Origin of the sequence: Pseudomonas sp. BCA17 (genome assembly GCF_004519405.1) — a bacterium.
Classification (GTDB): domain Bacteria; phylum Pseudomonadota; class Gammaproteobacteria; order Pseudomonadales; family Pseudomonadaceae; genus Aquipseudomonas.
In genome coordinates this window covers 1-49,431 of the sequence record NZ_SGWI01000013.1, presented here as the reverse complement: position 1 = coordinate 49,431, position 49,431 = coordinate 1, and the positions used below count along the sequence as shown (strand labels likewise).

40 protein-coding genes are annotated in these 49,431 nt (G+C 60.7%); 22 read left to right on the top strand and 18 right to left on the bottom strand.

The features are described from left to right. Positions 1-104 precede the first annotated feature (104 nt). From EXW71_RS28490 to codA, 4 genes are all read left to right on the top strand, one after another. A complete protein-coding gene (locus tag EXW71_RS28490) occupies positions 105-728 on the top strand; it encodes an NUDIX hydrolase (RefSeq protein ID WP_123715265.1) in 624 nt (207 codons plus the stop codon). A gap of 190 nt (positions 729-918) precedes the next feature. Further along, the gene (gene codB, locus EXW71_RS28485) at positions 919-2,187 is read left to right on the top strand and encodes a cytosine permease (protein WP_134660667.1); all 1,269 of its coding nucleotides are present in this window, start codon (positions 919-921) and stop codon (positions 2,185-2,187) included. After that, a complete protein-coding gene (locus EXW71_RS28480) occupies positions 2,184-3,401 on the top strand; it encodes a PucR family transcriptional regulator (RefSeq protein ID WP_134660666.1) in 1,218 nt (405 codons plus the stop codon). Before codB ends, EXW71_RS28480 begins: the two co-directional genes overlap by 4 nt. 27 nt (positions 3,402-3,428) lie before the next feature. Beyond that, positions 3,429-4,676 (top strand): cytosine deaminase, encoded by a 1,248-nt coding sequence (gene codA / locus EXW71_RS28475; protein ID WP_123715262.1) that lies wholly within the window; start codon positions 3,429-3,431, stop codon positions 4,674-4,676. Here codA and EXW71_RS28470 read toward each other — a convergent pair. The 5 genes from EXW71_RS28470 to EXW71_RS28450 all read right to left on the bottom strand — a co-directional run bounded on the left by EXW71_RS28470 (position 4,673) and on the right by EXW71_RS28450 (position 11,620). Continuing rightward, positions 4,673-6,817 (bottom strand): lipase family protein, encoded by a 2,145-nt coding sequence (locus tag EXW71_RS28470; protein WP_134660665.1) that lies wholly within the window; start codon positions 6,815-6,817, stop codon positions 4,673-4,675. The two genes, codA and EXW71_RS28470, sit on opposite strands and share 4 nt — an antisense overlap. Beyond that, positions 6,817-7,611 (bottom strand): hypothetical protein, encoded by a 795-nt coding sequence (locus EXW71_RS28465; protein WP_123715260.1) that lies wholly within the window; start codon positions 7,609-7,611, stop codon positions 6,817-6,819. The genes EXW71_RS28470 and EXW71_RS28465 overlap by 1 nt, the downstream gene beginning before the upstream one ends. Then, positions 7,604-8,440, bottom strand: coding sequence for a DUF4123 domain-containing protein (locus EXW71_RS28460; RefSeq protein ID WP_134660664.1), 837 nt, complete (start codon positions 8,438-8,440; stop codon positions 7,604-7,606). Before EXW71_RS28460 ends, EXW71_RS28465 begins: the two co-directional genes overlap by 8 nt. Then, positions 8,440-10,326, bottom strand: coding sequence for a type VI secretion system tip protein TssI/VgrG (gene tssI, locus EXW71_RS28455; RefSeq protein ID WP_134660663.1), 1,887 nt, complete (start codon positions 10,324-10,326; stop codon positions 8,440-8,442). The genes EXW71_RS28460 and tssI overlap by 1 nt, the downstream gene beginning before the upstream one ends. A gap of 307 nt (positions 10,327-10,633) precedes the next feature. Next, positions 10,634-11,620: a diaminopimelate epimerase gene (locus tag EXW71_RS28450; RefSeq protein WP_134660662.1), complete on the bottom strand. Its 987-nt coding sequence runs from the start codon at positions 11,618-11,620 to the stop codon at positions 10,634-10,636. Between the two features lie 351 nt (positions 11,621-11,971). Here EXW71_RS28450 and EXW71_RS28445 point away from each other — a divergent pair, with 351 nt between their 5' ends. After that, positions 11,972-13,123 (top strand): MFS transporter, encoded by a 1,152-nt coding sequence (locus tag EXW71_RS28445; protein WP_134660661.1) that lies wholly within the window; start codon positions 11,972-11,974, stop codon positions 13,121-13,123. Between the two features lie 53 nt (positions 13,124-13,176). On the opposite strand, the gene EXW71_RS28440 is transcribed toward EXW71_RS28445, so the two are convergent. The 5 genes from EXW71_RS28440 to EXW71_RS28415 all read right to left on the bottom strand — a co-directional run bounded on the left by EXW71_RS28440 (position 13,177) and on the right by EXW71_RS28415 (position 19,714). Further along, the gene (locus EXW71_RS28440) at positions 13,177-14,073 is read right to left on the bottom strand and encodes a hypothetical protein (protein ID WP_134660660.1); all 897 of its coding nucleotides are present in this window, start codon (positions 14,071-14,073) and stop codon (positions 13,177-13,179) included. A 613-nt stretch (positions 14,074-14,686) separates the two neighbouring features. Continuing rightward, complete coding sequence (locus tag EXW71_RS29200; RefSeq protein WP_256657151.1) at positions 14,687-15,517, bottom strand: hypothetical protein; 831 nt, start codon at positions 15,515-15,517, stop codon at positions 14,687-14,689. Between the two features lie 216 nt (positions 15,518-15,733). Then, positions 15,734-18,139 (bottom strand): TonB-dependent receptor, encoded by a 2,406-nt coding sequence (locus tag EXW71_RS28425; RefSeq protein ID WP_134660659.1) that lies wholly within the window; start codon positions 18,137-18,139, stop codon positions 15,734-15,736. A gap of 97 nt (positions 18,140-18,236) precedes the next feature. Then, on the bottom strand, positions 18,237-19,187 hold the full coding sequence (locus EXW71_RS28420) for a FecR family protein (RefSeq protein ID WP_134660658.1): 951 nt from the start codon (positions 19,185-19,187) through the stop codon (positions 18,237-18,239). Positions 19,188-19,213: 26 nt separating this feature from the next. Beyond that, positions 19,214-19,714 carry a sigma-70 family RNA polymerase sigma factor gene (locus EXW71_RS28415; protein WP_134660657.1) on the bottom strand — a complete coding sequence of 167 codons (501 nt, stop codon included), beginning with the start codon at positions 19,712-19,714 and terminating at the stop codon, positions 19,214-19,216. Positions 19,715-19,859: 145 nt separating this feature from the next. Here EXW71_RS28415 and EXW71_RS28410 point away from each other — a divergent pair, with 145 nt between their 5' ends. From EXW71_RS28410 to EXW71_RS28400, 3 genes are all read left to right on the top strand, one after another. Continuing rightward, positions 19,860-20,660: a glucose 1-dehydrogenase gene (locus tag EXW71_RS28410; RefSeq protein WP_134660656.1), complete on the top strand. Its 801-nt coding sequence runs from the start codon at positions 19,860-19,862 to the stop codon at positions 20,658-20,660. Continuing rightward, positions 20,653-22,479 (top strand): glycoside hydrolase family 15 protein, encoded by a 1,827-nt coding sequence (locus tag EXW71_RS28405; RefSeq protein WP_134660655.1) that lies wholly within the window; start codon positions 20,653-20,655, stop codon positions 22,477-22,479. The genes EXW71_RS28410 and EXW71_RS28405 overlap by 8 nt, the downstream gene beginning before the upstream one ends. A 61-nt stretch (positions 22,480-22,540) precedes the next feature. Beyond that, the gene (locus EXW71_RS28400; RefSeq protein ID WP_134660654.1) at positions 22,541-23,467 is read left to right on the top strand and encodes an alpha/beta fold hydrolase; all 927 of its coding nucleotides are present in this window, start codon (positions 22,541-22,543) and stop codon (positions 23,465-23,467) included. Here EXW71_RS28400 and EXW71_RS28395 read toward each other — a convergent pair. Then, positions 23,437-24,405 carry a GlxA family transcriptional regulator gene (locus tag EXW71_RS28395; RefSeq protein WP_134660653.1) on the bottom strand — a complete coding sequence of 323 codons (969 nt, stop codon included), beginning with the start codon at positions 24,403-24,405 and terminating at the stop codon, positions 23,437-23,439. The genes EXW71_RS28400 and EXW71_RS28395 overlap by 31 nt on opposite strands. A 91-nt stretch (positions 24,406-24,496) precedes the next feature. On the opposite strand from EXW71_RS28395, the gene inhA reads away from it, so the two are divergent. Next, positions 24,497-25,177, top strand: coding sequence for an isonitrile hydratase (inhA, locus tag EXW71_RS28390; RefSeq protein ID WP_123715248.1), 681 nt, complete (start codon positions 24,497-24,499; stop codon positions 25,175-25,177). A gap of 9 nt (positions 25,178-25,186) precedes the next feature. Here inhA and EXW71_RS28385 read toward each other — a convergent pair whose 3' ends face one another. Continuing rightward, a complete protein-coding gene (locus EXW71_RS28385; RefSeq protein WP_134660652.1) occupies positions 25,187-25,816 on the bottom strand; it encodes a LysE family translocator in 630 nt (209 codons plus the stop codon). 493 nt (positions 25,817-26,309) lie between these two features. On the opposite strand from EXW71_RS28385, the gene EXW71_RS28380 reads away from it, so the two are divergent. The 12 genes from EXW71_RS28380 to EXW71_RS28325 are packed head-to-tail and all read left to right on the top strand — an operon-like array spanning position 26,310 to position 41,669. Then, complete coding sequence (locus EXW71_RS28380) at positions 26,310-27,749, top strand: undecaprenyl-phosphate glucose phosphotransferase (protein WP_123715246.1); 1,440 nt, start codon at positions 26,310-26,312, stop codon at positions 27,747-27,749. Continuing rightward, on the top strand, positions 27,749-29,209 hold the full coding sequence (locus EXW71_RS28375; protein ID WP_123715245.1) for a mannose-1-phosphate guanylyltransferase/mannose-6-phosphate isomerase: 1,461 nt from the start codon (positions 27,749-27,751) through the stop codon (positions 29,207-29,209). Before EXW71_RS28380 ends, EXW71_RS28375 begins: the two co-directional genes overlap by 1 nt. A gap of 1 nt (position 29,210) precedes the next feature. After that, a complete protein-coding gene (locus EXW71_RS28370) occupies positions 29,211-30,122 on the top strand; it encodes a glycosyltransferase family 2 protein (RefSeq protein WP_123715244.1) in 912 nt (303 codons plus the stop codon). Between the two features lie 28 nt (positions 30,123-30,150). Then, on the top strand, positions 30,151-30,927 hold the full coding sequence (locus EXW71_RS28365) for a polysaccharide biosynthesis/export family protein (RefSeq protein ID WP_123715243.1): 777 nt from the start codon (positions 30,151-30,153) through the stop codon (positions 30,925-30,927). A 14-nt stretch (positions 30,928-30,941) separates the two neighbouring features. Continuing rightward, positions 30,942-32,933 (top strand): exopolysaccharide transport family protein, encoded by a 1,992-nt coding sequence (locus EXW71_RS28360; RefSeq protein WP_134660651.1) that lies wholly within the window; start codon positions 30,942-30,944, stop codon positions 32,931-32,933. Further along, positions 32,933-34,123 carry a glycosyltransferase gene (locus tag EXW71_RS28355; protein WP_134660650.1) on the top strand — a complete coding sequence of 397 codons (1,191 nt, stop codon included), beginning with the start codon at positions 32,933-32,935 and terminating at the stop codon, positions 34,121-34,123. Before EXW71_RS28360 ends, EXW71_RS28355 begins: the two co-directional genes overlap by 1 nt. Next, positions 34,113-35,441 (top strand): cellulase family glycosylhydrolase, encoded by a 1,329-nt coding sequence (locus EXW71_RS28350; RefSeq protein WP_123715240.1) that lies wholly within the window; start codon positions 34,113-34,115, stop codon positions 35,439-35,441. Before EXW71_RS28355 ends, EXW71_RS28350 begins: the two co-directional genes overlap by 11 nt. A gap of 8 nt (positions 35,442-35,449) precedes the next feature. Then, complete coding sequence (locus tag EXW71_RS28345; protein ID WP_134660649.1) at positions 35,450-36,667, top strand: glycosyltransferase family 4 protein; 1,218 nt, start codon at positions 35,450-35,452, stop codon at positions 36,665-36,667. Next, positions 36,658-37,761, top strand: coding sequence for a glycosyltransferase family 1 protein (locus EXW71_RS28340; RefSeq protein WP_134660648.1), 1,104 nt, complete (start codon positions 36,658-36,660; stop codon positions 37,759-37,761). The genes EXW71_RS28345 and EXW71_RS28340 overlap by 10 nt, the downstream gene beginning before the upstream one ends. Positions 37,762-37,763: 2 nt before the next feature. Further along, positions 37,764-39,191 carry an O-antigen ligase gene (locus tag EXW71_RS28335; RefSeq protein ID WP_134660746.1) on the top strand — a complete coding sequence of 476 codons (1,428 nt, stop codon included), beginning with the start codon at positions 37,764-37,766 and terminating at the stop codon, positions 39,189-39,191. A 2-nt stretch (positions 39,192-39,193) separates the two neighbouring features. Next, positions 39,194-40,603, top strand: a complete 1,410-nt coding sequence (locus EXW71_RS28330) for a lipid II flippase MurJ (RefSeq protein ID WP_134660647.1) — start codon at positions 39,194-39,196, stop codon at positions 40,601-40,603. Positions 40,604-40,646: 43 nt separating this feature from the next. Continuing rightward, positions 40,647-41,669 (top strand): acyltransferase family protein, encoded by a 1,023-nt coding sequence (locus EXW71_RS28325; protein WP_134660646.1) that lies wholly within the window; start codon positions 40,647-40,649, stop codon positions 41,667-41,669. Between the two features lie 142 nt (positions 41,670-41,811). Here EXW71_RS28325 and EXW71_RS28320 read toward each other — a convergent pair whose 3' ends face one another. The 5 genes from EXW71_RS28320 to EXW71_RS28300 form a co-directional block, all read right to left on the bottom strand. Next, positions 41,812-42,387 (bottom strand): DUF4174 domain-containing protein, encoded by a 576-nt coding sequence (locus EXW71_RS28320; protein WP_134660645.1) that lies wholly within the window; start codon positions 42,385-42,387, stop codon positions 41,812-41,814. Positions 42,388-42,552: 165 nt separating this feature from the next. Continuing rightward, positions 42,553-43,185 carry a glutathione S-transferase N-terminal domain-containing protein gene (locus tag EXW71_RS28315; RefSeq protein ID WP_134660644.1) on the bottom strand — a complete coding sequence of 211 codons (633 nt, stop codon included), beginning with the start codon at positions 43,183-43,185 and terminating at the stop codon, positions 42,553-42,555. 16 nt (positions 43,186-43,201) lie between these two features. Beyond that, entirely contained in the window at positions 43,202-43,780 is a 579-nt protein-coding gene (locus tag EXW71_RS28310; RefSeq protein WP_134660643.1) for a GNAT family N-acetyltransferase, read from the bottom strand. A gap of 71 nt (positions 43,781-43,851) precedes the next feature. Beyond that, positions 43,852-46,209, bottom strand: a complete 2,358-nt coding sequence (locus EXW71_RS28305; protein ID WP_134660642.1) for a DNA polymerase II — start codon at positions 46,207-46,209, stop codon at positions 43,852-43,854. Positions 46,210-46,333: 124 nt separating this feature from the next. Beyond that, the gene (locus tag EXW71_RS28300) at positions 46,334-46,786 is read right to left on the bottom strand and encodes an SRPBCC family protein (RefSeq protein WP_134660641.1); all 453 of its coding nucleotides are present in this window, start codon (positions 46,784-46,786) and stop codon (positions 46,334-46,336) included. Positions 46,787-46,885: 99 nt separating this feature from the next. Between EXW71_RS28300 and EXW71_RS28295 the strand changes: the two genes are divergently transcribed. Continuing rightward, entirely contained in the window at positions 46,886-47,275 is a 390-nt protein-coding gene (locus EXW71_RS28295) for a GFA family protein (protein WP_123715231.1), read from the top strand. Between the two features lies 1 nt (position 47,276). On the opposite strand, the gene mrdA is transcribed toward EXW71_RS28295, so the two are convergent. Continuing rightward, a complete protein-coding gene (gene mrdA / locus EXW71_RS28290) occupies positions 47,277-49,169 on the bottom strand; it encodes a penicillin-binding protein 2 (RefSeq protein ID WP_123715230.1) in 1,893 nt (630 codons plus the stop codon). Between the last annotated feature and the right edge of the window lie 262 nt (positions 49,170-49,431).

The following is a 49,431-nucleotide window of genomic DNA, read 5'->3' as shown; positions in this document are numbered from 1 at the left end:
CTTCTCTTTCTTAACTGACTGGCATTAACCCTTGCGGTGGTTTTTTTATGCCCCGCGTAGCACTCTCAACCGGCAAAACCCTGTGCAGAACGGAGGAGACACCCATGGAGAACACCTGGCTGGCCCAAGCCAAACGCTTGCAGGCGTTGGCGTCCACCGGGCTGCATTTTTGTACCGACGACTTCGAACGCGAGCGTCTGGAAGAGATCGCCGAGATTGCCCACAGCATGCTCGCGCAATTGGGCAATGTGCCGCTGGAACGCATCACGGGTCTGGTGCCGGACTTTGCAAAACGTTATTCCACGCCAATGATCGATGTGCGGGGTGCGGTGATCGAGGGCGAGCGGATTCTACTGGTGAAAGAGCTGACCGATGGCTGCTGGGCATTGCCCGGTGGTTATGCCGATATCGGCTTGTCGGCGGCAGAGAACATCATCAAGGAAATTCGCGAAGAGGCCGGCCTGACCGTTACGGCACGGGCACTGTACAGCGTCACCCACAAGGCCAAGGGTCTGTATCGACCGGACGTGCGGGACTTCTACAAGCTGTATTTCCTTTGCGAACGGGTGGATCAACTCGCGCCCGCGGCGGGGTTCGAAACTACGGACGTGGGATTTTTCAGCCTGGATGACCTGCCGCCCCTGTCCCGTGGGCGCACTATTGAAAGTGACCTTGAGGCGGCTTTTGCGTTTCACCGTGGCGAGACCACACTGACGCTGTTCGACTGATCCAATTTGTATCACCGCTGCACTGCTTTCGTGCCCGAGTGGGCACCGAGAACATTCCCCACGGCGTTTTACGGCTGTTTGGCGACAAATAGTGTGCACGGTGCACAACGCCAACCGTGCGCCCGTCACTGCTGCTGATTTGGCACGCCCGGTGCAACAGGCCTGCGTCACTCATCAGGGAGCAACGCACATGACGCAGCAGGAACCGGGCAACGATTATCCTCTCAGTGAAGTCCCCTTGCATGCGCGCAAGGGCCTGGCGTCCACCGCCATGGTGCTGCTGGGCTTTACCTTTTTTACCGCGACCATGTTCGCCGGCGGCAAGCTGGGCGTGGCGTTCAGTTTTACCGACATGCTCGGCGTCGTGGCATTGGGTAACCTGTTATTGGGCATTTACGCCGCGGGGCTGGGCTATATCGCCTTCAAGAGCGGCCTGAATTCGGTGCTGATGGGGCGCTTCTGCTTCGGCGAGGTGGGGAGCAAACTCAGCGACCTGATTCTCGGTTTTACCCAGATCGGCTGGTACGCCTGGGGTACGGCAACGGCCGCCGTGGTGCTGGGCAAATATTTCGAATTGAGCCAAGGCAGCGTGTTGGCATTGATGGCGCTGTTCGGCTTGGTATTTTGCGCCACCGCGTACGTGGGCTATCGCGGGTTGGAGATCCTGTCCTACATCGCGGTGCCGGCCATGGGCATTCTGCTGTTTCTATCAATGTGGGTCGCCACCGTGAAAGTGGGTGGTTTGAATGGCCTGCTGGCGGTGGTACCGAGTGCAGAGCTGGACCTGTCCACGGCCATCACCCTGGTGTTTGGCACCTTTGTCAGCGGCGCAACCCAGGCCACCAACTGGACCCGGTTCTCGCGTTCGGCCAAGGTTGCGGTGCTGGCCAGCCTGATCGGGTTCTTTGTCGGTAATGGCTTGATGGTATTGATCGGCGCGTACGGCGCCATCGTGTACCAACAGCCCGACGTGGTGGAAGTGTTGCTGCTGCAAGGTTTCGCCACGGCCGCGATGGCGATGTTGCTGCTCAATATCTGGAGCACCCAGGACAACACCATCTACAACTTTGCCGTAGCCGGTTGCAACTTGCTGCGCACCCGGCGTCGCAAGACGGTCACCCTCGCGGGCGCGGTGATCGGCACCCTGCTGGCGTTGCTTGGCATGTACGACATGTTGGTGCCCTATCTGATTCTGCTGGGCACGGTGATACCTCCGATTGGCGGGGTGATCATGGCTGACTTCTTTTACCGTTATCGCGGGCAATACCCGCGTCTGGCCGAGGTGCGCCTGCCTGCTTTCAACTGGCCTGGCTTGATGGCCTATGCGCTCGGTACCGTGCTGGCATTCAACTCACCCTGGGTCGCGCCACTGGTGGGCATTGTCGCGGCGTCGCTGACCTACGTCGCGCTCACGGCCCTACTACGCGCGCGGGCCCCGTTGACCGATGCCCCGGCATGAGCCTGACCATCGCCGATGTGCTGGTTCTGCCTGGCCTGGAATCCATGCGCCTGCGCGCCGGGGAAGCCGGCCGCGACAACCGCGTGCGCTGGCCGTATGTCGCGGAGAACAGCGGAATTGCCGAGTGGGTGCTGGGCGGCGAATTGGTGTTCGTCACCGGCATCAATCACCCACGGGATGACGCCAACCTGCTGCAATTGCTCGAGGAGGCCTGCCAGCGCCAGGTGGCGGGCGTGGTGATTCTGACCGGGCCGGCGTACATCCAGGCGATCCCCCAACGTGTGCTGGAGGCCGCTGAAGCTGCCGGTATGCCGCTGATCGAGCAGCCCTACTCATTGAAAATGGTGCTGGTGACCCAGGCGATCGGCTCGGCACTGATACAGTCCGAGCAGTTGGGGCGCTCGCAGCATGACGTGTTGGAGCGACTGCTGGCCGGTGACTACCAATCCCTGGATTTATTGCTGCATCGGGCCGGGCAGTTGGGCATGCCCCTGGCGGGGCAGTGGCAGGTTGTCCAACTGCAACTGGAAGGCAGTGAGTTGCTGTTTGCCCAAGGGGAGGCAGCGCAGGTAGAGACGCAATTGGCGCGTCAACACGAACATATCGACCGGCAGTTGCGACAGTTTTTGCTGCATTACCCGACCTCGCCGCCCGCATTGGGCCGCGCCGGGCAATGGACGCTGCTGCTACCAGCAATCGACGCCGTCACGGCAATGGTCAATCGTCAGCAGTTGGTCATGTGGCTGAACTCACTGAACGTGAGGCTGGCACCCTTGAAGCTGTTTATCGGCCTGAGTGCGGCGCCACACCCGCTGACACGCCTGGCCCAGGCACAAGATGAAGCACGCCAGGCATTGGCCGCTGCGCGGCGGTTCAGCGAACGCGCCGGCCTCTGCGTGTACGACGAGCTTGGCGTGCTCAAGCTGCTCAGCGGCGTACGAGACCGTGCCCTGCTCGACCAATTCCTCAATGAGCGCCTCGGCCCTCTGCTGCGTCACGACCTGCACCATGGTCCAAACCTGATGCCGACCCTGGAGGCCTGGTTTCACGAGAATGGTAACCTTGTAGCCGCCGCCCAACGCCTGGCCGTGCACCGCAATACCCTGACGCATCGTGTTCAGCGTATCGAAGCCCTGTCCGGGCTGACGCTGGATAACGCTTATGATCGCCTGGACATCGGTATTGCACTGATGATCTGGCGACTGTCTGCCTGATTGTTTTTAGCCAAGAGGAACTTGCCCATGCATATCATCAATGCCCGCCTGCGCAACCGTGAAGGCCTGCACGATCTGCACCTGGAACACGGCCGGATCGCCAGCATCACCCCACAAGCGGCGGCGCCGATTTTATCGCCTGGCGACCTGGATGCCGCCGGTAACCTGGTGACACCGCCCTTCGTCGAACCGCACATACATCTGGACGCGACTCTCACTGCGGGTGAACCGCGCTGGAACATGAGCGGCACCCTGTTTGAAGGCATCGAGTGCTGGGGAGAACGCAAGGCCACCATCACTCAGGAAGACACCAGGACCCGCGCCAAAAAAACCATCCAGACCCTCGCGGCCCATGGCATTCAGCATGTGCGTACCCACGTCGACGTCACCGACCCCGACCTCACGGCCTTGAAAGCCATGTTGGAGGTGCGCGAAGAAACCTCCCACCTGATCGATCTGCAGATCGTTGCCTTTCCCCAAGAAGGCATCGAATCATTCCGCAATGGCCGTGCCTTGATGGAAGAAGCCATTCGCCTGGGCGCCGACGTCATCGGTGGCATCCCACACTTTGAATACACTCGCGACCAAGGCGTAAGCTCGGTGAAGTTCCTCATGGACCTGGCCGAACGCACCGGCTGCCTGGTGGATGTGCATTGCGATGAAACCGACGACCCGCACTCGCGGTTCCTCGAAGTGCTCGCCGAAGAAGCCCGCAGCCGTGACATGGGCGCTCGCGTCACCGCCAGCCACACCACGGCCATGGGCTCCTACGACAACGCTTACTGCGCCAAACTGTTTCGCCTGCTGGGACACTCCGGTATCAGCTTTGTGTCCTGCCCGACCGAAAGCATCCACCTGCAGGGCCGCTTCGACAGCTTCCCGAAACGGCGCGGCGTCACTCGCGTCAACGAACTGCTCGAAGCCGGTATGAACGTCTGTTTTGGCCAGGATTCCATCGTCGATCCCTGGTACCCCTTGGGTAACGGCAACATCCTGCGTGTACTCGAAGCGGGTTTGCACATTTGCCACATGCTCGGTTACCGCAACCTGCAATCCGCTCTCGACCTGGTCACCGACAACAGCGCCAAGGCCATGGCCCTCGGCGATCGCTACGGACTGGAGCCTGGTCGACCGGCCAACCTGCTGATCCTCTCGGCAGACAGTGACTATGAGGTGATCCGCAGCCAGGGCCTGCCGTTGTACTCGATCCGCCACGGTAAAGTGCTGATGAAACGACAACCGGCGCAGGTGGAGTTTATGCACGCGGCAAACTAGACGATTGAGTCGATGTCCAGTGTGTGAGCTCTCCCCTGCTCATTGAGGATCGGTGGCGGGATACTGGCGACTTGAGGCAAGTCCTGATTTTCCCGATGGGTGAACCAGCGCTTGAGGCTGGATTGCAGGTTGGCGTTGCAAGCTTGTTTGCCGTAGACGTCACGGGCCTCAAGGCGGCGCCAACGAAGGGTTGCCAAGCGCTCGCGACTGGTGTGCAACCGGTCAATCTCGGCATTCAAGGCATCGTTATGTTCATAGTCGCGATCATTGGCCGGGCGCCGTCGGGCAAGGTCTCGCCGCTTGGCCCGCAACTGCTCGCGCATATCTTCAAAGGCCCGATCCAGCAGTTCGAACTCCCTCGGCGTGACCAGGGGCCCCTGGTTATCCAGTGTTTGCTGCCAGCGCCGTAAGGTGGCCCATGCCGCCGGGATGTAGCTGGCAGTCATGAAGTGCTGATGAGCCTGGAACAGCTGCTTGAGCAGGTTGTCGCGATTGGGCATATCGCCCTGCAGTTGCAATGCGCGATTACAGCCCGCCTCCTGAATGGACGCACAGCCTGGTCTCCATAACACCGAAGAATGCGTGCCGTCCGCAAGCTTGATCGGCATGAAGTGCTGCTGCTCGCCGTGATGCCGGTAAGGGTTGCCTGCGACGCGTACCAGCCCTGCGGCGAAGAGCAGGCCGCCGTGTGCAGGCGCGCCGAACAACGTTATGGCACCTGGAATCCAGAGTTTGGCGGTGGTATTCATCCACGTAGCCGGGACACTCGGCACGGGGTCGTTGTGGTTGACGATACGGTGGTGGACCAGAGCAGAAGCGCCGTCGACAAACTCGCTGTCGGCCGCTCGAGGGGCGCCGTAGGTGTAGAGGAGGATGTTGTAGCTAGGATCAGATACACGACGCAGTCCTTCTGCCAACAACAGCGCAATGGCGCCGCCCAGGCTGTGTCCGCAAATGACTATTCGCTGGTCTTCATAAAACTGGCTGAGGTAGCGCAGCACGAAGTTTCGCATAGCCCGGTAAGCCTGATAAAACCCCAGATGCACCTTACCGACCCCTTCGGCAAAGGCCACCTGATGGGCATTCGCGTCGCGCAGAGCATCGGCGGCGCTGACAGTACCCCGCACAGAGATCAGAATGATTTCATCGTGGTGGCAGATAAAAGCCTGAGTGTCAGTGCCAAATTCTTCGTCGTCGAAAAAGTGCAGGATCGAGGGATGCTCCTGGTCCTCCTCGCGAGCCGGATCGTTTTGCGGATACAGCTCGGGATCGAAGGGCAGGATCTCGAAACGCCGGGAGTAAGGAACATCTTCATATACGGGAAAAAAGCGTTGCGTTTGCTCGAGATCAACTCGCCAGGCTTCGTGATACCCCGATAACGTTTCGGCAAACAGATTGCCCACGGTAGGGTTGAACGGGAACGTCACTTTATCAATAGGTTTCTTAGAGGGTTGCTGACCAAAATCGCAGTAGCTCAAGGCGGACATCAGCGCCAATTGGTATAAGTTCAAGGCACAGAACTGATCCGCAGTGGAAAGCATTGGCCGTAGCGCACGTAAGGGCCGTACTTCCAACACGCTGAACTGATTGGGAAACAAGACAACTCCCGAGGACAGAGGCGGGCCGAATCCAAGGTCGTTCACCATTTTCAATGCATGACGGTGAGGGCTGAAGATCGCAGGAGCGATCGACGGCAAATGCGCGACATGATTAACCAAATCGCTTACCTCAACGTGATAAAACCGGTCCGCCTGCTGCATGGCGGGATTTCCCTGAATACGCTGCCCCTTGGCATCAGAAAACCGTGTTTGTTCGGCGCGGACTTGAATCTCGGTAATCGGCAGCTTGTACGTCAGGCGCGCGCTCAAGCGGTAATAGGGCTCTTGTGCCCCGCCATACAGGTCATCGAACCTGAGAACCACAGGACCGCGGTGACCCCCCCGTATATCAGCGAACCCCTCTTCATCTAATTTACCGTTGTACTCACATCCCATACTGTCGTGAACCGTATAGGCAAGCCCGCCGTACGCTTTCCCACTCCCCGTTTCATCCACCAGGCAAAAACTCACCCGGTGCCCTTTCATTGCACAAGCAGGCATCTTGTCGCTGAAAAAAGCATGCTTCCATGCATCTTGTTTCATCAATTCGCTCCTTGTTGATTGCATGTCGGGTAGACATCACAGATACGGCCATCCGGCATTTTTACAGGCTTGAACTCCGAGTCGCTGCCGGTGCAATACGCTGCGATATCCTCAAAACTTTTACCTCGGCAGCGCTTCCACCCTCCCGGTACAGCTATCCATCTGTGGTCAAAAGCAGGTAACTCTTCATCAAGAACCGTCAATACCATTCTTAACGTTTTCCCCCGCAACTGATCTCGTTGGGCAACGCCGCCGGCCTTCATCTTTTGCGGCTGACCGGCAGCGTCCAACGAATTGCATTGCAGAATCTTGATGATCGCGTGCATAGGTCCTATCGTGCGGAAATACCACCGGCATTGCCCTCTCAACTCCTGAACACCTTCCTCAGGCATCCCGGGTAGATCACCGCCCAAACGGTCTCGGATACCAATTCCCGCAAAATCCCCACCCACATCCCAATCCTGCTTTCCCCATTTCGCATAAACATCAAATTGCACACTCCTTAATACCGAAGGACACCCCTCAATGGTTTCGCTGAGTGGCAATTCATAGCTCACCCGACTGGCCACGGGCTTGAACTTGGTAAAAAAGACCTTTCGCTCTGGCCTTTTGCCTCGACGGATCGGCAGGGAGCAGGCTGCGCCGGTGGCGGGACGATAATTTGCAGCCGTCTTCAGTTCAAAATCCGCCGGCAGGTCCAGCTCCAGCGTAAAGCTGTCTGTGCTCTTCCCGGCGCACCCCGATAACGCCAGCATCCCCAGCACAATCACCACATGGTTCATCCAGCTAGACATGTTCCGCCCCCTCCCTGCGCCACTGCTCCACCACCCGTTCGTAATGTTCCACCGGGGTCTCGCCTTTCATCGGCTGCCACTGAATCACGCTGCTTCGCGTGGCCTCCTCCAACCGGCGCACCACCAGAAACTCGAGCTGTTGCGGTCCACACCACTGCCAGGCGTGGGCCTGCTCCAGCACCTGGGTCAGCCAGATCCTCGGGTCTTGAAACTCCACCAGCGCCGCCAGGGCTTCACTGTGCTCTGCCAGCAGGTAGCGCAGGATGTTGGCATGCAGGATGGCCGCAGCCTGGGGGTTGGGGACCTGCGACCAGGGTGCGGGATCAGACACCGGATAGTTTCCCGGTGCCGGGTTGTCGCGGCAGCACCACCCGTCGTCGTGCCAATAGCACACACTGACCAGCGGCCCCAGGAACACTGGCCATTGTTCGGCAGGCAGGTACGTCAAGACGCGAGCCAGCGTACGGTTATCTTGAAAACGGTAAAGGGCCTGGCGGCCTGGTTCGCCGACCAGCATTCGCTCGCGCCAATGCCGGGTCACGTCGGTCAGATCGTCATTGAGCAAACTGCCCAGCCATCCCCAGTTCGTTTCGGGCTTTTGCAGCAATTGGGTCAAGCCCGGCTCTGCTAAGTCCTCCAGCAGCAGGATCACCGGACCTGTCTTCGCCAGTTCCGCTACCGCCGTTTGACTGTAGAGGGAGCAGTAGCGCGAGAGGTCGCGAGCCGCTGACAACCCCTGGCATTCTTCGCCGCCCCCATCGAGAATCAAGCACAGCTGGCGTCCCGCCTGTTGCTGTTGGACCATCCATGGATAAGGCATGCCTTGCATCACGCAGCCCTCCCGGTGAGATCGCACTGGCCTTCACGACAGCGTTCGCATACGGGGCAGTAGTCCGCATCCAGTTGCCGGGCCAAGTCCATAACGCTGCCTTGAACGGCGGAAACCTCGGGGCGATCACCGGAAGGTAAAGCGCTCGTTACCGACGCCCCTGCGACAGTGATGGGACGGCTGCTGAAAATACCGCCCGCTTGAATGACCAGGTGTTCACCCCCAGCCTTGAAACTCAACTGTGTGCCCCCGTCGATCACCAGGCTGGCACCCGCTGTCAGGTGAACCTGTTGTCCGGCTCCGATCACCAGGGTTTGGCCAACCTGAATGTGACTGTCGCCTTGTACCTCCAGGCGGCTGTCATGCCCTACCTGTTGCTCCAGGTCACGCTGGGCGCGCAGATAGATAAGTTCTCCACCCTGGCGGTCTTCGAGGTGCAATTCGTTGCTGCCTGTGCTCCCCGGGGTGCTGCGGCTGCGTAACACGCTGCGCGTCTTGTGCTGCGGCAAGGGGTAGGCCGGCAAGTGCGACGCATTGGGCAGGCAACCATTGATCAATGGCTGGTCCGGGTCGCCCTCCAGGAAGCTCACCAACACCTCCATACCGACTCGCGGAATCATCATTGCGCCAAACCCGTCACCGGCCCAACCGGACGCCACACGCACCCAACAACTGCTTTTGTCATCCGTCGGGTCACGACGGTCCCAATGGAAACGCACCTTCACCCGACCATAGGCATCGCAATGCACATCCTCGCCGGCAGGCCCCGTGACAGTGGCGGTCTGACTGCCGTTGATAGTGGGTTTGGGGTGTTTCAGCGGCGGCCTGTGCACTGCACGCCAGGGTGTCGCGGTGAAACGGTTGTGATAGCCCTGAAAGGTATCCGCTTCACTCGTCGCCTCCTCCAGCACCTGCGGTTGATAACCTTCGTGGCGCACCGAGGTGATCAACCACAAGTCGTTGCACACCGGATCGGGATGCTCTTGCAGTTCGAGAAAGTGGCCGCTGCACAGCAGAGGTTGGTCGCTGCGGCCCGAGGCCCGACAGCGATCCGCCAGGTGGCGCTCAAGGCCCCGAGTAGCCAGCTGCCTGCCGCGTCCATGGCCGGAAAACCCCGCGGGGTAGTGATAGTCCTCAAGAGAAGACGCTGTTGCAGAGCCCGCTTCCCCTTGCAACTGCAGGGACGGATGCTCGAAGTCGTATTCACGGCGCACCGTTCTTCGACTGCGGGTGTCCAGGCGCACATCGAAACGCTGGATGCCTGGCACTTCAGCCAGCGGATCGTTGGCCGAGTGATATCGCTGCACGGCCAAGCGTCGGAACACGGTCTGGTCGTCACCAAACACCAGCAGATGATTGTTCGCGCTGTGACGGAAGTGATAGTGGATCCCCTCCTCTTCGCACAACCGCTGAATGAAGTGCAGGTCAGTCTCCGCGTATTGCACGCAAAAAACGCGAGGCGGATACACCACAGGCCCCAGTTCGAATACATACGCATCGGCCAGGATGCCGTGCTGCTCAAGCACGGCGGCGATGATCTGCGGCACGCTGCACTGCTGGAAAATCCGCTGGTCGCGACGGTGAGCGAGGCTCGCCAGGCGGGGGGCCAGCGTCAGGTGATATCGGGTGAGCCGGACGCCGGTGTCGCCACGCCCGATCGCATAGACTTGACCGTGGAAGCCTTGATCCACCTCACCTATATGCAGGTACGCCGGTTGATGCAGCAATGCTTCCAGATCCAGGCAGGGGTTTTCGCTGACCAACTGCACATGAATGAAATATGGCTGGTCAATAAATTCGCGGCCCTTGAAAGCAAGCACCTGAAAGTCGGAAGTTACTTCTGGAATAATCAATTTGAAACGTGACGAAACAAACGCGCCAACCATCCGTTGTTACCCGCCGTTAATAAACCCATTCGCTGATTAAAAGCTCTCCCCCGTGAACACTGATTGCCAGCCGAGAAAAAGCGCCTGAACGCCTTGAAGCTTAGCGATTTCAGGGGAAATTCGGCCCTTCAGAAATAAAAAAGAAGTTTCGTACGAGAGTGATGGAAATGACTTTTACAAAATAATTTATATAGCCGGTCAGCACATTATCCAAAACCGGAAAACTCTTACACTTGAACTTTCCAATGCAACTAAACGCTTAGGAAACAGCTGACAACTTCCCAAGTTACCAGCTAGGGTTCCCTGCTTACGGCTGCCGGTGGGCAGCCCCGAACAGACTGACGCTCAACAATGTTTCCGCCTCTGCGTGCAAGCGGACAGGCACCGTGCCACCCGGCATCACCACGGCCACCTCACCGGCATCAATCCAACCCGCGCGCCACGCCGCACAAGCCACGGCACTGGCGCTGGTGCCCGAAGACGCCGTCGGCCCCTCGCCCCGCTCGAACACCCGCGCGATCACCCGATTGCCCGGGGCTCGCGCAGCCCATTGCAAGTTGACACCGGCCGCGCAGGGTTGGCCGCTGCCCCCAGGAGGCGCGAAGGCAATTGCCCGCAGGCGTTCAAATAATACGGGGACGTCCATCGCCGGGTTTTCCGGCAAGGCCGAGGCCTGCTCCACCAACGTCACGCAATGGGGGTTGCCCACTCGCACGAACTGGCTGCAGGCCCATTGCGGGTCGATGGTAGCCAGGGCGGCTACGTGGCTGAACTCACGATGCCCCACCGAGACGGCTTCAACCTCTTTGGCGCCGACTGCTGAAGGCCCGAACGCCGGCTGCCCCAAGGCCAGCCAGAAGCCCTCGACCCGTTCGTAGATCGCCGGTTCGACATGAGTGACCACCGGGGAGGCTGCATCCGACTTATCGTGATGCACCCGCAGATCACACGCCTGAGCCATCAGGCCCTGATCGGTCAGCGCCTGGGCAAAGATGGTCAACCCGTTGCCACTGCGTTCGGCCAGTGTGCCGTCAGTGTTGACGATCAGCAGATCAAACGGTGGAGCCGCTTGAAACGGTCCGACCAGCAAACCATCGCAGCGATGCGCTTTGGCAGCCGCCGGGCGCGGCATCGTCCCCCAGCCACATTCAGATGCAATGGCCAACGCGGTCCAGGCCAGCCGCGTGCTCACCGCCTGATCGGCGCTGAGTGGCAGGTCGATACCATGGCTGCGCAACTCAGCCGGGCTGACCACCCCATAGATATTGCCGCGCGCGTCGTAGAACTGGGTCATGAGGCGAGCTGCCTGGAAATTTTCATCGGTTCGTCCATACGATTACCTACTGATTGGGCAGCAGCGTATTACAGAACACTCCGGGTGTGGAAAGTGGTCTGGAAGGTGGTAACCCGCTGCAAGAAGCCTGGGGTTCATCAGTCCTCACAGGGATTACGCACCTTCCAGGCCACCTCCTACGCCCGGGATAGTCCTTGTGTGGTCGTCGTCGCCCAGGGCGTTCCATGTTTGTAAAAATAGAATTCGCCCCCCGTAGGTAATCCTGAGGGAACCCGGCTCGCTCGACAGGGCCTGATGTGCAAGGATGTCGCGCCGGACATCGTTCGTTGAACGCAAAACCAAGGATTTTTCATGACTGCCATCCCCACCCCTGCGCCCGTGGTTCCCGGGCGGCTGGAGCAAATGTCGACCCGTATCGCTTTTTTCATTGCCGGTTTCGGCATCGCCGCCTGGGCGCCACTGGTGCCGTACGCCAAGGAGCGTGCGCAACTCAATGAAGGTACGCTTGGCCTGTTGCTGTTGTGCCTGGGGGTAGGCTCGATTCTCGCCATGCCAGTGGCGGGCGTACTGGCGTCACGCTTTGGCTGTCGTCGCGTACTCGGCACTGGCACGCTCATGATCTGCCTGGCCTTGCCGATGCTGGCCACCGTCAGTTCGATTCCGTTGCTGATGGCCGGGCTGTTCCTGTTTGGCGCAGGCTTGGGCACAGTGGACTCAACCGTCAACCTTCAAGCGGTCATCGTTGAACGCGCCAGCGGTAAAACCATGATGTCGGGCTTCCATGGTTTGTTCAGCCTGGGCGGTATTGTCGGTGCCGCCGGTGTCTCCGGGCTGCTGGGGCTGGGTTTTTCGCCGCTGCAGGCAACCCTGGTAGTGATCGTCATCATGGTACTGGCCTTGCTCAAGGCCGGGCCGCATTTGTTGCCCTATGGCAGTGAAAGCTCCGGGCCGGCGTTTGCCGTTCCCCACGGGGTGGTGCTGTTTATCGGCTGTTTGTGTTTTGTCGTTTTTCTCGCCGAAGGCGCCGTGCTCGACTGGAGCGCGGTGTTTCTCAGTGCGGAGCGCGGCCTGGACGAAGCCTACGCGGGTCTTGGCTACGCGGCATTTGCCCTGACGATGACTGCCGGGCGCTTGACCGGTGACGCGATCGTGCGTCGCCTGGGGGCGACCCGGGTGATCCTGATCGGCGGCTCGCTGGCGGCCGCCGGCGTGTTCCTCGCCACGCTGTCCCCGGCATGGGAAGTGGCCCTGTTGGGCTATGCGCTCGTTGGCGCCGGCTGCTCGAATATCGTTCCGGTGCTGTATACCGCCGTCGGCAAGCAAAACGTCATGCCGGAGCACATTGCCGTGCCTGCAATTACCACGCTGGGTTACGCGGGTATATTGGCGGGGCCTGCCGTGATCGGTTTTATCGCCCACGGCAGCAGCCTGGCGACTGCCTTTCTGCTGATCGGCGGGTTACTGGCAGCAGTGGCGGCCAGCGGCAAGATACTGCGGGTTTAATGCGAAAGCAGGCGGGGGCGGCTTGGGCCGTTGAATGCGCTCATGCACGCCCTTCAGTTGCCCTTCTCCTTCCGGTCATTTTCCAGCCATCGATCAATGCTGTAGTTCTTCAGCCATCCCTCACTGTTGTGACTGCCAAAAAGGCTGGTTCCATTGGCTTTTCTACTCTCCAGTGACGCCAGCAAGCCAGGCCGCTCAACCAGATTCCTGGCCAGATACACCTGCTGTTCGCTGTATTTTTTCCTGGGGAATCCAGTGGCCGCGTCCCGTACAACCTCACCTGTTTTGTCGGTTTCGTCAGGGTCCTTGCTCATCTCGATCAGCTTGTCGGTCTTCACATATCGGTGTTTTTCAAAAAAGAAACTGTAGTCTTCCGATGTATCGCGTAGCTCGTCGAACATTCCCCTGAATGCCTTGACCACCTCTGCGTCGGTTTTCGAATGATAGGGATCTACGCTCTGCGTGTTCGGGTGGGTATTGCCGACCATTGAATCAGCAGCCCTGGAAAGGCTGTCGAGGGTGATAAAACCACCATTGGCGATAATCGCCTCATTCAGTCTGGGACGGTTGAGTATCTCTCGGGCCAGCAGGATCGTGCGTTCAGCAACATCGCTCTGGTTCGGTTCTTCGCTGGCGATCTGCTGCAATGAACGCTGGGTCAGTTTTCCATCCTTCTTGAACGGGCCCAACATGGAAAATTCGTTTTTCAGGGCAGTTGCCAACAGATGATCGGCCGAGCTGACATAGGGGTTTACGGCAGTGGTCATTCGCCCAAAGGTATTTTGGCCGACACCATGCGGACCCGCATCGCTCCTGGTGTTTCTGAAAAAATGATTGGAAGACAGGCCTGGCGCAGAAGATGTTCCGAGCGACTGGGCATCCACGCCCGTCGTAGGCGCGCCCCATGCAAAAGGCAGCCTGCGGCCTGGATTATTGATCCCGTCAGTCATGCTTCATACCCACCCTATTTAGATTCCGTAACCTGAGCCCGATTGCCCGACCGCCTCAAACACCTTGAGCGCCGGCGCTGCATACGCATGGTTTGTGTGGTTACGCGAAAATAATGGTTCCGCAAAACAACCGCTCATGGCCCGGAATATCCCCAGTAAAACTTGAGCATTTGTAACCACTCAATCCGTCCGCGTGTCGGCCCCCGAGGGCGTCTTCACATCGAAAACAGCTAGCGCTCCCGGCAGAACAATTTGCTCCAGAGCGTTGCGAAGGCTGACGGTGCAGAACGGGGCGCCGGCTCATCCCCAGACGCTCGGGCGCCTCTGTTGAAGTCCTCGGCGGTAGGCGCCTTGAAGCTGTTCTTGGGCGAGGAATTGAGATTGAGCGCCCGTGCTTTCACGCTCTGTTGAGCGGCGGCCTCATCGGCTGTTGCCGGCAGTGTCGAAGCGCTGTAACGCGAATGGCGAGGTTCAAGTGATGTCGAGTTCATGTGCCACGGCCTGACTCAATAGATGAGGACATCCACGGGTAACCAACCACCGGTGGATGTTCTCTGCATGGTGATCTTAGTGAAAGATTTCTGCGTATTTGAACGATGCGTTCCGCACGGATCTAGCCCAGCACCGTCAGCAACGTTTGCAACTCGCGACGGGAGATCATGTCATCACGCTTCGACTGGAAAAGGCTATCCATCGCCGCCTTGAGTTCCGGACGCGCCATGAGTTCTTTTGCCAAATGGATGAGTGCGTCCTGGGATGCATTGCCCGTCGGCTGTTGCATCGCCAACTGGTCCAGCTTGCCGAGCTTGATCGAACGGGGAAAATAGCCGGTCGCCAACTTACCGAATTGATCGAGCAGCTCCTGGGCAAGTTGCTTATCGCTGTGAAGCTTCAGGGGATTGTCGGAGCGGATAAAGCTCTTGATGTCGGCTTTGGTTAAATGACCGTCCTCGATGCCGGTCTTGCCATTTCGATCGAGGGCCGCCAACAGGCCAGGATGCTGCAGCAAGTTTCGCGCCAGGCGAATATTCGCGTCTTTGACCGAATCACCGGTCAACGCTTGATTGGCCATTGCGCGCACACCGTCGGCCGTTACGCGCTGCAAAGGTGGCACCTTGAACGCGTGGTAATTATCCAGCAGTTGTTGGGCCAGGGCCGAGGGCTGAGCCGGATTGGGACGCGGCACAGGGCCTGGGTTCGGTCGTGCGCCCACCGGCAGCGGGCGCTGAGGTGGGCATGATGAATGACAATGGCCCGGGAAAGGTTTTTGCGCAGGTGGATCAAATACAGGCCCGCAATGCCCACCCGTTGGCGCGTAGTTCATGCCTTCCGGGTGTCGGGGACTGGATGACGTGCCGGGCCGCTGGGTGCCGGGGCCGGCACGTTCGTGGTCAACCTGACCGGGTGAGCGAACGACTGTCTGATTGAATGCGGGGATCGACATAAGGTTCTCCAGTGCTGTGTATTGAGCGTCTTGCCTCACCGCAATCGTCAATCGCAAGCAGGCCATCTTGTGTGGCAGCAGTGCGGATATCGGTTCCTCACCGCGCTGAAGAATTCCACTCGGGGGTAGGAAGAACCTCTCGGTAGAAAAGGCGCACAACGAAAATCGCCGACGCCCCTGTGCAGGGGAGGCGGCGATTTTTCGCTCAATTCAGGTCTAGAACCCGACGCTGGCCTGCACGAAGAAGGTACGAGGCTCGCCCAGGTACAACCCGGCATTATTGTCGCTGGAGCGCGTGTAGTGTTGCTGGTCGAAGATGTTTTTCACGCCGACACCCAACTTCAGGTTGGACAATTGCTCACCGAAGTCATACCCGCTGCGCACGTTGACCGAGACATAACCCGGGATATCACCGTACTGGCCATCGGCTGTGCCCTGGGTGATGTAGGTGGTGCCAGTACCGGGTGCGCGTTGGCCGGACTGGGCGTAGATATCCAGGTTGTGAGTCCAGTGGTTGATGTCGTAACGCAGGCCCAGGGTTGCCACTTCACGGGAGTACAGCGGCAGATCACGGCCTTTGAAGGGCACGTCACCTTCGGAGGTAGCCTTGGTGAAAGTGAAGCCGGCGTTGGCGGTCAGGCCGTCCAGGCGCGCATCCAGGTTGGACAGGTCGTAGTGGGCCGACGCCTCGATACCGGTGTGCTTGGTGGCGCCGAGGTTGGTCCAGCCCACGTCGTTGCTGACGTATTGCAACTCATCCGAAAAGTCGATGTAGAACAGCGTCACTTCGCCACCCCACACGCTGTCGTTGTAGCGCGTGCCGACCTCGTAGGTCTTGGCTTTTTCCGGGTTCAGGCCGTTGGCGGTCTGGTTGCCGGTCCCCCCCTGGCCCAGTTGAAAGTACTGCAGGCTGCCGAATGAGGTTTCGTAGTTGGCGAACAGTTTCCAGGCATCGGAGACGTGGTACATCACACTCAGGGCCGGCAACGGCTCGTTGTTGTGGATCTCGCGGCGTTTTTCCTCGGTACGCTTGCCGTTAAGGGCGACTACCGGACGGTCGTGCCATTCGGTGCGGATGTCTTCGAAGCGAATGCCCGGGGTGATGGTCCACTTGCCGATATCGATTTTGTTATCGATATAAAACGCATTGGCCTCGGTGCCGCCGGTGCGGTCCTGATAGACATGTCCGTCATTTTGGCCGCCTGGCGTCGGCACATTGTTGACCAGGTTGAGACTGGTCGCCTGCTCGTGCATGCCTTCCTTGAGGTAACGGTAACCCAGACTGACTTCCTGGGTGCTCGGGCCTACGTCGAAGACATGGGACACCCGTGGTTCGATGCCGAAGGTGTAGTAGGTACGCGGATAGGAGCCAAGGGTTTTCAGGTCGCGGTTGGCGATGTTGCTGCCACGGAAACTGTCCGAGTAGTAGGTCAACACTTCCGCCTGGGTACGGTCATCGATCTGACGGATGTATTTGAAGGACACATCCTTGCGCCGTCCGCTGAAATTGTCCCAGTCACGTACCGATTGATACGGGTTGGCATCGAACTGCTTCTGGGTCAAGCCACCGGGCATATCGGCGCTGGCGTCGTAGTAATGGAAACTCAGCGAGAAGTCGTCTTGATCGGTCGGCGCCCAGTGGGTCTTGAAGATCACATCATCGATATCGTTGGAGTTATTACTGTTGCGATAGCCGTCGCCCTTGACGCCTGAGTACAGCAATGCCGCGCCGATGCCGTTGTCTGCCGTGCCGCCGACGAAAGCATTTTCGATGTGTTTCCAGCCGCCATGGGCCGAGGTTTCCAGGGTGGTACCGACGTCACCGGAGAACTTCTCGGGAATGGCGCGGGTTACGAAGTTGATCACGCCGCCAACGTTTTGCGGCCCATACCGCACGGAGCCGGCGCCGCGCACAACGTCGATGCTGTCCAGGTTGCCCGAGGAAATCGGCGCCATCGATAACTGCGGCTGCCCGTATGGGGCAAACGCTGCCGGAACGCCGTCGATCAGTACGGTGGAGCGTGGCGACAGGCGCGAAGTCAGACCGCGCACACCAACGTTGAGGGAAATATCACTGCCGCCGGTACCATTGGCTTCCTGCACCTGTACGCCAGGGATGCGACGCAGCACGTCACCAACGTTCATGGCGCCCTGCTCCACCATGGCTTCGCGACGCACGACCGTGCGTGCGCCCGGGTGGTTCTGCACCACTTCAGCATTGGCATCACCCAGCCAGTCGCCGACTACCTTGATATCGGTAACACCCAGTTCAACCGGGGAACCGGCTTCACCGGTGCCGCTGCTCACTGGGTGCAAGGTCACGGAACCGGCGTCGATCTGGTAATCCAGGCCGCTGCCCTGCAGCAATTGGCGCAGGGCTTGTTCCGGCGAAAGGTTGCCGTCAATGGCAGGTGCTTGTTTACCCGCGACCATGTCGGGGCTGAAGAACACTTGCAGGGAAGTCTGCCGGCCCAATTGGCTCAGCGCCGCGCCCAGAGGCTGGGCGCGGATGTGGATACCGTCGGCGGCGTAGGCTGCAGGCAGCGCGGCGCTGACCGCAAGCGCCAAGGCGAGAGGTGCCCAGCAGGAAATTTTATTTTTGTTCACGGCAAGTTTTTTCACGTCGAACCTAGTCCTGTGATCGCAAGAGTGCGCATCCGTTAATGCAAACCAGTTGCAGTTGCAGGAGAAGACGAAGAACTCGAAAAAAACCTGAATGTCAGCGCGAAATAATTTCCTGGCTGCCATCCGGCAAAACGCGCACGGTCACCGGCAAGATGTGCGGAAGGGCTTTAAGCAACGCGTCGGTGTCGCTGGACTTGAACACGCTGCTCAAGCGCAGGTTGCCAACTGCTGCTGTGCCAACCCGCAAGGGCCGCTCGCGGTAACGCGATACCTCCCGCGCTACATCACTCAGTGGGGCGTTGTTGAACACCAGCTTCCCACTGCGCCAGGCCGTCAGTTCATCGGGGTTCACCGCATAGGCAGTGGAGACTTGCCCCAAGGCATCGACATGGGTGCCGCGGCCCGCCGTCAGCGTCACGATCTGATCCGAAGCGCGCCCTTGTACCTTGACCGTACCGGCCTCGACTGCGACGCGGGTCTGGTCGTCATCACGGCGTACATCGAAACGTGTGCCGGTGACAGTCACCTGCCCTGCCCCGGCCGCCACCACAAACGGGCGGCTGGTGTCATGTTCAACGCTGAACATCGCTTCGCCCTGCTTGAGTTCCACAGCGCGCCGGCCTTTTTCATAATGCACCGCAACCACGCTGCGGCTGTTCAGGTCCATCATCGAACCGTCGGGCAAGGCCACCTGCCGGTGCTCGCCCACGTGTGTGCTGAACTCGGCGCTGTAAGGCTTTGGATGATCAAGTCCGCTGAACAGGCCCAATCCCAAGGCGACCGCCACCACACTCGCGGCCGCCGCGTAACGCAAGACGGCGCGATGCTTGGGCCGCTTCACCGGGGTCTCGCATAGCGCCTGCAAGCGCGCCTTGGGCAACAGGTCCGTAGCGTTCCACACCCCTTGCAGCACATCGAATTCGTATTGGTGCTCGGGCCGCTGCGCACGCCACGCATCGAAACATTGGCGCTCTTCGTCGCTCAGCTCGGCGTCTTGCAGGCGTACGAACCATTGCGCGGCTTCGTCGCGAGCACGGCTATCCATCGTGGAAGATCCTGTTTCAAAACGGGTCATGGGGCCATCGCATCCAGGCGGTCACGCAGATGCCGCAGGGTGCGGATCATATACTTTTCCACCATGTTTTTAGACAACCCCAGGCGGTCCGCGATTTCCTGCTGGGTCAGGCCCTCGATTTTCTGCCAGATGAAAATCCTGCGGCAGTTGAGCGGCAACTCGGCCAAGGCCCGCTCGACGGAGTCCGCCAACTGGATCGCGTGCACGTAATGCTCCGGGTCTCCATTGTGGGACGAGCGCTGATCAACGGCATCCAGAGCCAAAGCCTCGCGACGGTCCTCGCGGCGATAGGTGTCCACTGCGATGTTGCGCGCCGTTTGATGCAGATAGGCACGCGGCTGCTCAACCTCTGTGGAACTCGACTCAAGCACCCGAACAAAGGTGTCGTGAGCCAGGTCTTCGGCCTGCTGACGATTTCTCAGGCGACGTGTCCAGGTGCCGATCAACTCTTCGTAGTGCTCGAAAAAGCCTGTTCTGCGGGGCGGCTGGGGAATCATCGCGTGAGCACTGGGAAGGCGGGGCGTGAATAATAATGCTTCCTATTAAGCAGGGCAATTGCCTGCCATCGTTCAGGTTAAAGCTGAACTTGTAGGCCGCAGCCCCTGTCCTCAGAAAGGACTCTCTTAGAACGGTGGGTGGGCAATGCAGATTTCCTTGCAGCAACAGGTGGCCCTGGTCACCGGCGCCAGCTCCGGGATCGGTGCCGGGGCGGCCAAAGCCCTGGCCGAAGCCGGTGCGGCCGTAGTGCTCAATTACAACTCCCAGGCCGCGCCCGCTGAAGCGTTGGCGGCGCAGATCAACGCCGACGGCGGCCGAGCGATTGCTATCGGCGGCGACGTATCCAAGGAGGCCGATGTCGAACGCCTGTTCGCCCAAACGCTCGACGCCTTCGGCCACCTCGACATCCTTGTCGCCAACTCCGGCCTGCAAAAAGACGCCAACCTGGTGGACATGACCCTTGAGGACTGGAATACCGTGATCGGCGTCAACCTCACCGGCCAGTTCCTGTGTGCCCGTGCGGCCGTGCGTATTTTCAATCGACAGGGCGTGCGTGACGGCGTGTCGCGGGCCGCCGGCAAAATCATCCACATGAGTTCGGTGCATCAGGTGATCCCTTGGGCCGGCCACGTGAATTACGCGGCGTCCAAGGGCGGCGTGGAGATGCTGATGCGCACCCTCGCCCAGGAAGTCAGTGAGCAACGCATCCGCATCAACGGCATTGCACCGGGAGCGATTCGTACGGCGATCAATCGTGCGGCCACCGAAGGCGCGGCTGAAAAAGAACTGCTCAAGCTGATTCCCTACGGGAGGGTCGGCGACGTGGAGGACGTGGCCAACGCAGTGGTCTGGCTGGCCAGTGATGCTTCGGACTATGTGGTCGGCAGCACCCTGTTCATTGATGGCGGCATGAGCCTTTATCCGGAGTTTCGCGGCAATGGTTGATTTCAAGAACGAACCTCAAAGTGCCATCGACGCCCACGGCATCATTGGCGATATGCGCAGCGCCGCACTGGTCAACGACAAGGGCAGCATCGATTTTTTCTGCTGGCCGGAGTTCGACAGCCCGTCAATCTTTTGCTCGCTGCTGGGTACGCCCGAGGCGGGTGCTTTCCAGCTCACCCCGGACTTGCCCGACGCCCGCCGCGAACAAATCTACCTGCCCGACACCAACGTATTGCAGACCCGCTGGCTCAGCGACGAAGCCGTGGTGGAGATCACCGATATGCTGGCCGTCAGTGAAGACGTCGACGACTTGCCGCTGCTGATTCGCCGAGTGCGAGTGGTCAGCGGCAAGGCCACGATCCACCTGCGCTGCGCCGTGCGCCATGACTATGCCAGGACGCCAACACACGCCAGCGCCGACGATGGCAGCGTGCTGTTTGCCGCCGACGGCCAGCCTGGCCTGCGTCTGGTCGGCAGCCATCCGTTGACACTCGAGGACCATTCGGCGGTCGCGCGTTTTACCTTGAACCAGGAACAAGGCGCCGAATTCGTACTGGGCGCTGCAGACGATCCGCGCGTCACCAATGCCTGTACCGACCTTTACCTGGAGCGCACCTTGAAGTTCTGGCGCGGCTGGATTGCCCAGTCCAATTACCGGGGGCGCTGGCGCGAAATGGTCAACCGCTCGGCCTTGGCGTTGAAGCTTCTGACCTCACGCAAGCACGGCGCAATCATTGCCGCCGCCACCTTCGGCCTGCCGGAAACACCGGGCGGCGAACGTAACTGGGATTACCGCTACACCTGGATCCGGGATGCCTCGTTCACTGTCTACGCCTTCATGCGCCTGGGCTTTGTCGAGGAAGCCAACGCCTACATGCGCTGGCTCAAGGGTCGGGTCAGTGACTGCTGCAGCCAACCGACCAAAATCAATATCCTCTATGGTATCGACGGCCGCCAGGAGTTGCCCGAGGTCGAGCTGGATCACCTGGATGGCCATGGCGGCGCCAAGCCGGTGCGGGTCGGCAACGAAGCGTTCGATCAGATCCAGCTGGATATCTACGGCGAATTGATGGATGCGGTGTACCTGGTCAACAAATACGGTGAGGCCATTTCCCACGAAGGTTGGAAACACACGGTGGAAGTGGCCGACCAGGTGTGTGAAATCTGGAATCAGAAGGACGTCGGTATCTGGGAAATGCGCGGTGAGCAACATCACTTTCTGCATTCACGGCTGATGTGCTGGGTGGCCTTGGACCGCGCGATCCGCCTGGCCTCCAAACGCTCGCTGCCCGCCCCGTTCGCCCGCTGGGACCAGACCCGCCAGGCGATCTATGCCGACATCTGGAGTAACTTCTGGAACGAGGAGCGCGGGCATTTTGTGCAGCACATCGGCAGCACGGCGCTGGACGGCTCAATGCTGTTGATGCCCTTGGTGCGCTTCGTCGCCGCCACCGACCCGCGCTGGTTGTCGACCCTGGAAGCGATCCAGAAAAGCCTGGTACGCGACGGCATGGTGTACCGCTATCGTAACGACGACAGCCAGATTGACGGCCTGCAAGGCACCGAAGGTGCGTTTGCCGCATGCTCGTTCTGGTATGTCGAATGCCTGGCCCGTGCCGGGCAGGTGGACAAGGCCCATCTGGAATTCGAGCAATTGCTGCGCTACGCCAACCCGCTGGGTTTGTATGCCGAAGAGTTTGACAGCCAGGCCCGGCATTTGGGTAATACCCCACAGGCGTTGAGCCATTTGGCGCTGATCAGTGCGGCGACGTTTTTGGATCGCAAGCTCAGCGGAGAGAAAACCGTCTGGCAGCCCTGATGTTTCGTCTAGAGTCTGAGGGCCCTAGGCCCCCATCAGAGCCCATTCATCGGAGCCCACCATGACCACGACCGCCCCGCTGCTCTCTGTGCGCACCCCCATGCTCGATGTAGCCTATGAAGCCCACGGCGCGGAAGATGGCGAGCCGGTGATCCTGCTGCATGGTTTCCCCTACGATCCTCGCGGCTACGATGAAATTGCACCGCCATTAGCCGAGCGCGGCTACCGGGTGCTGGTGCCGTACCTGCGTGGTTATGGTCCGACGCGGTTTATCCACGATCAGGTGATGCGCTCCGGGCAGCAGGCGGCGTTGGCCAAGGATCTGCTGGATTTCATGGATGCGTTGTCTATCCCGCGAGCGACATTGGCAGGCTACGACTGGGGCGGACGGGCGGCGTGTATTGTCGCGGCGTTGTGGCCCGAACGCGTGCGCGGGTTGGTGACGGGGGATGGCTACAACATCCAGAACATCGCCCGTTCGCTCACACCGCGTGCGCCGCAGACCGAGCATCGGTTGTGGTACCAGTTCTATTTTCACACCCAGCGTGGCGTGGACGGTCTGACCGCCAATCGCCACGCGCTGTGCGAACTGCTGTGGCGGCTGTGGTCGCCGACGTGGGCCGAAGGGCCGAGCCTCTACGACAAGACCGCGCCGTCGTTTGATAACCCGGATTTTGTCGAGGTGGTGATTCATTCCTACCGCCACCGTTTCATGTATGCACCTGGTGACCCGGCGCTGGAATCCATCGAGCAGGCGCTCGCGCTGCAACCGCCGATCTCGGTGCCCAGTATTTCACTGTGTGGTGCCGATGATGGTGTAGGGCCTGCTCCGGTGGAAGATGACGATGTGGAGCACTTCAGCGCTTTTTACCGGCGTGAAGTCTTGCCCGGCGTGGGCCACAACATTCCACAGGAAGCACCGCAAGCGACCCTGGCTGCCTTGCTGGAATTGCTCGCTTATGACACCGGCGAAAAACGCTCGCGGTAAGCCTGCGGCGTCACGGACAGCGCCCGTAGAAAACTGCGGCGCAGGGTTTCTTCACAGCCGAACCCGCATTGCACGGCAATGCGTTTGATAGGCGTCGTACTGTCGGCCAGTTGCCGGCGAGCGGCCTCCACCCGGATCAATTCGACCGCCCGCGCCGGGGTTTGCCCGGTTTCAGCACGGTAATGGCGGACAAAACTGCGTTCGCTCATACACGCCTTGGCGGCCAGGGTTGAAAGGTTGAGGTCCAGGCTCAGGTTTTCTGCGATCCAGGCGTGCAACTCGGCAAAACGGCTATCGCCCTTTTGCAACGACAGCGCCACGCTGAACTGCGATTGCCCGCCTGGGCGCTTGAGGAAAACCACGAGGTGCCGCGCAACCTCCAGGGCAACGGCGCGGCCCAGGTCCTCCTCCACCAGAGCCAGGCACAAGTCGATACCGGCCGTCACACCGGCGGAGGTCCATACGGAGCCCTGCTGGATGAAAATCGGATTGGCCTCCACGGTCAGCGCAGGAAACTTGCGCGCCAGTTCTTCGCAGCGGGTCCAATGCGTGGCCACGCGGCAGCCATCGAGCACGCCACTGGCGGCCAGCAGAAAGGCGCCGGTACATACCGAGGCCATGCGCCGGGTGTGCCGGGCTTTTTCGCGTACCCAATCGACCAGAACCGGGTCTTCAGCAGCGCCATAAACGCCCCAGCCACCGGCAATCACCAAGGTGTCGCCGGGCCTGTCGGCGGGCGGCAGCGGTTCGGCCAGCAATGCCAGGCCGGCGGAGGTCTTCACCGGCTCTGCCTGGGCAGCAATCACCGATACCGCGTAGGGCAGCGGCAAGCCGCGCTGACGGGCAAGGTCGTTGGTAGAGGCAAACACCTGCAACGGCCCGGTGACGTCGAGCACTTGTGCATTATCGAAAGCGAGCACGTGGATGATTCGAGGCATGATTGGCGTGATCTGTGGCTTTAATGGCGTATACGCCAGAGCCTAGGCCTCTAGAGTGAAGCCGTCCACCCCTTCTTCTGGAGCTTCATCCATGACTTTGCAGATCGGCTTTCTGTTGTTCCCCGGCATCCAGCAACTGGACCTGACCGGTCCCTATGACGTGCTGGGCTCACTGCCGGATGTGAAGCTGCACCTGGTATGGAAAGACCTGGCGCCGGTCACTTCCAGCACCGGCCTGGTGTTCACGCCGACCATGACCTATGCCGATTGCCCGCGCCTGGATGTGATTTGCGTGCCCGGCGGTGCAGGCGTGGGCGCGTTGATGGAAGACCCGCAGACCCTGGACTTTCTCAAGGAGCAGGCGCAAACGGCGCGCTACGTGACGTCGGTGTGCACCGGCTCGCTGGTGCTCGGCGCGGCGGGTCTGCTGCGCGGACGCAAGGCCACCACCCACTGGGCTTATCACGATTTACTCGCCCCGCTCGGCGCGATCCCGGTGCAGGCACGCGTGGTGCGTGACGGCAATTTGCTGACCGGAGGTGGCATCACTGCCGGGATCGACTTTGCCCTGACCCTGGCCGCTGAGTTGTACAGCGAAGCCGCCGCACAGTTAGTGCAGTTGCAGATTGAATACGCACCGGCGCCGCCGTTCGACTCCGGCAGCCCCGACACCGCGCCCCAGCATGTGCTGGAAGAAGCGCAGAAACGCACGGTGGAGTCGCGTCGGGTGCGTGGTGAAATTGTGGCCCGGGCAGCCGCGCGTTTGAGCTGATGCAACTGCTCAGGCTGGGCGTGACATCACCGCCAACCGCGCAGCCAAGAGCATCAGTACCGTCGCCAGGCCCCACTTCTGGAGCCTGGCGCTCTGGCTGGTCCCGGCAAAAAATCGGCTGAGCGCACCGCCAAAAATCCCCAGCAATACATGAAACACGCCCGCGATCAGGGTCAGGACGCCTCCCAACACCAACAATTGGATCGCGATGGATCCTGCCTCGGGCCTGACGAACTGGGGCAGGAACACCATGAAAAACAGCAGCGCCTTGGGATTGAGCAAACTGTTGAGCATGGCCTGCAGGAACACTTGCCCCAAACGCACACGACAAACCTGGGCCACGTCCAGACCGGCATTTTTTTGCAACGTCTTGTACGCCAGCCACAACAAATAGATCACCCCGGCGTAGCGAATCAAATCAAACGACGGCGGCCAGCTCGCTACCAACGCGGTCAGGCCGGTGGCGGTCAATACCGTCAACAGCACATCCGCTACGCAGATCCCCAGGCTGGAAGCCACGCCACCGCGCCAGCCATGACTCACACCATGACTGATAACAAACGCCATGTTCGGCCCCGGTGACAACAGCAACAGCAAAACAGCGCCTGAAAAAACCGCCAGGGTTGCCACGTCGATCATGTTCACGCCATCCAGCCAGGAAAGCCCTCAGATTAATCGGCGGGTCTTGTGCCCACAAAAAATTGTGCTGGATACATTTCAGCAATGCCGGCAGCGGGTTCAACGCGCCCTGCTACCTCTTGCCCCTTTTCCTACCTCTGCTTGAAAAGGTTTTCCACTCGAACAGGAAAACTCCCACATTTGTTTCTACACTCAAAATCAAACCCGTCCACGCTGTGCCAGGACAAGGAAAGCCAAAAAAATGACGCATAATAATTATTTACAAGTTGAAATTTGTATCTACACTGAAAAAGTCAAGTTATTGACTAATTCAAAAAAATAAAACATCCTGCATCAACTGCCCCCACCGATCTCCTTCATTTGGATGGTTCCACGTGAATGAATGGTTGCGTTTTACCCAGAAGTAGCCGTCGTTCGACTTGCCCTGATAAGCAGCCACTGCCTGTCGGATCAAACCCTCGAACGAGCTTGGAGTGCGATGAGGGATGTTTTTATGCGCGAGAAGTCGTCGGTCGATAGCCTGTTTCTGACCCGTGCGGGCTTTGTTGAGTTTTTTGTAGTTTTCGTCAAATTGGTCCACGGCTTCACTGCGATCTTGCCGCCTCTGGTCCTGGTGCTTTTCATCGACCCGCTGGCCCATGAAATGCGTTCCCACTTCCTCGGCCTGCTGCTGTTTTTCGCGATCCTGACCATTATTTTGTTTCAAGCCCTGGGGATCTATTCCGAGGAGCTTTTCAGTAATCGCCTGCGCCTGCGCAGCAATATCGTGGCGTGGTCCGCAGCGTTCTGCATCTTGCTGTTCATGTACCAGATCCTGCAGTTCTTCCCACAATTGACCCCACGCAACCTGGTGGTCTGGTACATCGCCAGCCTGGGCTTGTTCTGTGTGGAGCGCCTGGGGGTGCTGCGTCTGTATCGCAACCTGATGCGCAAGGGCAAATACCTGCAACGCACGGTGATCCTGGGCTTCACGGACACCGCCGTGCATGTTGCCGACCACCTGCAACGCAACGGCGATATCCGCTCCGGCCTGATCGGTTTTATCGACGACCGCACCGAGCGCATTCCCAAGGAACTCAGCAGACTGCCGTTGCTTGGCAACACCCGCGACCTCGAAAAACTGATCCGCGCCGAGCAGGTCAACCAAGTGATGATCTGCCTGCCCTGGGCCGCCGAGCAACGTATTCACGGGCTGGTCAATCGCCTGCGGCAGATGTCGGTGAACGTGATGCTGGTACCGGACATGGCCGCCCTGCGCTACGGCCACAGCCGCATCACCGACGTAGGCGGCATCCTGATGTTCAACACCTCGCAATTGCCGTTGCGCGGGTGGTCGCCGTTTATCAAACGCTGTGAAGATTTGCTGCTGGCCAGCCTGGCACTGGTGGCGTTGTCGCCGGTGATGCTGGTAACAGCCATTGCGATCAAGCTCGATTCCAAGGGCCCGGTGCTGTTCCGTCAGAACCGCTATGGCTACAACGACAATGAGATCCGCGTGTTCAAGTTCCGCTCGATGTTCACCGACCAGAGCGACTTCACGGCGGAGCAGCAGACCACCCGCGAAGACCCGCGTATCACCCGGGTCGGCCGCATCATCCGCAAAACCAGCATCGACGAACTGCCGCAGTTGTTCAATGTACTGCTGGGCAATATGTCCATGGTCGGTCCGCGCCCGCATGCCACGGCGACTAAAGCGGCGGGCATTCCGTTTGAAGTGGCGGTGAGCGAATACAGTTCGCGGCATCGGGTCAAGCCGGGCATCACCGGCTGGGCGCAGATCAATGGCTACCGGGGTGAGACCGATACCCTGGTCAAAATCCAGAAGCGTGTCGAATACGACCTGGAGTACATCTCCAAATGGTCGGTGTGGTTTGACCTGTACATCGTCTGCATGACGATCCCGGCCGTCCTTTCCACCAAGGAAGTGTATTGATGAACACCCTCAACGGATTAATTCCCTGCATTATTTCCGGTGGTTCAGGCACACGGCTCTGGCCGGTGTCTCGGCAGAATATGCCCAAGCCCTTCATGCGCATGCGTGACGGCCAGAGCCTTTTGCAAAAGACCTTCCAGCGCGCCGCCAAACTGCCCGGCGTGGAAAGCGTGCTCACGGTGACCAACCGCGACTTGCTGTTCCGTACCCTGGATGACTACCGCGGAGTCAACAAGGCCCACCTGCCCCTGGACCTGCTGCTGGAGCCGTTCGGCCGCAATACGGCGGCAGCCATCGCCGTCGCCGCGCTGCATGTGCAGGAACACTTTGGCGGCGACGCCCAATTGCTGGTGATGCCCGCCGATCATTTGATCTTGAATGAAGTCGCGTTCGCCCAAGCCGTGACACAGGCCCGCGACCTGGCTGAAGCCGGCTACCTGGTGACCTTCGGCATTCAGCCCGATCACCCGGAAACCGGCTTCGGCTACATCGAAAAAGGCGAAGCATTGAGCACCGGCAACCGGGTCAAACGCTTTGTCGAAAAACCCGACCTGGCCACCGCCCAAGGCTATCTCGACGGTGGTAAGCACCTGTGGAACGCTGGCATGTTCTGCTTCAAGGCCAGCACCCTGGTGGATGAACTGGCGACCCATGCGCCAGACGTACTGGCATCCGCGAGGGCGGCGCTGGAGCACAGCCAGCACCTGCAAAACAAAACCTCGCGCCAGCGTGAACTGGACTCGGAGGCGTTCGGCAGCGCGCCGGATATTTCCATTGATGTGGCCTTGATGGAAAAGTCCAACCAAGTGGCCGTCGTGCCCTGCGACATCGGCTGGAGCGACATCGGTTCCTGGGAAGCCCTGCGCCAGCTCACCCCCAGCGACGCCCATGGCAACCAGGTCAACGGCGAAGCGATCCTGCATGACGTGCACAACTGCTACATCGACTCGCCCAAACGCGTGCTCGGCGCCGTGGGCGTGAAAAACCTGATCATCGTCGATACCCCCGATGCCCTGCTGATCGCCGATGCCAACCGCAGCCAGGATGTGCGCTACATCGTTGCCGAACTCAAGCGCCAGAACCATCCCGCGTTCAGCCTGCACCGCACGGTCACGCGGCCATGGGGCACTTACACCGTGCTGGAGGAAAGCAGCCGGTTCAAGATCAAGCGCATCGTGGTCAAGCCGCAAGCGTCGTTGTCGTTGCAGATGCATCACCACCGCAGCGAACACTGGGTGGTGGTCAGCGGCGCGGCACAGATCACCAATGGCGACCGCGAATTCCTGATCAACGCCAATGAGTCCACCTACATCCCGGCCGGGCACAAGCACCGCCTGACCAACCCCGGCATCATCGACCTGGTGATGATCGAAGTGCAGAGCGGCGAGTACCTGGGCGAAGACGACATCGTGCGCTTCGACGACATCTACGGGCGCGCCCCAGCGGAAGTGAAGAAGTGACATGCGCACCTCGTTGATCATCCCGACCCGCAACGCATCCAGCCACCTGGCACGACTGCTGCCGGCGCTGAAAATGCAGACCGTGCAACCGGACGAGATGCTGGTGGTCGACAGCGCCTCCAGCGACGACACCGTGGCCCGGTTTCGCGAATTCGGCGCGCGGGTCGAGGTCATCGACGCGCGAGATTTCAACCATGGCGGCACACGGCGCTGGGCCAGCGAGCAAGTGGACGGTGACGCGTTGATCGTGATGACCCAGGACGCGATCCCGGCGACGCCCGAGACCTTCGCCAACCTGTTGCACGAACTGCAGGAAGACCCGCTTAACGGCGTTGCCTACGGCCGGCAACTGCCGCATCCCGACGCCGGGGTGTTGGGCGCGCAATCGCGGCATTTCAATTACCCGGACCAGAGCCGCAGCAAAAGCCTGGCCGATGCACCGGAACTGGGGATCAAGACCTGCTTCAGCTCCGATTCGTTTTCTGTGTACCGACGCAGCGCCTTGCAGGCCGTCGGCGGTTTCCCCGCCGATGTGATCGGCAGCGAAGACGCCTATGTGGCCGCGCGGATGCTGCTCGACGGCTACAAGGTGCGCTACGCCGCGACTGCGCAGGTGTATCACTCCCACGATTACCGCCTCATGGATGAGTTCCACCGCTACTTCGACATTGGCGTGTTCTACGGTCGCGAGCCGTGGATCCGCCAGGCATTCGGCGATGCCGGCGGAGAAGGTAAACGCTATGTACTGGCTGAGCTCGCAGCATTGCGCGCAGCCGGTGCATTGCATCGCGTACCCGAAGTACTGGTGCGCAGTGCGTTCAAGTTGCTCGGCTATCGACTGGGCCATCAGGAACGCAGGCTACCCATCGCCCTCAAGCGGCGCATCAGCATGTTCCCCGGTTATTGGAGGTGAGCACATGACCCACAGGAAGTCCCCCTTGATGAAACGAACCTTGCTCGTCCTGGCCATGATGGCCCTGGCCGCCTGCAATACGCCCGCACGCATTGTCCCACCGGACGACAAGACGGTTGAGGAAGGCAAGCGCGCCCTTGACCAATTGGCCCAACTGCCACCTGCCGTGGAACGCATCCGCGTCGGCGACCAGTTGCGCATCGTGCGGGATGCCGGAGAAATGCCGACGCTGTCAGCGTTCAACGTCAGCACCATCTATGAGCTGACGCTGTACACGGTGCAGGCCGACGGCAAGATCAACTACCCGTTCCTGGGGCCGATCCAGGTCGCCGGGCGTCAGCCATCGGAGCTGGCCACGGAACTGAGCAACAAGCTGGCGCCGGTGTATCGCGAGCCAAGGGTGACGGTGAACATCAACCAGGCACCGTCCAACTCGGTGATCGTCGGCGGCGCAGTGAACAACCCGACGGCGGTGCAGATCGGCACAGCCAACACGCTGGAGCAGGCGATTGTCGGCGCCGGCGGGGTGAACCCATCCGGCAATGCGAGCATGGTCGCGCTACTGCGCGAAGATGCCCAGGGCGCCTACCACGCCTACTTCCTGGACTTCAGCCAATACCTCAAGACCGGGCCTAATGGTCGCAAACAAGTGCGGTTGCAGCGCGGGGATGTGGTGTTCGTACCAAAATCCAACGTCGGCGAACGCATCCAAGGGGTGGATACCTACTTGAACCAACTGATCCCGTTCACCAAGTCTATCGGGGTTGGCTACAACTACACCCGAACCAGCGGCGGCAACAACTAAAGGAGCGACATCCCATGATCGAGATCCGTTCTTTTCGGGATCTTCTGCGCCTGTTCTTCATCTTCAGGCATGAGTTCAAGCTGGCGGCCATTGCGGCGCTGGTCATCATCTTACTGGGGGCCTTCCTGCTGCCGGCCAAGTACGAGTCCACCGCGCGCCTGTTGGTCAAGCCGGGGCGCGACTCAACCTTGCCGATCGAAATCAGCAACCGCCAGGCGCTGGTGATGCCCAGCACCCAGCGCGACCCGATTGTCGACGAGGAGCGCTTGCTGACCGGGCGCCCGATCGTGCGCACGGTGGCCGAGCACTACCTGGAAGTGATTGAAAATGCGCCGCCGCCGGAAGGCTTCTGGAAGCGCACCAAGTACTACGTCAAGAACGGCATCGGTGCGGTATTCGACGGCGTGCGCGTAGTGCTGGAAACCGTCGGCATCCTCGAAAAAACCACGCCGGTGGAACGTTTGGCCGCCAGCCTGGAGAAAAACTTCGAGGTGAGCCACGCCGCCGGCTCCACGGTGATGGACATCAGTTTCCGTTGGGGCGACCCCGAGGTTGCCCAGATGGTGGTCAAGGACTGGGTGGAGACCTACATCAGCGAACGCACCCAGGCCCTGGGCCGCAAGAGCCTGTACGCGTTCTATGAGGGCCAGGTAAACACCAGTGCAACCGAGATCAAGAGCTATAAACAACAGATCCTCACGCACCTCAATGAGATCGGCGCGGCGAGCATCACCGACCGCCTGGAGGACTTGTCCGAGCGCATCAACGTGCTGCGCGGCGAGACCTTCAACACCACCCGCCTGATCGCCTCTTCCGACAGCGCCCTCGAGAGCACCCGCAACCAGCTCAAGACCCAGCCCAAGGAAGTGACCACGGTTCGCCAGATCGCCCTGAACCCGCAGCAGCAGGATTTGCGTCGCCTGCTCAACCAGAAGCTGCTGGAAAAGGCCGACATGATGCGCACCTACACCGACAACGCACCGCCGGTCAAAGCGCTGGACGCGTCGATCCTGGCCATGCAGGCCCAGGTCGCGAATGAAAGCAACACGGTGCAAAGCTCGGAAAACCGTGCACCGAACACCTTGGAAATCCACTTGCAGCGCGTGCTGCTGGACGAGTCGAGCAACAACCTGGCGCTGCGTACCCAACTGGTTCAGCAGCAGAAGCAACTGGTCAACCTCGAAGCCCAGCGCAAGCAAGCCCTGGAGATCGAACCGGAGCTGGCGCGCCTTTCCCGCGAGTTGAGTGCCACCGAGCGCAACTATGCGCTGTATGTGGATAACCTGGAAAAATCGCGCATCGACCGTGAGCTGGATAACAGCCAGATCAGCAACATTGCGGTGATCGAAGAAGCTACCCTGAACCCGGGCCGCGTCTTTCCGAAAACCCTGGTGATGCTGATGTTGGCGATCCCGTTTGCCATCGTCGTCGGCCTGTTGGTGGTCTACCTGTGCTACCTGCTGGACCAGCGCATTCACGACGGCGGCCTAGTGGAACGCAAATTCGGCCTGCCGCTGTGGACCACCCTGCCGGAGCTGGACAGCAGCACCGCGCAAGGCACCAACGCGTTCAATGCGAGCATTTACCGGCTGTACGGTCTGCTGCAACTGGACCGCATCGCCGAACAAGGCATGACCCTGGGGCTGACCTCGGCGCGCCACGGTGAAGGGGTGACCTTTGTCGTGGAGCAATTGCGTCAATTGCTGCAAGAGAACGGCATCAGCGTGCGGGTCGGCGGTACGGCCCCGGCGGCGCCGGGCGAGGTGGTGCTGCTGGATGCTTCGGCCTTGCTGGATAACCGCGATGCGTTCGTCACGCTGCGCCGCGCCGACATGATCGCGCTGGTGGTGGAAGCGCAAAAGAGCACGGTGCCCGTGGTGGAACACGCCCTGTCGATCCTCAACACCGCGTTTGGCAAAGTGGACGGCATCATCATCAACCGGCGTAAGTTCGAAGTACCGGCCAAGGTGCTGCAGAACATCGCCAAATACCGGGGGGCGTTCTGATGCGGATCGCCCTGCTTGCGCCCTTGCCGCCGGAGAAGAACGGGATCGCCGACTACGCGAACCATTTCAAGACGGCACTGGAGCAACTGGGGGTGACGGTGGTGACACCGTTGAGTGGCGTGGAGGGCAACAGTGTTGCCATCGGGCACGCCATCGCCGCATTCGACTGGCAAGGTGTGGACCTGGTCCACGCCGAACTGGGCGGTGGGCGATTGGGCGAATTCCTGGCGTTGCGCGAGTTGCGCAAGGCGTTCCCCAAGCTGCCGCTGACCGCGACCGTGCATGACCCGGAGCGCATCGTCTGGCGCCGGGAGCACCTGCCCTTCCCGTTGAACCTGTTGGAACGTTTGCCCAGCCCACTGCCCCAGGCGGCGGTGGTGCTGGCCGACCCGCTGACCTTGCGTGAAGAGCGCAGCGTGGCCCAGGACCTGACCCGGCTGATCACCCTCACCCGCCTGGGTGCCGATTGCCTGAGCGAGCGCATGCGCTTACCCGCCGGCAAAGTGGCCGTCATCAACCACGCCAACCTGGCGATTGCGCCGGCAGCACTGCCGTCGTTGGACACACTGCACCTGCTGTATTTCGGTTTTATCTACCGTGGCAAAGGCATTGAAGACCTGTTGCAGGCCCTGGCCGCCGTCTTCAAGCAAGCTCCCCACTTGCGTGACCGTGTGCGCCTGACCCTGGCCGGTGGCACTGCCGCCGAAATGGCGTTCGGCACAGGCGGCAACTACCTGGAGCAGTTGAACAGCCAGATCGCCGACCTCGGCCTGGCGGGCTCCATCGACTGGCGGCTGAATCTGCCGGCCAGCGAGATTGCCCAGACCATCCAGGCGCACCATGTGATGGTGCTGCCTTATCGCGAATCGAAAAAACTTGGCCTGCTGGGCCGCCAGCGCGGCACCAGCGGCGCGTTGTCCTGGGCCGCCGCGTGCGGGCGCGGGGCGATTACCTCGGATGCGCGCGCATTCGCTGAAGAGGTCGCCAGCGGCAATGGCTTGATCTATCCCCAGGGTGATGTGGCCGCATTGAGCGAACAGCTGATGCGCCTGGCGAACAGGCCGACGCTGGCCGGGGACTGGGCCGAACGCGCCGGGGCAATCGGCCGTGCACGCCTATGGCCGCTGACCGCGCAGAAGTTCAAGCAGCTTTTTGAACAAGCCATTGCAGGAGCACCTTATGGCGAATAAACGGACTTGGTTCGCTACCCTGGTTGTAATTGCCGCCCTCGGCCTGACCGCGTTTATGTGGGGCCGCCAGGCCGATGCCGAGAGCCATGTGCTCAAGGGCAACAAAGTGCTGGTGTGGAAGGACTTCCTGGGGGTGAATGCGCAGTTCCTGTGGTTCAGCCCGACGCTGTATCAACTGCAGATCGACAAACTCAAGGCCTTGGGCTTGCAATGGGTGCGCCTGGACCTGCACTGGGACCAGTTGGAACCCGCCGAAGGCCGGTACCAGGTTGCGACCCTGGACCAACTGGTCGGCAACCTGCAAACCAACCAACTCAAATCGGTGCTCTACCTGGTGGGCTCGGCGCCCTTCGCCACCACTGCGCCGGCCGGTGCGCCGTATCAGGACCAGTATCCGCCCAAAGACCCGAACGTATTCGCCAACCGCATGGCGCTATTGGCCCAGCGCTACCCCAGCGTCGACGCCTGGCAAGTATGGAACGAGCCCAACCTGCTCGGTTTCTGGCGCCCGGTGGCCGACCCGGCAGGCTATTTAACCCTGTTGACGACGACCACCAACGCCCTGCGCACGGTCAACCCGAACAAACCCGTGGTCGCGGCCGGCATGGCCTTCCTCAGCGAAATGCCCAACGGCCAGACCATGCTCGGCGCCCTCAGCACCTTGGGAGTGCACAGCCTCAACACCGTCATGTCCTATCACCCCTACACCCAACTGCCTGAGGGCAATGACCCGGCCAAACTCGACTTTGTCGCCAAGACCAGCGCACTCAACCAGTCCCTGCGCGCCAGCGGCGTGCAAACCTTGTGGAGCACTGAGTGGGGCTGGTCGAGTTACCGTGGGCCCAAAGAGGCGCAGGACATCATCACCCAACAGGACCAGGCTGACTATGTGGTACGCCGCCTGGCGCTGATGAGCGCGATGGATTTTGACAAGATCTTCCTGTTCACCCTCAGCGATCTCGACCAGCGCGCCAGCGTGCGCGACCAGTCCTACGGCTTGCTCGATATCAATGCCAACCCCAAGCCGTCCTACACGGCGCTGAAAAACTTTCTCGATGTGAGCGGCCCGCAACTTACCCCCGGCGATCCGCCCACCGCCGATCAATTACCCGACGGCCTGTTCAGCATCGGCTGGACCCGCGCCGACGGCCATAAACTGTGGTTTTTCTGGTCGGCCCAGGGCGGCAACGCCCACCTGCCGAACCTGACCAGCGCCACCCTGTACGACCCGCTGCGCGGCACGCAAACCCCGGTGAGCGGCACCAATGGGTTGACCGTACCGGTCAAGTCAAACCTGCAAATTCTGTTATGGGATTGAAGCCCGTCATGCGCATTTTATGGATACTGCCCTACTCGCCCTGGCCCGCCACCAGCGGCGGCAAGACGCGCCAGTTCCACTTGCTGCGCAGCCTGGCTGCGCGCGGGCACAGAATCACGCTGCTGCTGCATGACAAGCACCCCGTGTCGCTGACCGATCGCCAGGTGCTGGAAGCCTTCCTGGAACAGTTGATCATCCTGCCGCGCCGCCCGTTGCGCAGCGCGAAAACCCTGGTGGCCGGGCTGGTGGCCCCCTACCCGCTGCTGGCCAGTGTCAATGGCCTGTCAGGTGCGCTGCAGGACGTCTTCAACCCGTTACTCGATGAACATTGGGACGTGGTGCAGATCGAGCATTCCTATACCTTTCAACCCTATGAAGATGCCCTGGCGCGAAAATCCCAACCCTTTGTGCTGACCGAGCACAACGTGGAATCGGCGCTCGGCGCCGCCACGTACGATCGCCTGCCGCGCTGGGCGCTGCCGTTCATTCACTACGACCAATGGCGCTACCGCCGCTGGGAGCGACGCGTCATGCGCCAGGCCGCCCAGGTGGTGGCAGTCACTGCCAGCGACGCGCAGGTGCTGGAGAAAATCGCCGGCAAGCCGGTGCCCGTGGTGGTCAACGGCGTGGATTGCGATCATTTCGCCGGCGCTCGCCCTGACCCGGCGGCCCGCCGTGTGCTGTTCCTCGGCAACTATGAATACGCCCCCAATGTGGACGCCATTGAGTGGGCGCTGGATGAAATCCTGCCCAAGGTCTGGGAGCAGTGCCCGGATGCGCGCATGAGCGTGTGCGGTTTCGGCATGCCCGACAGCTGGCGCGAACGCTGGCAGGACCCGCGTATCGAGTGGCAAGGGTTTGTGCCGAACCTGTTGGCGCTGCAATCGAGTTGCTCGGTGTTCCTGGCCCCGTTGCGGCATGGCGGCGGCTCCAAGCTCAAAGTGCTCGAAGCCCTGGCTGCGGGGCTGCCGCTGGCCAGTACCGAACAAGGGGTATCGGGCCTGGACCTGGTCGAAGGTATGGATTACCTGGGCGGCCAGACGGCCATCGGTTTGGCGGACGCAGTGGTGCGCCTGCTGCGATCTCCCGAGGCGGCAGTGCCCATGGGCGAGGCCGGCCGCGCCTACGCACGACGCGCCCATGACTGGAGTGTTGCCGCCAGCCAGTTGGAGCAGGTATACGCGACGCTTTCGCCGCTCAATCAAAAGGAGCCCGCATGCGTGTAGGTCTGGATTACCGCACCGTCGGCACCTCGCCGCAATCGGGCATCAGTCGCCAGGTGTATGCGCTGGAAGATGCGCTGCGCAGCCTGCCGGATATCGAGCTTGCGCGCTTTACGGTGGCGCCGCTGGGCGATCAAACCCGCCTGCAGGCCCATTGCCCGGCCTGGGGCTGCGCGAAAACCGCGATGCATCAGCCGCAGAACCGCCTGCGTTTCGAAGCAGGGTTCCTGCCACGTGCCTTGCGTGAGCAACACATCGATTTGTACATCAGCACTTTCAATATGGGCCTGCCATTGCCCCCCAAGCCCAAGGGCATGCGTACCGTGGTGCTGTTGCACGACCTGTTCCAGATCACCTTGAACAACTACCACGCCAGCCGCCTGAAGGCGCTGATCTACAAAGCCTGCGATCGCGTATCGATTGCCTACGCGGTGCAGAGCGCCGACCGGGTGTGGACGCCCTCGCAGTACAGCGCGGATGAAACCGTACGCCTGTTTCCCAAGGCGGCGGGCAAGGTGCGCGTGCTGCCCAACCAGGTCGACGGGTTCGTCGAATTGCCGGCGGACCTCACCGCGTACCAACTGCCGCAACGCTACTGGCTGCTGGTGGGAACTCGCGAGTTGCGCAAGAACGTACCGTTCCTGGTGGATGCCTGGCAGAAGGCCCGACAGCAATCGCCCGCCGTACCGGAATTGGTGCTCGTGGGCAGCCTCGACCATCTGCCCGAGGCGCAGCGCGCGCTGCCCGGCATTCGCGCGCTGAGCGGCGTGTCGGATGCCCAGTTACATGGGTTGTACCGGCAGGCATCGCGCCTGTGGCAACCGTCCTACGCCGAAGGTTTTGGTTTGCCGGTGATCGAAGCCCTCAGCGTCGGCACCCCGGTGGCCGTGGCCAGCGGTACCTCGCTGGATGAAATCACGCCACCGTCGGCAGCGCGTTTTTCGCCCACCGACAGCGCGGCGTTGACCGCATTGATGGTGAGCCTGAGCCATCAGCCCGATGAAGACTCACCCGAACAACGTCGCCATTGGGCGGAGCGTTTCAACCACCACGCCTATCGCCGGCGCGTGGCCGAACTGATCGAGGAACTCAAGTGAGAATAAACCTGGCTAGCCTCGTTGCGATTCTGTTCGGCCTGCTGTTTGGCGGGTTGGCCCTGGCACTGTCACCCGCCAAAGCCTTTTTGGCGGTGGTCGGTCTTGCGGCGGCCGTGACCATCCTGCGGTTTCCATTCTGGGGCCTGTTGCTGTTCGCGCTGGTGGCGACGTTCATGCCCTATTCGACCATCAACCTGGGGATACGCAGTACGGTGAGCGAAGCGATCCTGGCGCTGACCTGGGGCGCCGTGATGTGGCACAGCTTCCTGGCACGCCTGCCGGATACGCCGATCCTGTCGCGCCGCCCTACCGACCAGATGCTGCTGTGGCTGATGCTGTTCAGCGTATTCCCGTTCATCGTCGGCCAGGTCAGCATCCATGCCGAGAGCAGCGGCGTGGCCAACTGGTTGCGCTGGTTGCTGAACCTTTCGGGGGTGTTCCTCACCGCCAAGTTGCTGGTGGATCAAAAACGCCGCGAGGCCCTGGTCATGGCGTTGCTGACAGGCACGCTGGCGATGCTGGTGATGTCCATCGCAGTGTTCGTGCGCACGCGCTCAGGGGCCGGGATTGCGCCGATCCTGGCGCTGCTCAATTACGGCAACTTCGACACGTTGAAATTCGGCCTGGAGGCGATGTCTTCGCGGATGGGCTCGCCGTGGATGCACCCCAATGCCATCGGCGGGATCATGGCCTTGCTGCTGCCGCTGGCATTTTGCTTCGGCATGACCGAGCGCGGCTGGAAGCGTGCGCTGGGCCTGGGCGTGGCGTGCCTGGGGGCGGCGGCGCTGCTGCTGGCCAGTAGCCGCGGGGCAATGGTCAGTCTGGCATTGGTGTTGATATGGATGGCCACGCGCCGCGTACCGTACACCGGCCGCCTGCTGATGGTGGGTGCGGTGCTGACCGTGGCACTGGTGATGGCCTACCCGCCGTTGCAGGACCGCCTGGCGACTATCTTCTCGTCGAGCAACGCCAGTACCGAGGTACGCGTCGACGAATACCGCATGTTCCCGCAAGCGGTGGCCGCGTATCCGTTCGGCATTGGCTTCAAGGTCGATCCGCCCGTACCGGGCACGCACCTGCTGGGGATCTCGAACCTGTGGCTTAACTTCATCTACAAGACCGGCATCGTCGGCATGCTGCTGTTTGTGGCGGTTACCGTGCGCTGGTGGCGTGAAGCACGCCCGGAAGCCGGCCCGATCCGCCTGACCAAAGACAACGCGCTGTGGCTGGGCAGCACCGGGGGGATTCTGTCAGCGTTGGTCAGCGGTTTGTTTGACCACTACTTCAGTTTTGCCGTGGTGATGGTGGCACTGTTCTGGCTGATGGTGGGTATCAACGTGCTGGAAGCACGCCGCCTGTTCCCGGCGCGCCTGCCGCAAGTCAAGACCGTGGCGTACCGCAAACCGTTGCTTGACGGCACGCGGTCTTAAGCATGCTCGGTTCCGCCGTCTGGCTGACCGTGGCGACCCTGCTGGGCCTGTGCCTGGGGTTCGCCCGTGAGTGGCTGCTGGTCGCGGCCTGGGGTGCCGGGGAACGCAGTGATGCGTTCCTGATTGCGCTGTTCTTGCCTGAAGCACTGCGCATGTCGTTGGCCGGGGGAGTGTTGAGCGCTGCGGCGTTGCCGTTGTACTTGCAACGCAAGGACGGTGAGCGCCTGGATTGGTTGGCGGTGTTGTTCCCTGCATTGCTGCTGATTGCGCTGGTGACCAGCCTGTTGCTGACGCTACTGGCCCCCTGGCTGGTGCAGTTGCTTGGCCCGGGGTTGGCGGCCAGCGCTACGACGCTGGCGGCGAGCAACTTGCAGATCGTGGCTTGGTGCGTGCCGGGGTTGATGCTGCATGCGCTATTCAGTATCCCGTTGCAGGCCAGCGAGCGTTTTGTACTGGCGGGCCTGGGCTCGCTGTTGTTCAACCTGCCACCGGTTACTTACCTGGCGCTGGCGGGCACTGCGACTCAACCCCACTCACTGGCCTTGGCCTGCCTGGCCGGTAGCCTGTTGATGCCGCTGGCCTTGCTGCCGTCGATCTGGCGCCAAGGCTGGCGGCCGTGGCGCTGGCTCCTGAGCGTCACGCCGTTACGGGAACTGGGCCAACGCATCGGGCCGCTGCTACTGAGCAACGGCGCCAGCCAGGGCTTGGCGTTGATCGAACGACTGGTGGCCTCGTTGCTCGGCGAAGGCGCGGTGACCTGGGTCAACCTGGCCCGCAAGTTGATGAACCTGCCGCTGATTGCGCTGATGAGCCTCAACCAAGTGCTGCTGGGCATGATGAGTCGTCGCCAGGGCGATGAGCGCCTGGCCTTGCTCAAGCGCGGCCTGGAGACCGCCAGCGTGCTGACGTTACCGGCGGGTGTCGGCCTGGTGGCGGCGGCACCGAGCCTGGTGACATTGCTGTTGCCCAAGCAATCGGCGGATTCGCCGTTGCCATTGCTGCTGGCGTGGTTCGCCGTACCGTTGGTGTTCGGCGCCTGGAACGCCCTGCTCGCCCGGTATGCCTACGCCGCCGGCGATACGCGCCAGCCGCTGCGTTGTGAGTTGCTCGGCAGCCTGGTCAATGTGCTGTTGCTCGGTGCCCTGCCCTTTATGTTCGGCTTGGCGGGGATTCCGCTGGCGGCGCTGGCAGGAGTGATTTGCACCGCATTGTTGCTGATGCAGCGCCAGGCATTGCTCGCAGCCCTGCCCTGGGCGCGGCAATGGCTCCTCAGTGCGCTGCTCATGGGCGCGGCGGCGCTGATGCTGTTTTCAATTGAAGGCGTGTGGCTGCAATTGGGGCTCAGTACCCTGGCAGGCACCATGGTGTTGCTGGGCATGGGGCTGTGGCTGAAGCCATGGCGCAAGGCATGAATGATCGATGGGGAGTCGTTAAGTGAAACAGCGCTGGATTCAAATGGATATCGCCAAAGGCGTCGGCATCCTGGTGATCGTGTATGGCCATAGCTGGTTTGTCGCCAACTCCCTGGACCTGCTCTATCCGATACTCGCCTCGTTTGTGTTGCCGTTGTTCTTCTTCCTGTCCGGGGTGTTTTTCAAGCCCGAACAGCCGTTTGTCGAGATGGCGGTGCGCAAGGCCGACGGCCTGCTCAAGCCGTTTTTCTTCACCATGCTGGTGTACGTAATCGTGCGTGACGTACTGCGCGGGCAACCACTGTTACCGGACGTAGGCGGCGTGCTGTATGCCTCGGTAGACACTATTCCGTGGCAGGCGCTGTGGTTTTTGCCGCACTTCTGGGTGGCGATTCTGTTCAGTTGGCTAATGCTGCGCCTGATCCAGCGCCTGAAGCTGCCCTTGCTGGTGAGTTGCCTGTTGATGGTGGCGCAGCTGTTGCTCGGCATCTGGGTACTGCCGTGGTTCTGGCAAGTACCGGTGACCCTCGGCGGGCAAACGTGGACGATGCCCGGCCTGCCTTTCAGCCTCGAAGTCACCCTGATCAGCAGCACCTACTTTATATACGGTTACCTGTTGCGCGACTGGCTACGCAGGCATGAGGGCTCGCTGCTGACACTGGTGATTTCCATCGCGCTGTTCGCCGCCGTGTTCATCTACAGCCACGACACTATGGACCTGGCTCAACGGCGCTATGACCACTGGCTGTGGACCAGCCTGCTGGCGGTGATCGGCGTGTACCTGTGCTGGGCGCTGGCGAAGGTGATGATGGTGTCGACGCTGCTGACGCGGGTGATGACTTACATCGGCCAGTCCACGTTGATCGTGTTGATCTTCCACGGGGAAATCCAGCACAAGGCCGTGGACCTGATGGAGCGCCTGGGCCTGCATCCGTTCCTTTCGGCCTGTGTGGGCCTGGTTATCGCGGTGGTGGTGCCGTTGATGATCGGGGAAGTGATCAAGCGTGTGGCATTCCTGCGGTTTTTCTACTTTCCGTTTCCGGTGCGCAAAGCCCCTAAAGCTTGAGCACAATGCTGAATCTTGCAGGGAGCAAGCTTGCTTGCGCTGGGGCGCGAAGCGCCCCTGAAAAGCCGGAGGCCGGTGCGCCGTTCACGAGAGCAGGCGCCCTCGCCCCGGCAAACCCGCTCAAGCAAGGGGTTAGGTATTTTCAGTCATCCAGTTGTTGTGCGGCGGGCTTGCCAACTGCTTTGGCGGCTTTACCGTTTTTGGCTGGAGGCGCTGCGACAGGCTCCGGCGCGGCGGGCGCTGCGAGGTCTTTTTCGGCCTGGGGCATCTGGTCAATGGCGCTGAAGAACTCTTTCAAATCGAGCGTATCCGGTGGCACGGTCTTCTCGATTTTTTTCTCGCCGTCCTTGCCGATCAGGATCACCTTGGTGCCACTACCGGCACCCAGTTTGAGCGCACGGATCAGTGCATTGGTTTCCGGTGGGGTCAGCTTCTTGTTGTCTTTGGCGTCCTTGGCGAATTTCTCCCCTTCGGCGCCGATGCTGCCGAACTTCACGGTGTAGAACACCATGTTGCGTTCTTCAAAGGATTGTTTGGTGGCAGGCTCGTCCAGTTGTTTCTGGAGGGTGGCCAATGTGGAGTTTCCGGAATCAAGCTCCACGACTACCAGTGGGCGAGACTTGCCCATGTCTTGCTTGAGCGGGTTGATATCCTCAGCGGCCAACAGCGGCCCCGTTAAAGCCATCAAGGTAGCCAGGGTCAGCGACCGGATGAGCATGCGCACCTCCTTTGAATTCCATGCAGGGTTCTTGAGTTTCATGTGTGCGACAGCCAAATTCAAGGATGATTCCTACACCACTTTAAGAAAGCGTAGGACAGGACGCCCGCTGCGCAAGGGGTTGGATAGGCTTGGGCGCCATTGTTTCTTCTGGTTGCGGAAACATTATGAGACCTCCCACTGAGGCCAATGCCGAGCAAACACCGGCGCCACGATGGGATCGGCATCCACCTGCGCCAGGCTCTGGGCAAAGCCGGGTGCCAAGGCGTGCAATGCCTGACGCGCCTCGTCCCAGTGCGACACCGCCGCCGCCATGATGCCCAGGGCGTTCGGCACATTACCCGGTGCGAACAACTGCTCGGCAAATTGATCGGCGAACACGACCCAGGCTTGGTGCAGATAGCGTCGCGTGCCACTGACCAGTTGCGCCTGCAGAGCCTCATCCGCCTGACCCAGCCAGCGCTGCGGATAGTCGATGATGCCGATCGCCGAGTAGCAATTGGCAGTGATGTACAACAGACCGCGCAGGATCTGCGCCCGGTTGCCGCCCAATAAGCCCGACGCGGGAAACTCCAGGCCCAGGTGGATCAGGATGGCGGCGCTTTCGGTCAGCACCTGCCCATCGGGGGTGACCAGCGTGGGGATCTGCTTGAGTGGGTTGATACGGGCCAGGGCTTCGGTGCCCTCGCCCTCCTGCCAGGAGCTGGCCTCCACCCGGTGCCACGGCACTGCGCAACGTTGCAGGGCAATTTCGATCATGCATGAGCCGGAGTCGTCCGTACCGTAAAGCGTATACATGGGCGTTCCCTCTTGTTTATCGCAGCAGTTTGGCCTGCAAGTTGGCCTTCACCTGCGGCCATTCCGAGTCGATGATGCTGAAGCGTACCGAGTTGCGCTTGCGCCCGTCCGGCATGATGCGTTCATGGCGCACAATGCCTTCCTGTACGGCGCCCAGACGCAGGATGGCCGCGCGAGATTTTTCGTTGAGTTCGTCGGTGGTGAATTGTACGCGCACGCAGTCGAGCACTTCGAAGGCGTAGCTCAGCAACAAAAACTTGGCCTCGGTATTGATTCCCGATTTCTGAGTGGATTGCGCCAGCCAGGTGTGGCCGATCTCCAGCTTGCGGTTGACCCGATCGATCTTCCAGAAGCGCGTACTGCCCACGACCTGGCCAGTGTCCCGGCGCACGAGGGTGAAGGGCATGACCGTGCCGGCATTGCGCCCGGCCAGGGCAGTATCCACGTACGTGTCGATGGTGTCCGGGCCGGGCACGTGGGTGACCTTGAGGTGCCACAACTCGCCGTCGGCGGCGGCCTGGAGCAAGGCCGCCGTGTGTTCGAGTTGCAGGGGGTGGAGTTCGACCATAGTGCCGGTCAAGGTGATCTGGGTCATGGAGAGCTGCCGTCTGCGAGTGGTCGTCAGAGGGCAAGAGTGCAGGCTCCCGTCGTGCCTCGGCAAGTGTTTTAGAACAGCCCCATCTGCCCTCCGACCAGGGTGCTGAAATCGTCGTTGACGAACGGCAGGATCGCGTCGGCCACGGGCTGCAATTGCCGCGTGACGTAGTGGTCGTAGTCGATCGGCGCCTGCCGCACCTCCAGCGGTTCCGGGCCGTTGAGCGTGATCACATAGCTGATCCAGCCGCCTCGTTGGTACTGGCGCGGGCGCCCCAGGCGGTCGTTGTATTCATCCGCCAGGCGGGCAGCGCGCACATGGGGCGGCACGTTGCGTTCGTAGTCATCGAGTTGACGACGCAGACGCTTGCGGTAGATCAGCAGTTCATCGAGTTCACCGCTCAAGGTGCGGCGCACGTAGTCGCGGACATATTCCTGATGGGGCTGGCGATGGAAGATGCGCCGGTAGAGTTCCTGCTGGAACTGCCGGGCCAGGGGCGACCAGTCGCTGCGCACGGTTTCGAGGCCTTTGTAGACCATTTCCTCGCTGCCGTCACCGCGCACCACCAAACCCGCGTAACGCTTTTTGCTGCCCTCCACCGCGCCGCGGATGGTTGGCATGAGGAAGCGGCTGAAGTGCGTTTCGTATTGCAGCTCCAGGGCACTTTGCAGGCCGAATTCGCTGTGGAGATGTTCGCGCCACCAATCGTTGACGCTCTTGACCAGCGCCTGGCCAATGCGGCCGGCATCTTCCTGGGAATGTGCTTTGCCCAGCCAGACGAAGGTGGAGTCCGTGTCACCGTAAATCACCTCGTAGCCCTGGGCTTCGACCAGCGTCCGGGTCTGGCGCATGATCTGGTGCCCACGCATCGTGATCGACGAGGCCAGCCTTGTATCGAAGAACCGGCAGCCGCTGGAACCGAGCACGCCATAGAAGGCGTTCATGATGATTTTCAGGGCTTGGGACAATGGTGCGTTGTGTTCGCGCTTGGCGACTTCGCGGCCTTCGGAAACGCGGGCAACAATGGACGGCAGGCAATGCCGGGTGCGGGAGAACCGTGCACCGCGAAAGCCTTCCACGGACGCACTGTCCTCGGGGTGTTTGAGCCCTTCGATCAAACCCACCGGGTCGATCAGGAAGCTGCGGATGATCGACGGGTAGAGGCTTTTGTAATCCAGCACCAACACCGATTCGTAGAGGCCGGGGCGCGAGTCCATGACAAACCCGCCGGGGCTGGCCTGGGGTGGTTTGTCGCCCAGGTTCGGCGCGACGAAGCCCTGACGGTGCATCAGCGGCATGTACAAATGGGTGAAGGCGGCCACGGAGCCGCCGCTACGGTCGGCCGGTAGCCCGGTGACGCTGGCCCGCTCCAGCAGGAATTCGAGCAGGTCGGTTTTGGCGAAAATCCGCGTGACCAATTCGCAGTCCTTGAGGTTGTAGCGCGCCAGGGCGGGCTTGTCCTCGGCGAACATGCGGTTGATTTCGTCCATGCGCTGGTACGGTGTGGAGATGTCCTTGCCCTCGCCGAGCAGGGTTTGCGCAACGTTTTCCAGGCTGAAGGATTCGAAACTCCAAGTGGCTGAACGCAGCGCCTCGATGCCGTCGATGATCAGCCGGCCGGCTGCCGCCGCGAAGTAGTGATTGCGGCTGCCGTGTTCGCGCCACGTCATGGTTTCGCCGCCGCGCCCCAACAGCAACGGCACGTTGAGACGCTGGGCATGTTCATGGAGCACGCGCAGGTCGAACTGCACCAGGTTCCAGCCGATGATCGCATCGGGGTCATGGGTGGCAAGCCACAGGTTAAGGCGTTCGAGCAGTTGGGCGCGGGTGTCGCAATAGTCGAGTTTGAAGTCCACGGCTGTGGTTTTGTTAGGCGGGCCAAGCATGTACACCTGGCGCTCGCCGCAGCCTTCGAGGCCAATGGAGTAGAGATCGCCCTGGGCGGTGGTCTCGATGTCGAGGGACACCAGCTTGAGCGACGGGCGATAGTCGGGCGCGGGTTTCATCTGCGCGTCGCCCAGCACACCCGTGGCATCGGGTTTGCCACTGAACCACACGGGCGCGGTGATGAAACGCTCCATCATGTAGCGCTCAGGTGGGCGTACGTCAGCTTCGTAGACATCGACACCAGCGGCGCGCAGGCGTTTTTCCACGTCCATCAGTTGGCGATGCTGGCGCGTGTAGAGGCCCAGCACCGGACGATGATGAAAATCGCACAGCTGCAAGGGGCGCAATTCGATATCACGCTCCCCCTTGAGCAACCAATCAAGGGGCTTGCGATGGGCCTGCGGAATAAACATAACCGAGGTCTGCACGGGTAACACGACACACCGTGGGCCTTGGTCCGTGGCCAGCCAGAAACTGACCTCCGTGCCCGCCGGAGTATCGCGCCAATGCCGGGTCAGGACAAAACCCTGCTGTAAATCCACCGTACCGCACCTCAGGAATCACTTTCAGAGCGTGATTCTACTCGGCATCCACCTCTACACGGCAGGTTTACGTGCGATACAGGCATTGGCAGCGTAAGCACGCTCTGGTTCACGCCCGGCGGGCTTAGCCCAGGTAAGTCTCGATGTTGCTCATTTGATCGTCCCAGCCACGGGAATTCATCTTGAAGGCCTTTTGGCGTCGGGCTTCGGGGATTGCGTCAAACCCTGACTCGACAACCCGCAGCAGAATGCCCGGCGCACGGTCTTCAAGGGTGAACTCCACCAATGTCGGGGTTTCCTTGTCGTAGTCGGTGTCCCGCTCGACTGCGTAAGGATGCCACCAGAAAGAAAACAAGGTTTGCGGCAGGATGCGTTCGATCCTGGCCTTCCACATCACATGTTCGTAGCCAGGGAAAGTAATCGGCGCTTCGATGGTTTCACCCGCGACGAAGGTTTTACCTTTGAGGGCAATACCGAACCAGCTGCCAAATTTTTCGGCGTCGGTGAGGGCTTCCCAGATCTGTTTGCGTGGAGCGTTGAGCAGGACTTTCCGTTCGATGCGATCTAATACGAGCATAAGTCACCTCTTCCATTGACAGTAGGCGACATCGACCGATGCGCAACCTTGAGTTATGCGCAATGATGATGCCTCTATCTTTGACCCGGCCATACGTTTATGACTGACCCGTTGAATGGAAGTTGCTTCTGCAAGGCTGTGCGCTATCAAGTGGACAGCCTCGACATGCCTATCAGCCATTGCCACTGCGACAGTTGCCGCAAAACGCATGCAGCCGCGTTTGTCGCCACCGCCGGAGTGATGCGCGAGCACTTCCGCTGGATACAGGGCGAGGAACTGCTGTCGGCGTTTGAATCTTCGCCAGGCAAACTCAGGCATTTCTGCTCACGCTGCGGTTCGCATCTGATGGCGGAGCGCGGGCACCAGCCCCATGTGATCGTGCGGGTGGCGACGCTGGATGATGACCCGGGCGTCAGGCCCACCTCGCACATCTGGACGAGCCACGATGTGCCGTGGCTGGCTCATGAGGGGTTGGCGTGCCTGGCGTGACTCAGACGTGCGGGTCACCCGGGGCTTTGGCCGGCGCCGCATATTGTGGTTTCAAGTGACCGTCCTGATCGAGTAGCCAGGCGTCCATGATCTGCCGCACCACAGGGCCGGCGACCCGGCCACCGGCCTCGCCGTTCTCGATCATTACCGAGATCACGATCTCCGGGTGTTCCGCCGGGGCAAAACCGACGAACAGCGCGTTGTCGCGATGGCGTTCCAGGGTCTTGTTACGGTTGTAACGCTCGCCTTGCTTGATCGCGACCACCTGCGCCGTACCGCTCTTGCCGGCGATACGGTATTGCGCTCCTTGCGCCGCTGCCCGTGCGATACCACGCGGATCGTGCATGACAAGCTGCATACCGTGGTTGACCTGCTCCCAGTCACGCGGGTTCTTGAGGACTACGTTAGGCATCGGATGTTCATCCACCGGCGGCACGCCATTGATGGTCTTGGCCAAGTGCGGACGGTTCCACACGCCCTTGTTGGCTATCAACGCGGTGGCCTGGGCCAGTTGCAGTGGCGTGACTTGCATATAACCCTGGCCGATGCCGAGGATCACGGTTTCGCCCGGGAACCAGGGCTGGCGACGTGTTGCGCGCTTCCAGGCCTGGGACGGCATCAGACCAGCAGACTCTTCGAACATGTCCAGGGAGACTTTCTGCCCGAGACCGAATTCAGCCAGATAGTCGTGCAGGCGGTCGATCCCCAGTTTGTGGGCCAGGTCGTAAAAATAGGTGTCGTTGGAGCGCATGATGGCAGCGTCCATATCCACCCAGCCGTCACCGCTGTGATTCCAGTTGCGGTATTTGTGGTCAAAGTCGGGCAACTGGTAATAGCCAGGATCGAACACCCGGGTTTGAGCGGTGACCACACCACTGTCGAGACCGGCGATGGCCACTTCCGGCTTGATGGTCGAGCCGGGCGCGTAGAGCCCCCGCAACACGCGGTTGAACAGCGGACGGTCGATGGAATCGTGCAGTGCGGCGTATTCCTTGAAGCTGATGCCTGTAACGAACAGGTTCGGATCAAAGCTCGGTTTGCTGACCATGGCCAGCACTTCACCCGTACGTGGATCAAGAGCCACCACCGAGCCGCGACGGTCTCCCAGGGCCTCTTCGGCGGCCTCCTGGAGTTTGACGTCGAGGCTCAGCACGATGTTTTTACCGGGGATGGGGTCGGTGTGCTTGAGTACGCGTAACACACGGCCCTGGGCGTTGGTCTCGACCTCCTCATAGCCGACATGGCCATGCAGCTCAGACTCGTAGAAACGCTCGATGCCGGTCTTGCCGATGGACTGGGTACCGCGGTACTCGACCGAGTCGAGGGACTTGGATTCTTTTTCGTTGATGCGGCCGACGTAGCCGATCGAATGAGCGAAGTGCGCGCCCAGCGGATAGTGCCGCACGAACTGCGGCTCGACATCCACGCCTGGCAGACGAAACTCATTGACGGCCAAAACGGCGATCTGTTCTTCAGTCAACTCATAAAACAGCGTGACGGGAACAAATGGATGGCGCGCCTGCTTCAGCGCTTTGTCGAACACCGCACGGTCTTCGGCAGGCAGATGCAGCAGATTGACGATGGCGTCCAGCTCCCCCTTGAGGTCGGTAGTACGCTCGCGGGTGATAGTCAGGTTGTAGCTGGGGCGATTGTCAGCCAGCACGACGCCGTTTCGGTCATAGATCAACCCGCGGGTCGGCGTGATCGGTAGCACGTGGACCCGGTTGTTTTCTGAAATCGTGGAGTGATAGTCGTACTGCACCACTTGTAGAAAATACAAGCGGCCTACCAGGGTACAGGTGATACCGATTACCAGCAGCGCACAGGCGAGCAGGCGCTTGTTGACTAAACGGTTTTCTTTCTCGTGGTCCTTGATCGGTATAGGTTCAGGCATTTCTACAGCATCTCGTTGAAGAAGGTCGACGCCGCATCCTGCGGATAAAGATCAATCCTTGTGAAAATGTGCTGCACCATACCAAAAATGCAGAAACACTTTGCATTGATTTCCCCAACGGCATGCCGTTTTGTCAGGTGAGCACAGATTTTGTGCGCTCAAAAGGCTTCCAAAGTGCAGGTGCCATATTCGCGAGTGCCTGAAGACAATTGGCTTGCCCACGCGGTGTAATCGGTCGCCGATGCCGTAGCCAGCTTGTCGC

Excerpts from the sequence above, each read along its gene's own strand:
- EXW71_RS28315 (WP_134660644.1), bottom strand. The coding sequence starts at position 43,185 with ATGTATACGCTTTACGGTACGGACGACTCCGGCTCATGCATGATCGAA.
- EXW71_RS28375 (WP_123715245.1), top strand. The coding sequence starts at position 27,749 with ATGAACACCCTCAACGGATTAATTCCCTGCATTATTTCCGGTGGTTCA.
- EXW71_RS28295 (WP_123715231.1), top strand. The coding sequence starts at position 46,886 with ATGACTGACCCGTTGAATGGAAGTTGCTTCTGCAAGGCTGTGCGCTAT.
- codB (WP_134660667.1), top strand. The coding sequence starts at position 919 with ATGACGCAGCAGGAACCGGGCAACGATTATCCTCTCAGTGAAGTCCCC.
- EXW71_RS28385 (WP_134660652.1), bottom strand. The coding sequence starts at position 25,816 with ATGATCGACGTGGCAACCCTGGCGGTTTTTTCAGGCGCTGTTTTGCTG.
- EXW71_RS28380 (WP_123715246.1), top strand. The coding sequence starts at position 26,310 with ATGCGCGAGAAGTCGTCGGTCGATAGCCTGTTTCTGACCCGTGCGGGC.
- EXW71_RS28415 (WP_134660657.1), bottom strand. The coding sequence starts at position 19,714 with ATGATTCCCCAGCCGCCCCGCAGAACAGGCTTTTTCGAGCACTACGAA.
- EXW71_RS28340 (WP_134660648.1), top strand. The coding sequence starts at position 36,658 with ATGCGTGTAGGTCTGGATTACCGCACCGTCGGCACCTCGCCGCAATCG.
- EXW71_RS28405 (WP_134660655.1), top strand. The coding sequence starts at position 20,653 with ATGGTTGATTTCAAGAACGAACCTCAAAGTGCCATCGACGCCCACGGC.
- EXW71_RS28420 (WP_134660658.1), bottom strand. The coding sequence starts at position 19,187 with ATGGATAGCCGTGCTCGCGACGAAGCCGCGCAATGGTTCGTACGCCTG.
- EXW71_RS28445 (WP_134660661.1), top strand. The coding sequence starts at position 11,972 with ATGACTGCCATCCCCACCCCTGCGCCCGTGGTTCCCGGGCGGCTGGAG.
- EXW71_RS28355 (WP_134660650.1), top strand. The coding sequence starts at position 32,933 with ATGCGGATCGCCCTGCTTGCGCCCTTGCCGCCGGAGAAGAACGGGATC.
- mrdA (WP_123715230.1), bottom strand. The coding sequence starts at position 49,169 with ATGCCTGAACCTATACCGATCAAGGACCACGAGAAAGAAAACCGTTTA.
- inhA (WP_123715248.1), top strand. The coding sequence starts at position 24,497 with ATGACTTTGCAGATCGGCTTTCTGTTGTTCCCCGGCATCCAGCAACTG.
- EXW71_RS28345 (WP_134660649.1), top strand. The coding sequence starts at position 35,450 with ATGCGCATTTTATGGATACTGCCCTACTCGCCCTGGCCCGCCACCAGC.
- EXW71_RS28450 (WP_134660662.1), bottom strand. The coding sequence starts at position 11,620 with ATGACCCAGTTCTACGACGCGCGCGGCAATATCTATGGGGTGGTCAGC.
- EXW71_RS28330 (WP_134660647.1), top strand. The coding sequence starts at position 39,194 with ATGCTCGGTTCCGCCGTCTGGCTGACCGTGGCGACCCTGCTGGGCCTG.
- EXW71_RS28470 (WP_134660665.1), bottom strand. The coding sequence starts at position 6,817 with ATGAAACAAGATGCATGGAAGCATGCTTTTTTCAGCGACAAGATGCCT.
- EXW71_RS28370 (WP_123715244.1), top strand. The coding sequence starts at position 29,211 with ATGCGCACCTCGTTGATCATCCCGACCCGCAACGCATCCAGCCACCTG.
- EXW71_RS28460 (WP_134660664.1), bottom strand. The coding sequence starts at position 8,440 with ATGCAAGGCATGCCTTATCCATGGATGGTCCAACAGCAACAGGCGGGA.
- EXW71_RS28490 (WP_123715265.1), top strand. The coding sequence starts at position 105 with ATGGAGAACACCTGGCTGGCCCAAGCCAAACGCTTGCAGGCGTTGGCG.
- EXW71_RS28320 (WP_134660645.1), bottom strand. The coding sequence starts at position 42,387 with ATGCTCATCCGGTCGCTGACCCTGGCTACCTTGATGGCTTTAACGGGG.
- codA (WP_123715262.1), top strand. The coding sequence starts at position 3,429 with ATGCATATCATCAATGCCCGCCTGCGCAACCGTGAAGGCCTGCACGAT.
- tssI (WP_134660663.1), bottom strand. The coding sequence starts at position 10,326 with ATGGTTGGCGCGTTTGTTTCGTCACGTTTCAAATTGATTATTCCAGAA.
- EXW71_RS28300 (WP_134660641.1), bottom strand. The coding sequence starts at position 46,786 with ATGCTCGTATTAGATCGCATCGAACGGAAAGTCCTGCTCAACGCTCCA.
- EXW71_RS28480 (WP_134660666.1), top strand. The coding sequence starts at position 2,184 with ATGAGCCTGACCATCGCCGATGTGCTGGTTCTGCCTGGCCTGGAATCC.
- EXW71_RS28395 (WP_134660653.1), bottom strand. The coding sequence starts at position 24,405 with ATGCCTCGAATCATCCACGTGCTCGCTTTCGATAATGCACAAGTGCTC.
- EXW71_RS28325 (WP_134660646.1), top strand. The coding sequence starts at position 40,647 with ATGGATATCGCCAAAGGCGTCGGCATCCTGGTGATCGTGTATGGCCAT.
- EXW71_RS28360 (WP_134660651.1), top strand. The coding sequence starts at position 30,942 with ATGATCGAGATCCGTTCTTTTCGGGATCTTCTGCGCCTGTTCTTCATC.
- EXW71_RS28310 (WP_134660643.1), bottom strand. The coding sequence starts at position 43,780 with ATGACCCAGATCACCTTGACCGGCACTATGGTCGAACTCCACCCCCTG.
- EXW71_RS28465 (WP_123715260.1), bottom strand. The coding sequence starts at position 7,611 with ATGTCTAGCTGGATGAACCATGTGGTGATTGTGCTGGGGATGCTGGCG.
- EXW71_RS28400 (WP_134660654.1), top strand. The coding sequence starts at position 22,541 with ATGACCACGACCGCCCCGCTGCTCTCTGTGCGCACCCCCATGCTCGAT.
- EXW71_RS29200 (WP_256657151.1), bottom strand. The coding sequence starts at position 15,517 with ATGTCGATCCCCGCATTCAATCAGACAGTCGTTCGCTCACCCGGTCAG.
- EXW71_RS28410 (WP_134660656.1), top strand. The coding sequence starts at position 19,860 with ATGCAGATTTCCTTGCAGCAACAGGTGGCCCTGGTCACCGGCGCCAGC.
- EXW71_RS28365 (WP_123715243.1), top strand. The coding sequence starts at position 30,151 with ATGAAACGAACCTTGCTCGTCCTGGCCATGATGGCCCTGGCCGCCTGC.
- EXW71_RS28440 (WP_134660660.1), bottom strand. The coding sequence starts at position 14,073 with ATGACTGACGGGATCAATAATCCAGGCCGCAGGCTGCCTTTTGCATGG.
- EXW71_RS28350 (WP_123715240.1), top strand. The coding sequence starts at position 34,113 with ATGGCGAATAAACGGACTTGGTTCGCTACCCTGGTTGTAATTGCCGCC.